This is a genomic window from Billgrantia hypersalina, assembly GCF_052584175.1.
Window position 1 is genome coordinate 224,154 of record NZ_JBMIQI010000007.1, and the last position, 40,674, is coordinate 264,827.

Genomic DNA, 40,674 nt, shown 5'->3' on the forward strand with positions numbered 1-40,674 from the left:
CTGGCGCGCCAGTTGCAAGGTCGCTTCGATAGCGCCATCGTGCTGCCGCGCTCGTGGAAATCGGCGCTGGTGCCGTTCCTGGCGCGTATTCCCCGTCGTACCGGCTTCACCGGTGAGCAGCGCTATGGCTTGATCAACGACCGCCGCCCGCTGGACAAGACGCTGCTGGACCAGACCGTCAAGCGATTCGTGGCGCTTGGTCTGCCCATCGAGGAGGCGCGACGCGGCGATTTTTCCGTCCCCCGGCCACGCTTGAGCGTCGATCCCGACAATCTCGTGGAACTGCGCATCCGCCTGGCCCTGACATCGCGGCCGGCCATCGGCATGATGCCCGGCGCCGAATACGGCCCGGCCAAGCAGTGGCCGCTGGGCCACTTTCGCGAGCTGGCAGGGCGCCTGGCAGCAGAGGGCTTCGAAGTACGCGTACTCGGTGGGCCAAAGGATAACGCGGCGGGAGAGATGATCGCCGAGGGTCAGGCCCAGGTTCACAACCTGTGCGGCAAGACCCGCCTGGCGGACGCCGTGGATCTGCTGGCCGATTGCCAGCAGGTCGTGACCAACGACTCGGGGCTGATGCACGTGGCTGCTGCGGTAGGGACCCGGGTGCATGCGCTCTACGGATCGTCGTCACCGGCTTATACGCCGCCCCTGACCGACAATGCCGAGATCCACTATCTGGGGCTTTCCTGCTCGCCCTGTTTCGAGCGTACCTGTCCGCTGGGGCATCGGAACTGCCTGGTACAGCTCTCGCCCCAACGGGTCCTGGCCACGCTGCTTGCCACGTCCCCGTCGCTGCTCGCCCGCGGCTGAGGCTCCCGCAGGTTGGGCCTCACTGCACCCTGGCGGGCTCCTCGTCCGTGGCATCTTCCGGCGTCTCCACGACCTGTTGCTGCGACTCCGGTTCGGGCTCCTCCTGGCCCTGTGGCGCCAGCCCCTCCCAAAGGCGCTCCTGCAGAGCAATCTCCTCCCGCATACGGTCGTTGAAGGCCTCCAGGCCATGCTCCTCGATCAGAGTCGTTTCGTCCGAGAGCAACGAGACGCCCAGGCCGGCGCGATGCCAGTCGATGGTAAAGCCCATTGCCTCGAGAATGGTGGGAAAGGCGTCCACCATGGAAGCGTCGCGTTCCAGGTGGCCCTCGGGGAGGCCGGGTCCGAGCAGAACGAAGGTATTGTCCCGCTCGCCCTGGATCAATTGCTCCCAGGCCGACACACGCATGGTCAGGTGATCGCTGGCAACCACCACCACGGTATTGTCGAGCAGGCCCTCGGCGTCGGCCCGCTCGAGGAAATCCCGCGCCAGCCAGGCCGAGCACTCCACCGAAAAGAGGATGTCGATACCGTCGAACTCTCCCTGGCGGTCCATGCAGGTCTGGGCGGGATAACCATTGGGAGCGTGCCCAGCCAGGGTCAGCGTGACCAAGCCCCAGGGGCCTTCCTCGGCATTGAGCCGACGCAGCTCTTCCATACTGAAATCATAGAGGGAGTCGTCATAGAGCCCCCAGTTATTGACGTACTCGGGATCCTCCAGCCGAGGCTGCAACTCCTCGCGGCCGAGCACGGTTTCGAAGCCGTGACCCTTGTAGAACAGGCCCTTGCCGGCAAAGTTGATGCTGGCACCGCCCATGTAGGTAAGTTGATAACCCTGACCGGCGAGCAGGTCGCCGAGGCAGTCGACGCCGGGCACCACCTTATCCAGCGGCGCGAACTGACGGTCGTGGAGCAGGCCGGCCGGCATCAAGGGCGTGCCGCACTGGCTGGCGATCATGCCGGCCATGGTCCAGCCCGTATTGTCGATTTGTCCGATTCCCTCGATGACCAGGCCCTGCTCACCGATGGCATCCAGATCGGCATAGGCATCGCCGAAGCGCTCCCGGTCGGCATAGGTGCGCTCGATACTCTCCAGGTAAAGCAGCAGCAAGTTGGGCGGCTCCCTGGGCGTCTCGAGCAGGATGGGCTCGACATACTGGCGCTCGAGCCAAGCGCCGGGCTTGGTGACGATGGCAGCGCCTCGCTGCCCGACGCCGTAAAGCAAGGGGTTGCTGACCAACAGCACGATGGCGAGCAGCGGTTCGCCGCGGCGCCAGCGACGGTCATGCCTGATCAGCCAGGTGAACGACCCGAGCAACGCGATCATCGACAGCGTATAGAAGAACGCGGCACCGATACGACTGACGCCACCATGGTCGGCCATTCCCGCCTGTAGATGGAAAAAAACCGCACTCAGGTCGACGATGCCGAAGCTTTCGGCCAGATAGAGATAAAGTCCCCACAGCGCGATCGGAAGCAATGACCATGGCCACCGGCGTGGTGCAATGGCGTCCGACGGTGGGGTCGGCGCCCCCCAGTGGAAAGCGGCGCCCGTTCCCACCCAGGCAAGGGCCAGGAAGGGAATCCCCCAGAGGGGAACTCGGGTCAGCACCGTAATGGCATAGCCAACGCAGAGCCCGATGACAAGTAGCGACAACCAGCGGGGGCGGAGCATAGGGCGAGGCGAAGAAAGCCTCCTCATGCCGGCAAGACGCCTAAGATAGTGAAGGAAGAAAAACACTGAAGGTTAATCACCTCGTATGAAGTGTGTTTGGCTAGCCAGAATTCAATCATCATCTTGGTTCAGCGCCTCCTTCTCGTACAACTCGTTGAGCTTTGCGTATTTCATATAAGCGTGAAATGCCGTTGTCATTGCTACAGTACAGCCATCGCTGCCTTGGAATAGGCCTCCCTTGAGCAAGAGCTTGCGAAGGAGAGCGACCATAGCATGTAGAGCAGGGCGAGACGCCGAAGGCTGTATACCTTTTTCTCGCATCGCCCATGCATCACGAGTCGAGAGCTGGTCAATGCGCTGGATCCAGTGAGATAGGCTTTCGTAGGTTAAATGCCGAATATGGGTATCTGTTGGGATATATTTCGGTGCCTGAACTGACGAATGAGCTTTCTTCGCGAGATACCCACTTGTTTTACGGTTATAAAGTCTTACCACTTCGTCTGGGTAGAACCCGGCTGCCTTGATCCAATGCGGCCCACAATAATTCCGACGCCTGAAGCTGTAGGCAACCGAGGGGTCGTCAAGGGGGAGCTCTTTGATTCGTCCCACAGCGTCATTGTCCAATCTCTCATCTGCATCCAGAGCGAGGATCCAATCGTTTGTTGCCTCTGGAACGGCGAAGGCTTTCTGGGGGCCATCGCCGAGATACTGCTGCAGGATAACCCTCGCTCCCATTTGTTCTGCGATCTGGGCGGTATCGTCTTGGCTGAGGGAGTCGACAACAATGATTTCGTCGCATACGAGCTTGAGCGAGCTGATACACTCAGCGATGTGTTCTGATTCGTTCAACGTAATCACAATGCCTGTGATTGGCTTCATAGATAATAGCCTCTGGCGCATTGCTTTCGCAGCATGGTGGCGACGGCTGCGGCTGCGTCCGCGAGATCGATGGCCGACATCTCGCTCTCGCCCGCCGACTCGGGCGGGCTGAAAGCGAGGCGGCGGGCTTCGTCGTTGCAGGTCTGCCAGCGCAGCGGAGTGGCCGAGCGTCGGGCAGGGTAGAAGCCTGCCGTGGGGCGGTTCAGGCAGCCGGCGATGTGCAGCGGTCCGGTGGAGCCGGCGATGAACAGGTCGGCCGCGGCAAGCGTCAGCGCGAAATCGCCCAGGCCGCTGCGCGGCGGCAGTATCTCGGCCTGGAGGCCTTCGGCGCACAGCGCGGTGCATAGGTCGCTTGCGATTTGTTCTTCCCCCGGGCCGGCGGTCAGCAGCCAGTGCGGGCGAATGGCGTTCTCTCTCAGCCGGGCGTCGACACCGGTTGCCAGTTCGGCGTACTGGGCCAGGGAGAGGTTGACCGCCGAACCGCCGCTGCCGGCATGAACGAACAGCCATGGACGTGTCGAATCGAGGCCGAGCTCACTGCCTACCGCTTGGCGCTGGGCCTCTGCTGCCTCTCGTTCAAGGGGCCAGTAGGGCGGGGCCGGTCGCGGCCTGGGCAGACGTCCCAGGGCCTTGAGCAAGGCCTCGGCGAGCTCGATATTGTAGATGTATTCCGGCTTGGCGGAGCGTGACCTGCGCTGCACGATGCGATGATTGTAGAATATTTGCGCCCATTTCGTGGCAGGTGCCAGGCGGCGCGGGATCCCGGCACGCCAGCCCAGCCAGCCGATGCGTGGGGTAGAGTAGAGTGTCAGCATGGCCGTGAAGCGCTCGCCGCGCAGCCTGGCAAGAAGCGCCTTCTGCGCCGCTTTGCCCGCTTCGTCGCCGGGGTCTAGGATCACCTCGTCGACCCACGGGCACAGTCGGGCGAGAGGCGCCGTATAGGCCGGCACCAGCACGCTGACCCGCGCCTCGGGAGCGCCGGCCTTGAGGCAGGCGAGAGCCGGCCAGGCGAGCATGAAATCGCCGAGCTTGTCGTTGCGTACCACCAGGATATGCGGCGGCTGGTCCGTTGCGTGGCGATCGGCCACGGTGGAAGAAAACGTCATCTGGGCTCCCGAGCCCCGGTTTGACCGATCAAGGAGACAGCCTTGCCGTACAAGGTCATGCACATCTGCCTCTCGGATGGCTGGGGCGGACTCGAAATGTATCCTGCGCGGATTATACCCGAGCTGCAACGCCAGGGGTGGGAGTGCCACGGTCTGGCGCTTGGCGGTTCGCGGGTGAGCGAGAGCCTGATGGCCGCCGGTATCGAACCGCTGGCGGTGCCTTCGCGGGGCCGGGCCTTGCTGCAGGTGGGTCGGCTGCTGTCCTACCTGAAGCACCACCGGATCGATGTTCTGCATTGCCACAAGTCCAGCGACCTGCGCCTGGCCGCATTGCTGGCCACCCTGCGCCCGAGCCTCAGGCTGTTCTTCACCGACCACATGGGCGTGACCCGGCCGAAAAAGGACCTCTACCATCGCTGGGCCTACGGTCGCGTCACGCGACTGTTCGCCATCAGCGAGGCGACGAGACGACGCAACCTGGCGGCGTTTCCGTTGCCGGCCGAGCGCATCCGGCGGCTCTACCTGGGCATCGACCTGGCGCCCTACGCGCCGCAGCTGACAGAGACGGCGCGCGAATCGCTTCGACGTGAGCTCGGCGTGCCGGCCGGCGGTGTGGCGGTCGGCCTGCCAGGCCGGCTGACCCCGGGCAAGGGCCAGGAGGTGTGGCTGGAGGGCCTGTCCCGGCTGCGTGATTGCGCTCCCGACCTGAACTGGCACGGGGTGCTGATCGGGGGCCTGGCGGCCCGGGAAGGCAGCGACGAGGCCTACGTGGCGCGGCTGCGCGAGCGGGTGGCGACGCTGGGGCTGAAGGAAGATGTCACCTTTACCGGATTTCGCTCCGACCTGCCGCGCCTCCTCGAGGCGCTGGACATCGTCTGCGTGCCCTCGCGCAACGAGGCCTTTGGCCTGACTGTCGTCGAGGCCATGGCAGCCGGGAAGGCGGTTGTGGGAGCCGAGAGCGGGGCGATTCCCGAGCTGCTCGCGGACGGCAGCGGGCGCCTCGCCGCGCCGGACAAGCCTCAGGCCTGGGCCGAAGCCATGGCGGAGCTCATGCAGGATGCGTCGCTGCGTGAATGCCTGGGCCGGGCGGCGCGAACGCGTGCGCAGCGCCACTTCGGCTTGACGGCGCATGTGAGCGCCTTGATCGAGGAGTATCGCGGGCAGGCGAGCCGTACTGCCGGGGTTTGAGAAACGGCGCGAGCCCCTACGGGTCAGCCCTCGGCGGCGTAGCCACGCCGGATCGCTGCCAGGCTCGTTTCATCACCGAACTTGGCGAGTGAACGACCGAGGCGCTCGAGGTTGGCCTCGCGCCAGGGCCCCGGCGCACGCAGCCGGCACCGATCGAGGTCGATCAGCCATATCGCGCCAGCGGCGTCGGCCAGCAGGTTGCGCGCATTGAGGTCGACATGGTCGAGACCGGCCTCGTGGAAGCGACGAATCGTAGCCCCCGTGCGTTCCAGCAGCGTCGCATCGGCCTCGTTGAGGCAATCCGCCAAGGCGCGGGCGCCCTCGATACGCACCGTGATGAGGGCTGCGGTGTAGGTCGGTCCATGGCGGACGACCTCGGCGGCCACCGGGCGCGGCACCGGCAGCCCCAGCTCGTGAAGATGGGCGGTGAGGCGCAGTTCGCGAACGGCGCGGGTGCGTTCGAGCCCCGTCCACAGGTAGTGGCGCGTGCTCAACCGTGCTGCCAAGCCCCCGCGGCGGTAGGGGCGCAGCACCCACTGTTCGCTGCCGGCGTCGAGAAACAGGCTGCTGCCGCGTCCGGGGGCTTCCCCCACCACGCGACCGGTTTGACGCCACTGCCGGGGGTCGAACAGCATCGGGCCGATTTGTGGCGCCTGCTCGGCGTCACATACACTGTCCGCATCATATAGAATGAAAACCTTTCCCGTCCGACATGTTGCCAAGTGCATGAAGCATCCTCTGCCTGCTCAACCGCGCCATATCGCCGTGCTGCGACTCTCCGCTCTCGGTGACGTGTGCAATCTGGTCCCCACCGTACGCGCCCTGCAGCGTCAGTGGCCCGACGCCCGCATTACCTGGATCATCGGCAAGGCGGAACACAGTCTACTGGCTGGTCTTTCAGGGGTCGAATTCGTCGTCTACGACAAGGCTTCGGGATGGGCCGGCATGCGCCGGCTGTGGCGCGAGCTGGCCGATACCCGTTTCGACGTGCTGCTGCACATGCAGCAGGCGCTGCGTGCCAGCATGCTGTCGCTGGGACTGAAGGCCAAGGTGCGGGTAGGCTACGACAAGGCGCGGGCCAAGGATGCCCAGCACTGGTTCACCCACCGCCAGCTGGCACCGCACCCGCGCGCCCATGTACTCGAGTCGTTCCTCGACTTCGCCCGATTGCTGGGGGTGGAGGATCTTTCACTGACCTGGGACGTACCGGTGCCGGCAGAAGCCTTCGACGAGGCCTTCAACTTGACCGGAGAGGCCGCCTATGTGCTGATGAGCCCCTGTGCCAACCCGCGTCTGCGCAATTTTCGCAACTGGTCCGCAGAAGGCTACGCCGCGGTGGTCGAGCATGCCTGGGCCCAGTATGGCCTGAAGTCGGTACTCACCGGCGGCGGTACGACGCTGGAACGAGAAATGGGCGAGCGCATCGTCGCGCTCAGCCGTCCGGAGGCGGTCATCGATGCCATCGGCGCCACTTCCCTCAAGGGCCTGTTGGCACTGATCGCGCGGGCCAGGGTCGTCATCGCGCCGGACTCCGGCCCGGTCCACATGGCCAATGCCATGGGCACGCCGGTGGTGGGCCTGTTCGCCACCACCAATCCCGATCGCGCGTCGCCCTACCTGTGGCGCGACTACGTGGTCAACCGCTATCCGGATGCGGTGCGCACCTACATGCACCAGGAACCCGACGAGATCACCTGGGGGCAGCGTGTCCGCCACCCCGACGCCATGTCGCTGATTCGCATCGACGACGTGGTTCAACGGCTCGATGCACTGCTGGCGCTTCCGCACGACCGCAAGGAAGAGGAACGACCCGATGAAGCTTGACCTGACCGCGCTGGAGCAGGCGCACGTGCTGGTAGTGGGCGACGTCATGCTCGACCGCTACTGGCATGGCGGCACCTCACGCATCTCGCCGGAAGCCCCCGTGCCGGTGGTGCGGGTGGAGGAATGCGAGGATCGGCCCGGCGGTGCGGCCAACGTGGCGCTCAACATCGCCTCTCTGGGGGCACACGCCGCTCTGAGCGGCATGGTAGGCGACGACGATAACGCCCGTCGGTTGATCGGCCGGCTGGACGCTGCCGGCGTCGACACCTACTTCGAGAGCAGCCCGGGTATTCCCACCATCACCAAGCTGCGGGTGATGAGCCGCAACCAGCAGCTGATCCGGCTCGACTTCGAGGACGGCCTGGAGGAGCTCGACACACGCGGCCTGCTCGCCCGCGTCGAGGAGGGGCTGCCCGACTGCGACCTGGTCATTCTCTCCGACTACGGCAAGGGAACCCTCAATCGAGTCGATGAGCTCATCGCCCTGGTGCGCAATGCCGGCAAGCGGGTATTGATCGACCCCAAGGGCAGCGATTTCGGCAAGTACCGCGGGGCCAGCGTCATCACCCCCAACCTGGCCGAGTTCGAGGCGGTGGTCGGGCACTGTCGCAGCGACGACGAGCTGGCTGCCAAGGGCGCGGCGCTGTGTGCCGAGCTCGAGCTCGAAGCGCTGCTGATCACTCGCAGCGAAAAGGGCATGACGCTGATCCGCGGCGATCATGAGCCGCTGCACCTGCCGACCCGGGCGCGTGAGGTCTTCGACGTGACCGGCGCCGGCGATACCGTGATCGGTGTGCTGGGGCTGGCACTCGCGGCCGGTCACGGCTTTCCCGAGGCCATGACCCTGGCCAACCTGGCGGCCGGGCTGGTGGTGGCCAAGCCCGGCACCGCCACGCTCTCCATTGCCGAGCTTTATACTGCCGTGCATGGCGACAAGCTGGCCGAGTTCGGCGTCATCGAGGAGGCGGCACTGATCGAGGCAGTGCGTGCCGCCCAGCTGCGTGGCGAGCGGGTGGTGATGACGAACGGCTGCTTCGACATCCTTCACGCCGGCCATGTGGCCTACCTGGAGCACGCGCGCCAGCTTGGCGACCGGCTGGTGGTCGCGGTCAACGACGACGCCTCCATCGCGCGACTCAAGGGCCCCAAGCGGCCAATCAATCCGCTGGCGCGGCGCATGCAGGTGCTGGCCGGCCTCGGTGCGGTGGACTGGGTGGTACCATTCGGCGAGGACACCCCGCAGCGGCTGATCGAGGCGGTGCTGCCCGACGTGCTGGTCAAGGGCGGCGACTATCGCGTGGAGGAGATCGCCGGCGGCGAGGCGGTGCGTGCCGCAGGCGGCGAGGTCAAAGTGCTGGGCTTCGAGGATGGCGTTTCCACCACCGCCATGATCGCCACCATCCTTGACCGCGAGAGCTGATGGCCACGGCCTCTTGCCGCTGGCCCCGGTGGCTCTATTCGGCGGCGCTCTATCTCCTTTCTCCCCTCGTCTGGCGTCGGGTGTGGCGTGAGCATGCGCTCACCAACCTGCGTCGCGAGCGGCTCGGGCTGATACCACGTTCGCCCGCGACGCAGCCCCGCCTGTGGCTGCACTGCGCCTCGGTGGGGGAAGTACAGGCGGCGCGCCCGCTGATCGACTCGCTGCTGGAGCGCTACCCGCGCCATCGCCTGGTGGTGACCACCATGACCGCCACCGGCGCCGAGCGTGTCCGCGCGCTGGCCGCGGCGAGGCGCGAGGCCAGCGAGCCCGAGCGCTTGTTGCACTATTTCCTGCCGCTCGACTATCCCGGTGCCGCAAACCGTTTCATTGCGCGTCTGGCGCCTTCGCTTGCCCTCTTCTTCGAGACCGAGATCTGGCCCAACCTGCTGGCGGCGTGCCGCCGTCGTGGCGTGCCCGCGGCAGTCGTCAACGGACGACTGTCGCCGCGGGCCTTCCGCGGCTATCGGCGCCTGCGCCCGCTGATGGCGTCAGCCCTGAACCAGCTCGACTGGCTGGCCGCCAAGTCGCGCGGCGACGCCGAGCGCTTCCGCGAGCTGGGCATGCCGGCGACGCGAACGGACGTGGTGGGTTCGCTCAAGTACGACCTGACGCCGGATGACGCGACGAGCGAAGGCAGCAAGCGGCTCTGCACGCGTCTCGGCTCACGCCCCGTATGGGTCGCCGGCTCCACCCATCCCGGCGAGGATTCCCTGCTGCTGAAAGCCCATGCCCAGCTGCGCCAATCCTATCCCAACGCCCTTTTGATACTGGTACCGCGCCATCCGCAGCGCTTCGATACGGTGGCCGAGCTCGTCCGCGAGCACGGCATGGCGCTGGCAAGACGCTCGCTCGACGAGTGGCCTGACGGCCGGACCGCCGTCTACCTGGGCGATACCATGGGCGAGCTGCTGATGCTCTATGGGGCCGCCGACCTGGCCTTCGTTGGCGGTAGCCTGGTGCCGGTGGGAGGCCATAACCTGCTCGAGCCGGCCGCCATGGGCGTACCGGTCTTGACCGGGCCTGAGCTGGCCAATTTCTCCGACGTGGCCGAAACCCTGCGCCAGGGCGGCGCGCTGGTCGAAGTGACCAGCAGTACGGCATTGGCCGACACCTTGGTAACCCTGTTTCTTGACGAAAACGAACGCCATCGTCTGGCCGAGGCGGGTCTGGCGGTGGTGGCGGCCAATCGCGGTGCCCTGGCACGCACCCTGTCCGGGCTGCAACGGCTGCTGCCAGGTAAGTGAGTACAAACCAACCTCAGACCGGTGTCAGGCGCTTCACCCCCTGTTCGGTGCCCAGCAGCAGGACATCGGCGCCACGGGCGGCGAACAGGCCGTTGGTGACCACGCCGACGATGGCGTTGATGCGCGCTTCCATGGCGACGGGGTCGTCGATCATGAAGTCGAAGCAGTCGATGATCTGGTTGCCGTTGTCGGTCACCACGCCTTCGCGGTAAACCGGGTCGGCCCCCAGCTTGACCAGCTGGCGCGCCACGTAGGAGCGTGCCATGGGGATGACTTCGACCGGCAGCGGGAACGCGCCCAGACGGTCGACTTTCTTCGAGCCATCGGCGATGCAGATGAAACGCTCGGCGCAGGCGGCCACGATCTTCTCGCGGGTGAGTGCCGCGCCGCCGCCCTTGATCATATGCAAGTGAGCGTTCACTTCGTCCGCGCCATCGATATAGAAGGGAACCGTGCCCACACTGTTGAGCTCGAACACCTCGATTCCATGATCTCGCAGGCGCTCGGCGCTGGCCTGCGAGCTGGCGACAGCGCCCTGAAAGGTGTCGCGCAGCTGCGCCAGACGGTCGATGAACAGGTTGGCGGTGGAGCCGGTGCCGATGCCAAGGATGGTGTCGCGCTCGAGCCGCGGTTCGATCTCGGCGATGGCGGCGGCGGCCACGGCGTCCTTCAGTTCGTCCTGGGTCATGTCTTGCTCGCTGTCGGTGAGTGGCGGATGCCGCGCCATTATAGGCCAGACGGGGCCTTGTGCCGACGCGTTCGCTGGACGGCGGGGCGCCCGAGATGCTACCTATAGGGGTTCTTTGCAGCTCACGCTGCCGCTCCTCTGCGCCACCCTTGGAACCACAGGATGCTCGAAGCTACCGTCAAGAAGATCCTTCAGGCTCACGTCTATGAAGCCGCACGTGAAACCCCCATCTCCCCGGCCCCCTTCCTGTCACGGCGTTTCAACAACCAGATCCTGATCAAGCGCGAAGACCTGCAGCCGGTCTACTCGTTCAAGATTCGCGGTGCCTACAACAAGATGGCGCAGCTCTCCGAAGCGCAGAAGGCGAAGGGCGTCATCGCCGCCTCGGCCGGCAACCATGCGCAGGGGCTGGCCATGGCGGCCAGGCAGATGGGCGTCAAGGCGGTGATCGTCATGCCGCGCATCACGCCGGACATCAAGGTCCAGGCGGTGCGGGCCCGGGGGGCCAAGGTGGTGCTCAAGGGCGATGCCTTCGCCGCCGCCGCCGAGCACGCCCAGGAACTGGTCGCCGAGCACGGCTACACCTACATCCCCCCCTTCGATGACATCGACGTGATCGCCGGCCAGGGCACCGTGGCCATGGAGATCCTGCGCCAGCACAGCGGGCCGCTGGATGCCATCTTCGTGCCGGTGGGCGGGGGTGGCTTGATTGCCGGCGTGGCGGCCTACGTCAAGTACCTGCGTCCCGACATCAAGGTAATCGGTGTCGAGGCCGAGGACAGCGCCTGCCTCAAGGCGGCGCTTGCGGCCGGCAAGCGGGTCACCCTCGACCAGGTGGGCGTCTTTGCCGAAGGCGTGGCGGTGGCGCAGATCGGCAAGGTCCCGTTCGAGGTCATGCGCGAGCTGATCGATGACGTCATCACCGTGAATGCCGACGAGATGTGCGCGGCGGTCAAGGATATTTTCGACGACACCCGTGCGGTGTCGGAAACCTCGGGTGCGCTGTCGCTGGCAGGCCTCAAGAAGTACATCCAGCAGACCGGTGTCGAGGGCCAGACGCTGCTGTGCATCAATTCCGGCGCCAATACCAACTTCGACCGTTTGCAGCATATCGCCGAGCGCACCGAACTGGGGGAACAGCGCGAGGCGATCCTGGCCGTGACCATTCCCGAGCGGCCGGGGAGCTTCAAGAAATTCTGTCGCACCATCGGCAAGCGCATGGTGACCGAGTTCAACTACCGCTATGCCGATCCGGATGAAGCGCATATCTTCGTCGGCGTGCAGGTCAAGCCGGGCGGAGAGGATCGCCAGGCGGTGATCGACAAGCTTCGCGAAGCGGGCTATCCGGTGGTCGACCTCACCGACAACGAGCTTGCCAAACTGCATATCCGCCATCTCGGCGGTGGCCGGCCCAAGGAGCACTTCGAGGAGGAGGTCTATCGCTTCGAATTTCCCGAGCGCCCCGGTGCGCTGATGAACTTCCTCACCCACCTGCCCCAGGACTGGAACATCTCGCTGTTCCACTACCGCAACCACGGAGCCGCCTTCGGTCGCGTGCTGGTAGGCATGCAGATTCCCAACGGGAATCGTGCCCATGTCGAGGAGCATTTCGACGAGATCGGCTACCGCTACTGGAAAGAGTCGGATAACGACGCCTACCGCCTCTTCATGGCCTGAACGTCGACTGTTCGTTGGTAAGCGGTGACTTACTGCAAAGCATCGAATTAGCTTGGGTTTCAGTTTGTAATCGTGGCTTGAAGCGGTTGTCATCAAACCGTCTCAAGCCCTATAGTCGCCCCTGTCACCGCCTCTAAGGCGCAGTCTAATACGGAAAGATCAGGGAGCAGGTAACAATGAAGCGTAAACCCGATCTGGTCATGGCACTGGTGCTGGCTTTCGGCATTGGTGTGGTGGTCACCGGCTATGCCCAGGCGCTGACAGGCGGCTGAGCCGGCAGACAGTGCCATGATCAGAGAGTCTCGCAACCGGTCGAAGCCATGCTTCGGCCGGTTTTCCTTTGGCGGGTGGCTTGAGGCTCAGGGTCGCACGACCCGTGCGTCGCTGACGATGGCGTCCAGTGGCACATCCCAGGGAGCTGCCGGCAGGCGATCCACACGCTGGCATTCATGTGCCAGCCCGAACAGGGTCGGTCGCGGGCCGGGCCGCCGGGTAAACGCCAGGCTGCGGTCATAGAAGCCACCGCCCATGCCCATGCGCTGGCCGCGGTCATCGAAACCCACGAGCGGCAGCAGGACCAGATCGAGCGCCCAGGCGGGCAAGCGGCGAGCCCGATGAGCGCCATGGCGCGTTTCCGGCTCGGGTATACCGAAGCGGTTGCGGCGCATGGGCGTTCCGGGATGATAGTGGACGAACCACAGGCTGTTGTCGGATAGCGGCTTCAGTACGGGCAGGTAGAGACGCACCCCACGCTCGGTCATCCAAGGAATGAGCGGGCGAGGGTCGATCTCGCCATCGTTGGGCAGGTAGAGCGCTACGCGTCTGGCCCGGCGGACTTCGGGCAGGCGGCGAAGGCGGCGACACAGGGCACGGTCGGCCTGGTGTCGTTGCCTGGAATCGAGCGATCGCCGACGCTGGCGCAACGCCTGGCGCAGCTGGCGCCGCGAAGCGTAGTTGTCGGAGACGAGAACGTCGCAGGTGTGGCTCATAAGACGATGGAGTTCCCCAGAGTGCCGCTGTCGTTCTGGCCCTTGAACCCTTGGTTCAAGGTGGGTGGCCGCAGCCGAACCGTCAGGCTTTCCGACGCACGGACATGCACACGGGTCCGGCTAGCTAATGACCGCCCTGGGTATTGCTCATAGGCTCGAGGGACTTTAACGACTGGCCAACACCCCAGGGAACACTTTCATCCTAACAGAGCTCACGGGCGGGTCCAATGTCATTCGGCGGGAGTTCTGTTACCCAGCGCAGTTCCTGCCATGGCCTGTTCCAGGCGCTCGCTGAGCTCGCCGAGCTGCTGCTCCTCGCTACGCCGGGTATCCAGCACCTCGAGAAGTTCATGGGTGATGTTCAGCGCGGCCATGAGCGCCACGCGCTCGCTGCCGAGCAGGTTGTTCTGGGAATGGATGCCCTGCATGGCACGATCGAGATAGCGTGCGGCACGCTCCAGCTTGCGCTCCTCGCCGGGGTTGCAGGCGAACACGTAGTGCCGACCCAGCAGGGTCACCTGTGCGGTGGGGCGAGTGGCGTCTTCGCTCATGGCGGGCTCCGGTGTCGGCTTGTCGGCCGGATGCGTTAACATCCAGGGAAACAAGACGGATCGATTCAGTCACCCACTATAAGAGAGCCCTTTGCAGGCGGTCAACGCAGCACCGCCGCAGCAGGCAACTCACTGTAACCCGACTAGGGGGCCTACATGTCACAGATCGACGACCGCCCGGATTTTTCCACCCTGGCCGACCTCTTCCTTTCCCATGGCAGCATGCAATCGCCCGCGTTTCTCGACGGTCGCCTGTGTGCCGAGCTGGCACTGCACGACCTCGGTGCCGAGGCCTGGCTGGAAGAGGTCTGCCTGGGACTCGGCGTCGAGCAACCCCGCGACCGCGAAAGTGCCGAGGCGCTGCTGGCATGGCGCCGCCAGACGCTCGATGTCCTTGCTGACAGTGGTCTCAACTACGAGCCGCTGTTGCCCGACGACCTCTTCTCGCTGGCCGAACGTGCCCGCGGCCTCCAGGAGTGGACCCTCGGCTTTCTCGAGGTCATTGCCGATGCCGGCGAGTCGCCGCGGCAGGGGTGGTCGCAGGCGTTGCGCGAGGCTATCGACGACCTCGAGGCGCTCGCCCATATGGAAACCGATGTCGAGGAGAGCGCCGAGAACGAGAACGACCTCTTCGCACTGACCGAGCATGCCCGCATGGCCGCCATGCTGTTGTATACCGAACAGCACCCCGGCCAGCCACAGGTGGAGTCCGGCGAGCCCACCCGCCACTAGGTTTCGACCGAAACTGGCGGCGCTTGGCCATACGACGTTAACCATCAGCTCGTGAAGGAGTCCGAGCGAAGAACACATTTACGCGATGTAAACGCCAACGCGAGCCCGGCTCGCCTTACGCTGACTTTTGCCTCGTCTGGCCATCGCCCACCGACCTTCAGACGAAGCCAGAGGATTCCCTTACCCCGCGCAAGCAAGGAGCCCAGATGCTGCCAGACCCTTTACCCCGCCCCGAGCCGATCGGCAACGACGAGTACCGCGCCCGCCGGAGGGCGTTGATGAATCAGCTGCCGGCAGACAGCGCCGTCATGCTGCTCGGCGCCTCCCTGGCCACCCGCTCGCGCGACAGCGACTACCCCTTCCGCCAGGACAGCGATTTCCACTACCTCACCGGGTTCCCCGAGCCCGATGCCCTGCTGCTCTTGCTGCCGGGGCGCAGCGAAGGAGAAAGCGTTCTCTTTTGCCAGGATCGCGATCCCACCCTGGAGGCCTGGACCGGTATCCGGCTCGGGGCCGAGGGGGCCGTGCGCGAGCATGGGGTCGACCAAGCCTTCGAGAACGCCGAGCGTGACGAGCGCCTGGCGTCGCTGCTCGACGGCCGCTCCCACCTCTACCTGATGCTCGGTGATGCCGATGCCCTGGCCCTGGCCGAGGAGGTGCGCGCGCATCTGGCAGCCCGAATCCGCCGCGGGGCCCAGCCGCCGCAGAGCTACGTCGACCTGGCGCCGCTGCTGCATGAGCAGCGCCTGATCAAGAGCCAGGCGGAGCTCGAGCTGTTACGCCATGCGGCGAGCCTCTCGGCCCGTGCGCATCGGCGTGCCATGCGTGCCGCTCGCCCCGGCCTTGCCGAATATCACCTCCAGGCCGAACTCGAGCATGAGTTTCGCTGGCACGGTGGCAGCGGGCCGGCCTATGCCAGCATCGTGGGTGGCGGCGCCAATGCCTGTGTCTTGCACTACATTGAGAATAACGAATCGTTACGTGACGGCGAGCTGGTCCTGATCGACGCCGGCGCCGAGTTCGATCTTTATGCGGGTGACATTACCCGTACCTTTCCCGTCAGTGGACGCTTCAGCGGCGCCCAACGCGAACTGTACGAAGTGGTGCTGGAGGCCCAGGAGCGCGCCGTGGCGGCTGTCAGACCCGGTATTTCCCTGAGCGAACTGCACGAGAACACGGTTCGCGACCTCACCGCGGGGCTGGTTCGGCTGGGTCTGCTAGCGGGTGATGTCGAGGCGCGCATCGAGGATGAAAGCTACAGGCGCTTCTACCTGCATTCGACCTCGCACTGGCTGGGGCTCGACGTCCACGACGTGGGCAGCTATCGCCGCGATGGCAAGCCGCGACCCCTGGAGCCGGGCATGGTGCTGACGGTGGAGCCAGGACTGTACATCCCCGATGAGGACGATATTCCCGAGCGGTTCCGCGGGACCGGGATTCGGATCGAGGACGACATCGTCGTGACTTCTGAAGGGCACGAGGTGCTGACTGCCGAAGTGCCCAAGCGGGTGGCTGAAATCGAGGCCCTGATGGCTAACGGATGACCAATGGAGAGAAGCCTTGCCATGATATTACGTAATTTACATTACGATATGAAAGGTTGTAGTGAAGGCCCGCCGACATGAGGGCAAAAGAGGACCGCCAGGTGGATATCGCCATCGTGGGCGGGGGGCTGGTGGGCGCCAGCCTGGCATGCGCCCTGGCCCCGCTGATCGAGCGGCACGGCCTGAGGGTTGACGTGATCGAGGCCGCGCCCGTACTCGATGCCTCCACAACGCCCTGGCAGCCCAGCTTCGACGCGCGTTCCAGTGCCATCGCCCAAGGCTCGGCAGAGCGCTTCCGCGCAATGGGGGTGTGGGAGTCGATGGCCGAGCAGGCCGCAGCCATCCGGCATATCCACGTCAGCGAGAAGGGTCGCCTGGGCGTGACCCGGCTCACCGCCGATGAGCTCGGCCAGCCGGCGCTGGGTCATGTCGTTCCCAACGCCTGGATGGGGCGCGTGCTGCATCGGCGCTTGTCCGAGCTGGCCATCGAGTGGCACTGTCCGGCCAGCGTCGAGGCGATCCAGCCCGAGGCGGAGGGTTATCGACTCGAGCTCTCTGACGACTGTACGCTGCAGGCTAGCCTGACGGTGCTGGCCGACGGCGGCCGCTCGGGCCTGAAGGAGCAGTTGGGTATCGGCAGCGATGCGGCCTCTTACGACCAGGTGGCGCTGGTCGCCAATGTCGAGATGAGCGAGCCCCACGCAGGCGTGGCCTATGAACGCTTTACGCGCGACGGCCCCATCGCCCTGCTGCCGCTTCCGGGCCAGCAGATGGCGCTGATCTGGACCCACGTCGCGGGCCGGGAGACAGCCCGGATGGCGCTAGACGACGGTGACTTCCTCGCCGAGCTGCAGCGGGCCTTCGGCGACCGCGCGGGGCGGTTTCGCCGTGTCGGCGGTCGTCACACCTACCCGCTGACCCTGGTCACGGCGAAAGAAACCATACGCCCGGGGCTGGCGGTGCTGGGCAACGCCGCTCACTCGCTGCACCCGGTGGCCGGGCAAGGCTTCAACCTTGCCCTGCGCGGCGTGACGGACCTGGTGGCAGCGCTGGAGAAGGCGCTTGCCGGCGGGGAAGCGCTCGGCGGCATGCTCACGTTACGTGACTTCGAGGCCAGGCGAATCGTCGACCGCCACCAGGTGATACGCTTCAGCGACGGCCTGGTGCGCCTGTTCGGTATCGACAACGTCCTGCTGGGGCATGCGCGTGGTGCGGGTCTCGTGGGGCTCAACCTGCTCGGCCCGCTGCGCCGCGGGCTGGCGCGTCGAGCGATGGGGCTCGAACGCTGAGCCGAGGTGATGGCGCAGCTAGGCGATACGCCGAGCCACGTTGATTGGCAAGCACGGATGAGAGAGAGCGAGCAATGACGGAAACGGCGCAGCAGCCGACAAGGCATTTCGAGGCCATCGTGGTAGGCGGCGGGATGGTAGGCGCCGCCCTGGCGACCCTACTGGGCCAGGCGGGGATGCAGGTGGCCCTGCTCGATGCACGCGCCGAACCGCTACCGGTCGAGGAGGTCGGGCGAGGCCTGCCGGCGACGCGGGTGAGCGCCCTGACACCCGTGTCGCAGCGGTTGCTGGAGGGGCTAGGCGCCTGGCACTGGATGGAAACGCGCCGGGTGACGCCCTATCGCTTCATGCAGGTGTGGGACGGCGAAGGGAGTGGCGAGGTGGATTTCTCGGCCGAGCAGGCCGGTGTGCCGATGCTCGGTCATATCGTCGAGAACGACGTGATCCTGGCGGCTCTCGAAGGCTGCCTGGCGGGCCTGCCCACGGTGTCCGTGCAACTGGGCGCAAGGGTGACGGGACTGCAAGCGGGCGCACAGGAGCGCATCGTGCAACTCACGGACGGTCGCCGCCTGTCGGCCCCGCTGGTGGTGGCAGCCGATGGGGCGCGCTCTCCGCTGCGCGAAATGATGGGCATTGCGGTGCGGGCTCGTGATACCGGCCATGTGGCGTTGGTGACAACGGTGCATAACGAACGGGGGCACGGCGGGGTGGCGCGCCAAGTCTTCCGCGAGAGCGGCCCACTGGCCTTCCTGCCGCTGACGGTGGCGGGGGACGAGCGCTACTGCTCGATCGTCTGGTCGACCTCGCCCACGGAAGCCGAGCGGCTCTCGGCATTGCCTCCCGCCGCGCTTGGCCGCGAACTCGAGGAAGCCTTCGAGGCGCGTCTGGGTGCGGTGGAGGTCGTCGATCGGATACAGGCAGTACCGCTGGCCCAGCGCCATGCCGAACACTACGTTCGGCCGGGTTTCGCCCTGGTGGGCGATGCGGCCCATAGCATCCACCCGCTGGCGGGCCAGGGTGTCAACCTGGGGTTGATGGATGCGGCGGTGCTGGCCGAGGAACTCGTCACGGCGCGTCGTCGCGGCATCGACCTGGGCGAGCCGCGCATGCTCGAGCGCTACTCGCGTCGCCGGCGCGGCGATAACGCCGCCATGCTGGCCTTGATGGACGGCTTCCGGCTGCTGTTCGGTACGCGCCACCCGCTGATCACCTTGACGCGCAATCTGGGCCTTTCCGGCGTCGACCGGCTCACGCCGGTCAAGCGGCTGCTGATGCGTCAGGCGATCGGCGAGCGCGGCCGCCTGCCGGCCTCGTGCCGATGAGGCGCGGCGAGCGGTTCATCTCTCGCGCCGCTCCAGCACGTTCAGGGCCTTCAACAGGTTGAGCGCCTCGCCGAGCTGGTAGTCTTCGCGCAGGCGATCGGCCAGTTCGCCGGATGCCAGGCGCGGCTCGCTGCGCGAGCGTAGGTGCCCTTCCAGGTCGGCCTCGCGTAGCTGGCGACTGTTCTCGGTCACCTCGACCCGGCCGCGTACCACGGTGACATCGGGCTCGATGCCCAGCGCCTGAATCGAGCGGCCGTTGGGCGTGTAGTAGAGCGCCGTGGTCAGCTTCAGCCCCTCGCCATTGCCCAGCGGCATGACCTGCTGCACGGAGCCCTTGCCGAAGCTCTCGGTGCCCATGATCACCCCCCGGCGCTGGTCCTGCAGCGCCCCGGCGACGATCTCCGCGGCGGAAGCGCTGCCGCCGTTGATCAATACCACCAGCGGCACGTCGGGGGCGACTGTCTCGCGGCTCGCCGAGAACCGCATTTCGGTGTCCGGCAGGCGACCTTCGGTATAGACCACCAGGCCGCTCTCGAGGAAGGCATCGGCCACCGCCACCGCGGACTGGAGTACGCCTCCCGGGTTATTGCGCAGGTCGAGGATCAGCCCCTGTAGTGCGCCGTCACGTTCCAACCGGCGAATGGCGTTGCTCACCTGCTCGCCGGTACGGCTCTGGAACTGGCTGACCCGCAGGTAGCCATAGCCCGTTTCCAGCAGCTCGCTGCGCACGCTCTCGGTGCGGATGACCTCGCGGGTCAGGGTCACGTCGAGGGGAGCGTCCTCGCCGCTGCGCAGAATGGTCATGCTGATCTGGCTGCCCGGTTCGCCACGCATCAGCGTCACCGCTTCCTGTAGCGAGAGCCGTTCGGTAGGCGTGTCGTCGATCGCCAGGATGACATCGCGCGCCTGCAGGCCGGCACGCGAGGCGGGCGTGTCGTCGATCGGAGTGATGACCGTCAGGCGACCGTCTTCGAGGCCGACCTCGATGCCGATACCGCCGAACTCGCCTTCGGTGGACTCGCGCAGGCTCTGGAACTCGTCGCGGTCGAGATAGGCGGAGTGGGGGTCGAGCTCGCTGAGCATGCCGCGCATGGCGTTGCGCAGCAGCGTGCTGTCGTCGACCTCCTCCACGTAGGCGCGCTTGATGCGCTCGAACACCTCGGCGAAGGTCTGGATGTCCTCCAGCGGCAGCTCGTCCTCGGCCGGCAACGACTGAGCACCGGCCATCGGAACGGCGAGAGCCAGTGCCATGACTACTGTCGGTACCAGCGCGGTCATCAGACGGTAGGGGGCAGGCAGTCGGCGGATGGGGCGAGATGGCATGCGAACTCCGCGGTTGCGAGGCGAGGCTGACCAGCATAGCCCGTGGCCCCGGGCTTGTGAAATCCCTCTCTTCATCTTCGTGCGATCCAGGCTTGGGGGTCGATGGGGTCGCCGTCGCGGCGGACTTCGAAGTAGAGGGCCGGCGCGCTCTGGCCGCCGCTGGCACCCACCGTGCCGAGCGTATCGCCGCGCGACAGGGCCTGGCCGACCTCGGCACCGAACCGCTGAAGGTGGGCGTATAGCGTCATGACATTATCGCCGTGGTCGATGATCAGCAGGTTGCCGAAGCCGCGCATCCAGTCGGCGAACACCACCCGTCCGGCATGCACCGCCTCGACAGGCGTACCCTCGCGAGCCTCTATCAGGATGCCGTTGTAGTGCACGCCCTCGTCACGCCGGTAGGCCGAGGTGACGCTACCTTGCACCGGCCAGGGCAAGTCGCCCCGGGTACGCTCGATGGCGGTGGAGGGGGGCGGCCGCTCGAGCCGGGCAAGCTCCTCGCGCACCCGCTCCAGTACCTGCTCGGCTTCGCTGCGATCGCGGTTGAGGCGCGTCAGGCGCGACTGCTCGTCGCTGTAGCGCGCGTCGAGCTCTGCCACCAGGCGCTCGCGCTCGGCCATGCGTTCGGCCAACTCGTTGCTGCGAACGGCGAGCTCGTCGGCCAAGGCCTCCATCCGCTCGCCGCGGGCCTGCAAATCGCGACGGTTCTCGCTCAACTCGGCATCCAGCCGGGCGATCTCGTCGAGCCGCGCGTTGCGTGCCTGGGCCAGGCGGTTGAGATAGGTCTGCAGCCGATCGAGGCGGGCCGGGTCGTCCTGGTTGAGCAGCAGCTTCAGCTGTGGCGTGAGGCCCAGGCGGTAGAGGGCGTCCAACTGCACGTTGAGTGCCTCGACCTGCTCGTCGCGCTCGTCCTGCAATGCGTCCCGGGCGGCCTCGAGGGCGTCGATTTCCTCGGCGAGGCGGCGACGGTCGGCCTGGATGCCGTCCAGCCGCCGGTGAGTCTCGGCCAGGGCGGTCTCCACTTCACGCAGCTCGCGGGAGGCTTCGTCCTGCGCCTGGCGTGTCTCGCCGAGACGCCGGTTGACCGCCTGGATCTCGCTGCCGATGGCGTCGAGTCGCTCGCGGGCGTCTCGCTCGCTGGTCTGGGCGCTGGCCGGGCCCGACAGCATGGCCAGCGCCACCATGGCGGCTCCCAGGGCATGTCGCTGTCGAGCTCGATTCATGGCCGGTGGCGCTCGCTCGCGTTCGTCATGCCGGCTCGATCAGCACCCTGCCGGTCATCTCTTCGGGGATCGGCTGGTTCATCATGCGCAACAGCGTCGGCGCGATATCGCATAGGCGTCCGTCATCGAGCAGCTTGACCGACTGCCGACCCACGTAGATCAGCGGCACCACGAAGGTGGTGTGGGCGGTCTGGGCCACGCCGGTGTCGGGGTTGACCATCTGTTCGGCGTTGCCGTGGTCGGCGGTGACCAGGCAGGCGCCGCCGGCGCGCTCGATGGCTTCCACCACCCGGCCGACACAGGCATCCACCGCCTCGATGGCCTTGACCGCAGCGTCGAAATCGCCGGTATGACCGACCATGTCGCCGTTGGCGTAGTTGCACACGATCAGATCGTAATGGGCCGAATCGATCGCCTCCACCAGGCGGTCGGTGACCTCGGCGGCGCTCATCTCGGGCTTCTCGTCGTAGGTCTTGACGTCCTGGGGCGAGGGCACCAGCACGCGGGTCTCGCCTTCGAACTCCCGTTCGCGCCCACCGGAGAAGAAGAAAGTGACATGGGCGTACTTCTCGGTCTCGGCGATGCGCAGCTGGGTCAGGCGGCGCTTCTCCATTACCTCGCCCAGCGTATTGGTCAGGTCGGCCGGCGGGAAAGCGATCGGAGTGGGAATATCCGCGGCGTACTGGGTCAGGGTGACCAGGCTGCCGCCGGCAAGTGCCGGACGGGCGTGGCGCACGAAGCCGTCGAAATCATCCTCGACGAAGGCGCGGGTCAGCTCGCGGGCACGGTCGGCACGGAAGTTCATGAAGATGGCGGCGTCGCCGTCGGCAATGGTCACCGGGGAGTGGTCTGCCTGGATGACGGTGGGCGAGACGAACTCGTCGTTCTCGCCGCGTTCATGGGCGGCGCGCAGGCCCACTTCGGCGCTGGTGGCCTCGAACTCGCCGACCCCCTCGGTGAGCAGGCGGTAGGCCTTCTCGACGCGATCCCAGCGGTTGTCGCGATCCATGGCGAAATAGCGGCCGACGATCGAGGCGACGAAGCCATTGTCGGCACCCACCAGCTCGGAAAGCCTCGCGTTGGCGCGCTCGATGGACGCCAGCGCGCTGCGCGGCGGCATGTCTCGGCCATCGAGGAATCCGTGCACGTAGATGCGCTGTGCGCCGCGCCGGGCGGCCAGTTCGGCCATGGCCAGGATGTGGTCCTCGTGGCTATGGACCCCGCCCGGCGACAGCAGGCCGAGCAGGTGTACCGCGCTGCCGTTGGCCACGGCGGCATCCATGGCGTCGGTCAGCGCGGTGATGGTATCGAGATCGCCGTCCTCGATCGCCTTGGAGATGCGCGTGAGTTCCTGGTACACCACCCGGCCGGCGCCCAGGTTCATGTGGCCGACTTCGGAGTTGCCCATCTGCCCCTCAGGCAGGCCCACGTACTTGCCATCGGTGTGCAGCAGCGCATGGGGGCGCTCCTGCCATAGCCGGTCCATATTGGGCGTGCGTGCCGCGGCCACGGCGTTGGCGGTGGGGTCGGGGTTGTGGCCGTAACCGTCAAGAATGATCAAGGCAACGGGGCGAGGAGCGGTAGCTGTCGTCGTCATGGGGTTGGTGGACCTCTCGAACGTGGTGGGCGCGACATCGGGCCGTCCGGGAGGCTGTCCACGCCTGCTTGGCTTCCTGGCAATGGCGTGGCGGTGGGGTCCTGCGACGGTTCTGGCCGTTCGAGACAGGCGCCTGGACGACGGGGGTCGCGACTTGAGTCGGCTTGCGGCATCATAACGCACGGCTGGGCAAGCGTCATGGTCCCGGCACTGACCGGCGGGCCATGCCGCGGGGGGTTGCGGCATGGTGTATACTCCCGCCTTCCGGGAGCCCTACCCGACCGATTCTCGATTTCCCGAAACAAGAGTGTGCCGGATCCATGATCGATCAGCTGTTCGAATTCGTGCAGAATCACCCCCTTCTGGTGGGCGCCTTCCTCATGGTGTTGACCGCCTGGATCGCCTATGAGGTCCGCAACAGCGCCTCGAGTGGCGTATCCTCCAGCCAGGCGACCCAACTGATCAACCGCGAAGATGCGGTGGTCGTGGACACCCGCGAGGCGGGCGACTTCAAGGCCGGGCACATCGCCGGCGCCCGCAATATCCCCCAGAGCCGCATCGACGACCGCATGGGGGAGCTCGAGAAGGTCAAGGACAAGCCGATCATCGTGGTCTGCAAGAGCGGCCAGGCGTCCGGCATGACCGTGGCCAAGCTGGCCAAGGCCGGCTATTCGCGGGTCTACAAGCTCAAGGGCGGCATGATGCAGTGGCAGGCCGACGGCCTCCCTGTGGTCAAGAAATAGCCAACACACAAGATTCAAGACGCAAAAGGAACCTTTCCATGGCCGAAGAGAACAGCCAGAACGCTGCCGGCGGCAACCAGGCCGCCACGGATCAGCAGAACAAGCAGCAGCTCCAGTTCGCCGTTCAGCGTATCTACGTCAAGGACATCTCCTTCGAGGCGCCGAACTCTCCCGCCGTCTTCCAGCAGCCGTTCAAGCCCAAGGTCAGCCTGGACCTGAACACCAGCAGCAGCAAGGTCGGCGAAGACCTCTTCGAGGTCACGATCAAGGTCACCGCCCAGGTTCGCCACAGCGAGGAGGGCACCACTTCCTTCCTGGCCGAGATCGAGCAGGCGGGCCTGTTCCGCATCAGCGGCATCGAGGGCGCGCAGCTCGAGCATACCTTGGGTGCCTTCTGCCCCAACGTGCTGTTTCCCTATGCCCGCGAATGCGTCGACAACCTGGTCAACCGTGGCGGCTTCCCGCCCCTGATGCTGGCGCCGGTCAACTTCGAGGCGATCTACGCCCAGAAGAAGAAGCGCGAGGCCGACAAGGCCCAGCAGCAGGGCGAGCAGACCACCCAGTAGGTCCTGCCGCGTGTCAGTACCGCGCATCCATGTCGCCGCCGACTTTACCGTCGGCGGCGATGTCGTTCTGCCCGAGGGGCCGGCGCGCCACGTGGCGCGCGTGCTGCGGCTGGGCGAGGGGGCGTCACTGCGACTCTTCGACGGCGCGGGCCTCGAGGCCCGGGCGGTACTCGTCGAGGCCGGCCGCAAGCGGGTAGTGGCACGCATCGAGGCCGTCGAGACGGGGCGCAACGAGTCGCCGCTCACGGTGCACCTGGGCCAGGCGATCTCCAAGGGCGACCGTATGGACTACGCCATACAGAAGGCCGTCGAACTCGGCGTCGCCGCCATCACGCCGCTTTATACCGAGCATGGCGACGTGCGCCTCAAGGGCGAGCGCGAAGAGAAGAAGCTTGCCCACTGGCAGGCGGTGGTCGCCAGCGCTTGCGAGCAGTGCGGGCGCGCCGTGGTACCTGTCGTTCACCCTCCCGTGGCTTTGGCGGCCTGGCTGCACGAGCGCGGTGAGGCGCTGCGCCTGGTGCTACATCCCGCGACCCAAGGCGCGCTCGAAAGAACGGCGGTGCCCGGCTCCGTCGCTCTCCTGATCGGCCCCGAAGGTGGGTTCTCCGATACCGAAGTCGAGGCCGCCACTGCCTCCGGCTTCGCGCCTCTCTCCCTCGGCCCGCGCATCCTGCGCACCGAGACCGCCCCGGTGGTGGCGCTGTCACTGCTGCAATATCGATACGGCGATCTGGGCTGAGCCTCGTTCGCTCGAGCATCCAACTTTAGTCGTTATAGGCAGTGACAGGCTTGCGCGGTCTTCTGCTCCCGTTTAAGTTGTATGATGTATGACAACAGCGAATCGTTCTTTCCTTCGGCCGCTGGGGGTTGCCCTCCGTTAGGCCGGCGCATGCAAAAGAGGATGTTTCCGTGAAGTTTTCCAGAGCAGCGGTGATGGAAGCCTTGGGCGATGGGTTGCTGTCCTTCCCCATCACCGATTTCGATGAAAGCGGGCGGTTCGATGCGGACAGCTACCGTCGCCGACTGGAGTGGTTTATCAGTCACGATATCTCCGCCGTCTTCGTGGCCGGCGGCACGGGTGAATTCTTCAACCTGTCGCTCGACGAGTACCGGGACGTCGTGCGCGTCGCCGTGGAAACGGTCGGCGGCAAGCTGCCGGTGATCGCCAGCGCGGGCCTGAGCGTTGCCAGCGGCAAGCTCTTTACCAAGGCGGCCGAAGAGGCCGGCGCGGATGGCATCCTGCTGATGCCGCCCTATCTCACCGAATGTCCCCAGGACGGCTTGGTGGCGTATGCCCGAGCGATATGCGACGGGACCGAGCTCAGCGTCATTTACTACAACCGCGGCAACGGCGTGCTCGATGTCGATGCCGTCCGCCAGCTCGCCGAGAGTTGCCCGAATCTGGTCGGGCTGAAGGATGGCAAGGGCGATATCCAGGCACTGAACAAGATCATCAAGACCATTGGCGACCGCCTGGTCTATGTGGGTGGCGTTCCCACCGCCGAGATCTTTGCCGAGGCGTACCTGTCCATTGGCGTCAATACCTATTCATCCGCCGTGTTCAACTTCGTGCCGGACATGGCGGTCAGGTTCTACCGTGAACTTCGCGCGGGAAATGCCGACGTCGTGAAACGAATTACCCGCGACTTCTTCATTCCCTTCGTGGATCTCAGGGACCGCAAGGCCGGATACGCCGTCAGCCTGATCAAGGCGGGGGCGGACATCATCGGCCGACCGGCAGGGAGTGTCAGGGCACCTTTGGTCATGCCCACTTTGGAAGAGCGCAATCAGCTGGAAAAACTCGTAGGCATCGCTCAGCAGATGTAAGAGAAAAAAACAAACGAGGAGTACGTCATGACAACAACTTCAATCATGAACAAGACATTCTGCACTTTCGCCATTTCCGGGGTCATGGCAGCCATGACGCTGCCGGCCCTGGCCGAGGATTGGCGCGGCTGGAACATCCATCCCCCGGGCTACCCCAATACGGAAGCGCTCGAGGCCTTTGCCGAGAACGTCACCGAACGCACCGAGGGACGACTCACGGTGCAGGTCTACAACAATGGCGTGCTCGGCGATCAGCCCGATGCCATCGAGCAGACCCGCAACGGGGTGCTCGACTTTGCCAACTTCAACATGGGGCCGATGGGACCCATCGTGAAGGAAACCAATGTGCTCTCGCTGCCCTTCCTGTTCAGCAGCGTCGAGCACATGCATGAGGTCATGGATGGGGAAATCGGCCAGCAATTTGCCGACGCCCTGGCCGAGAAGAACCTGGTCGCGCTTTCCTGGTTCGATTCAGGGGCGCGCAGCCTCTACAACACCGAGCGACCCATTCGTACGCCCGAAGATGTGGAGGGGCTGAAGATCCGGGTCATGAACAATGACCTCTACGTCGAGATGATCGAGGCGATGGGCGGCAACGCCACACCGATGGCCTATGGTGAGGTCTACCAGTCCCTCAAGACCGGTGTGCTCGACGGGGCGGAGAATAACTATCCCTCGTTCGAGTCGAGCAACCACTATGAAGCCGCCGAGTACTACTCCCTTACCGAACACCTGATCATCCCCGAGTGCCTGTGCATCGCCAAGGCGAGCTGGGAAGCGCTCTCTCCCGAGGATCAGGAGATCGTGCGTGAGGAGGCGATCAATGCCTCCGAGCTGCAGCGCCAGCTCTGGGTCGAGGGCTCCCAAGAGAGTCGGCAGGTCGTGCTGGATGCCGGTGTCGAGATCAACGAGGTGGAGGACAAGGCGGCCTTCCAGGAAAAGATGGAACCCGTCTATGCCGCGTTCATCGAGGATAACCCTGACCTCGAGGGCCTGATCGATGCCATCCGGAACGCCAACTGAGTTCCGCCGTGATGGCCTCCTCGGCGCCAGGTGCGCCGAGGAGGAAGGAGGCTTACGCCATGAGTATCTACGCTGACCGAGAGGTGGCCGTGAACCCTCCCCCGTTGCGCAAGCGGGCAAGCCGGATGCTGGACGGGATCGCCAACCTCTGCCTGGCGACCGCGGGCGTCCTGCTGGTCTTCCTCATTGCCATCTTCGGCTGGCTGGTCTTCGGTCGTTATGTGTTGAACAACACGCCGACCTGGGTGGAGCAGGCATCGCTGTTGCTGGTGGTCTACATCACCTGCCTGGGGGCGGCGGCCGGCGTCAGGGGAAATTCGCACCTGAGCATCGACTTCGTACGCGAAGGCATGCCCGAGCCCTTCCGGACAATCTGCCGCTACATCGCCGATCTGTTCGTCATCGCCTTTGGTGCCTTCATGGCGTATCAGGGCTGGGAGTTGGTCATGACCAACCTCGAGCGGGCGATACCCATGATTCGGCTCTCCGAAAGCTGGCGCGCCGCGCCCCTGGTGATCTGTGGTGTGCTGATCGTGCTGTTCTCCGTGGCCAATATCGTATCGCGAATCACAGGCAGCGACGCTGACGAGGGCAACTGACATGGGCCTTGCCATACTGTTCGGTATTTTCTTTCTCGGCCTGCTTGCAGGTGCACCTGTCGCCTTTGCGGTGGGGCTGGCCGCGGTCGCGACGTTCCTCTACGAGGGGCTACCCCTGTTCGTTGCGTTCCAGCGCATCCTGTCGGGCATTTCGGTCTTCTCGCTGCTGGCCATCCCGTTCTTCATCTTTGCCGGCGAACTGATGCTGCACGGCGGCATTTCCGCTCGCCTGGTGCGCCTGGCTTCCGCCGCCGTGGGGAAGATGCGCGGCGGCCTGGGCATCGTCAACGTCAGCTCCTCGATGCTTTTCGGCGGTATCTCGGGTTCCGCCGTGGCCGATACGTCGGCGCTCGGTTCGATCCTTGTGCCCGTCATGAAGGAGAAAGGCTACGACGCCGACTATGCCGTCAACGTCACGGTGACCTCTTCGGTTGCCGGCGTGGTGATTCCCCCGAGCCATAACATGATCCTCTACGCCGTGGCGGCCGGTGGCGGCATTTCAGTGACCCAGCTGTTCATCGCCGGCATCGTGCCGGGCATCCTGATGTGCCTGACCCTGGCTGTGGCGGCCTACCTGGTGGCGGTGAAGCGCGGCTATCAAGGCGAAACCTTTCCCGGCTGGGATGTGCTGGTGCTCAGCCTGGCCGCGGCCCTCCCAGGCCTGCTGACGGCGGTCATCATCGTCGGTGGGGTGCTGTCGGGCGTTCTCACCGTGACCGAGTCCGGGGCCTTCGGTGCCATCTACGCCATCGTCGTCACGGCACTCGTCTACCGCGAACTGCGCTGGGCCTCGTTCAAGGCGGCGGTCCTGCAGTCGGTGAAAACGACTTCGCTGGTGATGATCCTGGTCGGCTGCGCCTCGGCGTTCTCTTACCTGTTGGCGCTCTACAACGTACCGCTGCTATTGACCGACATGCTGATGGCGCTCTCCGACAAGCCCATCGTCATTTTCCTGCTGCTCAACCTGTTGCTGCTGGTGCTCGGCATGATCATGGACATGGCAGCGCTGATCCTGATCTGCACGCCGATCTTCCTGCCGGTCGCCATGCAGTTCGGCATGGATCCGATCCAGTTCGGCATCATCATGATGATGAACCTGGGCCTCGGTCTGTGTACGCCTCCCGTGGGGGCCTGCTTGTTCGTCGGCTGCGTGATCGGCAAGATCAAGATCGAACAGGCCGTGCGCACCATCTGGCCGTTCTACCTGGCGCTGTTCGTCGCCCTGATGCTGGTGACCTATGTGCCGGCTGTCTCGCTGTCGCTGCCTGCGCTCTTCCGGTGAGCGAAGGCCCGGCCGATCGAATCGCTAACAGGAACGACACAAGATGAAGATTGAAGCGGTACATACCCATGTTCTCGATCATGTGCTGGATACCACCTTCGAGAGCGCTTCCATGCATTTCGCCCGGCGCCAGCACTGCCTGGTCGAGGTGGTCTGCGACGATGGCACCATCGGTTGGGGCGAGTGCCTGGGCCCGGCCCAGCCCAATGCTGCCGTGGTGAAGGCTTATGCTGCCGCCTTGGTCGGCCAGGACCCGCTGCAGACCGAGAAGGTCTGGCTCGATCTCTACAATCGCTTGCGCGACCAGGGCCAGCGCGGCCTGACCGTGACCGCCCTGAGCGGCATCGACATTGCGCTGTGGGACATCAAGGGCAAGCATTTCGGGGTGCCGGTATCGACTCTGCTGGGCGGACGATTCCGTGACAGCGTGCGGGCCTACGCCACCGGTTCGTTTCGTCGCGAGGGGGTGGACCGGGTCGAGGACATCGCCCGCGAGGTGGCGGGCTACCGCCGCGAAGGCTTTCATGCGGTGAAGATCAAGATCGGCTTCGACGTCGAGGAGGACCTACGCGTGATCGAGGCGGTACGCGAGTCGATCGGCCCCGACCTGCGCCTGATGATCGATGCCAACCATGGCTACGACATGCTGGAAGCCGTCGAAGTGGGTCGGCGCGCGGCGAGGTTCGGCATCGACTGGTTCGAGGAGCCGGTGCTGCCCGAGCATGTCGCGGCCTATCGGGCAGTGCGTGCCGATCAGCCGATCCCGGTGGCCGGGGGCGAGACCTGGCATGGCCGCTACGCCATGCACGAACCGCTGGCGACCCGCGCCGTGGACATCGTCCAGCCCGATATCTGCGGTGTCGGCGGCTTCACCGAGATTCGCCGGGTGGCGGACATGGCGGCGCTGCATGGCGTGCGCCTGGTGCCGCACGTGTGGGGTACGGCGGTATGTCTAGCCGCCAGCCTGCAGTTCATGGCTGCCCTTCTCCCCAATCCCCCACGACGCGATCCGATCGAACCCATTCTCGAATTCGACCGAACCGAGAATCCCTTCCGCCAAGCGGTCGTGGCAACGCCGATTGAACATGACCGGGGCGTGGTGGCGATACCGGACGGTCCCGGACTCGGCATCGAGATCGACCGCGAGGCAATCGCCCGCTTTGCGCTCAAGGAGGCATGAGGACGTGACTGCAATACCTGCCAATACCCGGCCGTTGGAAGGATCGGCACCCCGGCTCGAGGCACCGCCGGGTGCCACCGATTGCCATATGCACCTCTTTCTGCCCGGCTACGAGGCCCAACCCGGCGGGCCCGGCATCGCCGAGCTGGCCACGGTCGAGGATTACCGCCGCGTGCAGGCACGCCTCGGACTGGAGCGAGTCGTGGTGACCCAGTCAAACGCCTACCAGCTCGACAATGGTGCACTGCTCGAGGCGTTGACGCAGTTGGGTTCCTCGATCGCCCGCGGCGTGGCGGCCGTGTCGCCCGATGCCTCGTTGGATCGCCTGGAGGAGTGGCATGCCAAGGGCGTGCGCGGGGCACGGATCATGAACCTGCCCGGCGGCGCGGTGACCCACGCCAGCATGCTCGAGGTGGAACGCCTGGTCCGGCCGCTGGGCTGGCACCTGATGGTGCAATTCAACGGCCAGCACCTGGACGACTATCTCGACGGCCTGCGACGCATCGAGGGCGACTACATCATCGACCATATCGGCAAGTTCATGCCGCCGGTGCCGCCGGACGACCGTCGCGTCGACGACATCCTTCGGCTGCTCGATCGCGGCAACGCCTGGTTCAAGATCTGCGGTGGCTACGAGTCAAGCGAAACCGGAGGGCCCCACTACGAGGACGTGGGCGCGATCGCCCGTCGCGTCATCGCTCATGCCCCGGAGCGGGTGATCTGGGGCTCGAACTGGCCCCACGTCGGCGTGCCGCGCGCGCAGTATCCGGACGATGCCGAACAGCTCGACGTGCTGCTCGAATGGGCCGGGCCCGCGTCACGCCGCCGGATTCTGGTCGACAACCCCACCGCCCTGTACGGCTTCTGAAATCTGATCCGCTCGAAGGAGGAAATACATGATCGATCGTCTGTTGGTAACCGGTGCCGCTGGTGGCATGGGCCGCATCATCCGGCCTCATCTGGCGAAACTGGCTCGCACGGTGCGGCTCTCGGATATTGCCGACCTCGGGGAGGCGGCCAGCCATGAGGAACTCATGCCCTGTGACCTTGCCGATGCCACGGCGGTCAACGAGCTGGTCCAGGGTTGCGATGCCATCGTGCACCTGGGCGGCGTGTCGGTGGAGAAGCCCTGGCAGAGCCTGCTGCAGGCCAATATCGTGGGCACCTACAACCTCTACGAGGCGGTTCGCCGGCACGGCAAGCCACGTGTCGTCTTCGCCAGTTCCAATCACACGACCGGCTACTACGAGCGTGCGCAGAGAATCGATACCGAGGTGCCGCATCGGCCCGACTCGCTTTACGGCGTGACCAAGTGCTTCGGTGAGGACCTGGCATGCCTGTATCATGACAAGTTCGGTGTCGAGACACTCAGCGTCCGCATCGGCTGGTGTCACCCCAAGCCGACCGATACGCGCAAACTGGCCATATGGCTGAGCGCTGAGGACTTCGTCAGCCTGGTGCAACGCGCCATCGTCACGCCGCGCCTGGCCTATACCGTGGTCTACGGCTTCTCGAACAACGCCGAACACTGGTGGGACAACAGCAAGGCCGCCTTTCTCGGCTGGGTGCCGAAAGACAGCTCGGAGCCCTGGCGCGAGGAGATGGAGGCTCTCGATGCGAATCTCGACCCCAAAGACCCGGCGGTCATCTACCAGGGCGGGCCGTTCACAACCTCCGGCCATCCGGACGATTAGTAATGAAGGTTTGGCCTGCGGGCCGATTCAAGGGAAGTGGCTACGATGAGGCGGGCTGCCATGGCGATGGCTTCATTACCCTCTCCCTCGGCCCGCGTAACCTGCGCACCGAGACCGCCCCGTGGCGCTCTGTCGCTACTGCAATATCGGTACGGCGGCCTGGGCTGATTTCACTCTCGCTCTGGCTGTCTTTCACGAAACGAGCGAAGAGCGAGTTTCGTTATCTCCTCATTAATTGAACTTTGGTCGACAAAGCACTCTTTGGTCTTGCATGGGCAGCATCCGATCGCTAGGTTGTCATTTGTATGATGTATGACAATAAGCGTTGCCGGCAGCCGCTCACCTTGAGTCAGGCTGGTCAACTTGGATATCCCGGCGAGGCGTTGACCAAGAGGAACGATTCGTGAAGTTTTCCAGAGCTGCAGTGGTAGAAGCCGTAGGTGATGGGCTGTTGTCTTTCCCTATCACCGATTTCGATAGCGAAGGCCGTTTCGATGCGAAAAGCTATCGACGCCGCCTGGAGTGGTTCATCCGCCACGAAATCTCGGCTGTCTTTGTTGCAGGTGGGACGGGTGAGTTCTTCAACCTGACGCTTGCCGAGTTCCGCGAGATCGTACGCGTGGCCGTTGAAACCGTGGATGGCAAGCTGCCGGTGATAGCCAGCGCCGGGCTAAGTATCGAGAGCGGCAAGGCTTTTGCCCAGGCCGCCGAAGAAGAGGGTGCCGACGGCGTCCTGCTCATGCCCCCCTACCTGACCGAATGTCCTCAGGAGGGGCTCGTCGAGTATGCCCGGCAGATCTGCGACGCCACCGAACTCAATGTCATCTATTACAACCGTGGGAACGGCATCCTCCAGGCCGAGTCAGTTCAGAAGCTGGCTGATCTGTGTCCGAACCTGATTGGACTCAAGGACGGCAAGGGGGACATCCAGGCACTGAACAAGATCGTCAAATCCGTTGGTGATCGCCTGGTCTATGTCGGTGGCGTACCCACCGCCGAGATATTTGCTGAGGCTTACCTCTCTATAGGCGTCAACACTTATTCATCCGCTGTGTTCAACTTCGTGCCGGACATGGCGGTCAAGTTCTACAAGGAGCTACGTAAGGGCAATAGCGGAGTCGTAAAGAAAATTACCAACGACTTTTTTATTCCCTTCGTAGATCTCAGGGATCGGAAGCCAGGGTATGCCGTCAGCCTGATCAAGGCTGGAGCGGACATCATCGGCCGTCCGGCCGGAAGCGTCCGGGCGCCGCTGACCATGCCCTCTTCCGAGGAGCGCCAGCAGCTCGAGCAGCTGGTTGAGAAGGCCAAGCAATTATAAATCCACAACTACGCTGATGAGGTGAATCATGCCAGTATTCAGGAAGACTATCGTAAGCTTGGGGTCGGCCGTCTTGATGACGTCGCTGGCCTACGGGGTCGGTGTGGCACAGGCCCAGGACGGTCCGCTGAGAGGCAACATTCGAGTCGTCATCGGCTCCACCTCGACGGGCGGCGATACTTACCAGAACTCCAGTATCGTGGTGGACAAGCTGGCCGAGCAGCTCGACCTCAACATGAAGGTCGATGCCGTTGGCGCCAGCGCCGCCTTTCGCACGCTGGACCGGGATTCGCGCGGCAATACCATGATGATCTTCCACGACCAGTCCTACCTGGGCCACCTGTATGGCGTGGAGGGCTATGAGGACATCTTCGAGAAGTACACCATCGGGCCGACCGTGGCCATCAACCCGGGTAACGCTTACCTGGTGCCCAAGGATTCTCCCTACAAGACCCTCGAGGACATCATCGCGGCGGTGGGCGACGGTGAGACCGTACGCGTGGCGATTCAGCCGGGCGGCGTCTCCGAGATCGGCTTCAGCGCGCTGAAAAACGCCATCTCCATCGAGCATCCGGGTCAGGAAGACAACCTGGTGGCTGTCAATACCGGTTCCCAGTCGGACAAGAACCAGCAGCTTTTCGACGATCAGGTCGACATGATCCACGGTTCCGTGCAGGCTAACGAGCAGTATACCCGTCTGCCGGAGGATGATCAGAAGGCCATGCGCTTCGTCTGGCTTACCGCTCGTGAAGGGACTATCGAGCAGGCACCGGAGGAGGGGCTGGGCCAGACCACCCGCGACCAGTTGCTGGAATACGTCGAGCCCAATGTCCACGTCACCATGGGTGACGACGAGACCTTTACCTTCGATAAGGAATTCTTCTTTCTCTACAACAAGGATATGGATCCCGCCATCGTTGAGCAGATCGACGAGGCGCTGACCGAGATCTATGACGAGGGCGAGATCCAAGAGATCCAGAAGAACTCCTTCTTCATCCCCAACTTCAAGCCGTCCGACGAAGCCTCGCAGTATCTCGAAGAGAAGATGGCTCGCTACGCCGAGATCATCGATAACATCAAGTAAGCGATTCGAGGGCCGGTGGCAGCATGTCGCCGGCTCTCGCCTGACAATATCGCTATACGTACAACGATGGGCAGCGCCCGCTCTGCCTGTCGCCGGAGCCACTATGGAATCAGGTCTGTCAAATCTGCTCAGCGTTTCGATAGATTTCGGGACCTCTCATCTGTTCTTTCCGACCATTATTCACTGGATCCTGGCAGGCCTGTTCGCTGCCATACTGGTGACGAAGGTAGTCCCCTTCCTGGCTGCCGTTCGCCGGGGAGAGCGCACCTTACCCATCGTCGGCGAGTCCATGGATGGTGTGCGCTTCTTTGGCACTCTTGCCTTGATCGCGGCGTACTTCTACCTGATGGCGGTGGTAGGTGACCTGTTCCCGTACACGGGGTATGGCTTTCTGTTCGTCTCGATACCCTTCGTTTTGCTCATGTCGCTTCTCTACATGCATGAGAAAACGAAGAAAGCCCTGATCATTGCGGCGATCAATGCCGTCGTTGCACCCAGTCTGGTCTGGTTCATCCTGGCCAAGCTGTTCGCGATCACTCTGCCGTGACCGGAGCGAATGCCATCATGGAATTTCTTTCAGTTCTCGACTTTTCGTTCTTTCTGTTGGCATCCCTGGGTGCCCTGGTCGGTATCATATTCGGTGCGATCCCTGGCATGACTGCGACCATGGCGGTGGCAGTTTGTCTGCCGCTGACCTATGCCCTGGGCTTGAACCATGGCCTGGCGCTGTTGCTGGGTCTCTACGTCGGCGGGATCTCCGGCGGCATGGTGCCGGCAGTGCTGCTTAATATTCCGGGAACGCCTTCCTCGATTACCACCACCTTCGACGGCTATCCCATGGCGCGTAGGGGGGAAGGGGAGAAAGCCCTGAGAGTTTGTGTCATCGCCTCTCTGGTTGGCGGGTTGATAAGTGCCGCCGTGCTGTTCCTGTTTGCGCCCTTGCTGGCGGACTTCTCGATCAAGTTCTCCTATGTGGAGAAGTTTCTGATCATCCTGCTGGCCCTGAGCGTCATTGCCTCACTGTCGGGCAGCATGCTGATCGGCATCTTCAGCGGTGTCATCGGCATCTGGTTGAGCCTGATCGGCGATTACAGCATTTCCGATGGGGGCAACGGCAAGACTCGCCTGATGTTCGACTTCATGGAGCCCTACCTCTTCGAAGGTTTTTCGCTGCTGCCGGTGCTGATCGGCATCTTCGGTATCTCGACCATCCTGCTCGAGGCGGAGAAGGGCGTGAAGAGCGACCTGACGGAAGAGCGCGTCAAGATCAGTGGGGATGCGGGAGCAGGGGCGAGTTCGGCCCTAGCGGCCTTCAAGGGGCGCCTGACCAACATGGTGCGCTCGTCTTTCATTGGTACTTTCGTCGGTATGCTCCCGGGGGTCGGTGGCAGCGCCGCTTCGGTGCTGGCCTATACCCAGGAGAAGAACCTGGCGAAGGATTCTGCGCAGATGGGTAAGGGCGCCCCCCAAGGGCTCATCGCCTCCGAGTCGGCCAACAATGCGTTGACCGGCGGCGCACTGATTCCACTGCTCTCCCTGGGCATCCCCGGCGACTCCACCACCGCCGTGCTGATTGGGGCCTTTACTCTGCAGGGAATCCAGGTTGGTCCGCTGTTCATTCCGGAAAACGCCGATACCTGGTACGTCATGATGACGGCACTGGTGTTTGCCAACTTCGTGATGTTCTTCTTGATGTTCTTCGCCATCAAGTACATCGCCAAGGTAGTGATGGTGCCCAAGCACATTCTCTTTCCGATCATTGTGATGATGTGCGTGGTGGGGGCCTACGCCATCAATTATGGAATCATGTTCGATGTCTGGACGCTGCTGATCTTCGGCCTGTTGGGCTACTTGATTCAGAAGATAGGCCTGGAAGTGGCGCCCCTGATCATCGGCTTCATTCTCGGTAGCCAGGCGGAAGTCTATTTCGTCAAGAGCCTCGAGTCGGCCGGCACTTTGTCGATCTTCTTTACCAAGAGCCCGATCGCCGTCGTGCTGTGGGCGCTGATTCTGATGTCGGTGGCGTTTTCGATCGCGATGAGTCTGAAGAGCCGTGCCAGGCAGCGTCAGGAACAGCTCGGCTGAGCCGGTGCTGCAGGAGAAATATGATGCATGCATATGATGGCAAGATTATCCGGGTCCAGCCCGATGACAATGTCGCCATCGTGGTCGAGGCCGATGGTCTTTCAGAGGGCCAGGCGCTGGGCGAAGTCCTGGTCGCAGCCGGCCCGGTCCCCCAAGGCCACAAGATAGCGCTGAACGACATCGATGTTGATGAGCCCATCGTGCGCTACGGCGAGGTCATCGGCCATGCCGTGGTCGCGATTGCTCAGGGCGAGCACGTCAACGAGACCAAGGTGCGACTGCCCGAGGCGCCAATGTTGGACGACCTGCCCCTCGCCACGCGCTCCGAGCCGGACGCCGAACCGCTCGAGGGCTATACTTTCGAGGGATTTCGCAATCCCGATGGCAGTGTGGGCACAAAAAATGTGCTGGGTATCACCACCAGCGTGCAGTGCGTGGCCGGCACGGTGGATTACGTAGTAGGGCGTATCAAGCGTGAGCTGCTGCCGTGCTATCCCAACGTTGACGACGTAGTGGGTCTCAACCACACCTACGGTTGCGGGGTGGCCATCAATGCACCGGCCGCCATCGTGCCGATCCGCACCCTTAAGAATATCGCCTTGAATCCTAACTTCGGCAACGAAGTGATGGTTATCGGTCTGGGGTGCGAGAAACTGCAGCCCTCTACTCTGATCGACGACCGGCCGGTCAAGGTCTACGAGAACACCGAGGCGGCCAATCCCGACGCCAATGTGCTGAGCCTGCAGGACGACTCCTTCCAAGGCTTTGGCGAGATGATCGAGGGCATCCTTGCCATGGCCGAGCGCCACCTCGAGCGCCTCAATTGTCGCCGCCGCGAAACCTGCCCCGCTTCCGAGTTGAGGGTGGGCATGCAATGCGGCGGTAGCGACGCCTTCTCGGGTGTCACGGCGAATCCTGCCGTGGGCTTCGCCACCGACCTGATCGTGCGCGCAGGTGGCAGCGTGATGTTCTCCGAGGTTACCGAGGTGCGCGATGCCATCCACCTGCTGACGCCTCGTGCTATCGACGAGGAAGTGGGCAGGGGGCTTATCGAGCAGATGGCGTGGTACGACGACTATCTCTCCCAGGGGCAGGCCGATCGCAGCGCCAACCCTTCCCCAGGCAACAAAAAAGGGGGGCTCTCCAACGTCGTCGAGAAGGCGCTGGGATCGGTCATCAAGTCAGGGACTTCCCCCATCGTCGATGTCATCGGTCCCGGAGAACGGTTGCGTCGCAAGGGGCTGACCTTTGCCGCGACACCGGCCAGCGACTTCATCTGCGGCACGCTACAGCTGGCGGCCGGGATGAACCTGCAGGTATTCACCACCGGCCGCGGTACGCCCTATGGCCTCTCGATGGTGCCGGTGCTCAAGGTCTCCACCAACTCCCAGCTGGGGCGACGCTGGCACGACATCATCGACCTCGACGCAGGGCGTATTGCCACTGGCGACGCCAGTATCGAGGAGGTGGGCTGGGAGCTCTTCCATCTCATCCTCGAGGTGGCAAGCGGGCGCCAGCAGGCCGCGGCCGACCGGCTCGGTATCCACAACGACCTGGTGCTGTTCAATCCGGCACCCGTCACTTGAGGCCAATCGGGATCCCTCCCGAACCCACCCGACAATTCAAGAGGCAAGAGAATGATGTTTCCGAAGATCAAGAGCATGCGCGTGGTTCCCGTGGCCGGCTATGACGGTTTTCTGCTCAACCTCAGCGGTGGTCATGCGCCTTGGTTCATCCGCTGCGTGCTGATTCTCGAGGATGACGCCGGTAACCAGGGTGTCGGCGAGATTCCTTCGAGCGACGGCATTCTGAAGGGGTTGGAGCAGTGCCGGTCTCTGGTCGAAGGCTCGCAGGTCAACGATATCAAGCAGACCTTGAACCAGGCCCGCCAGCTTCTGGCAAAGAACGGCAGGGAAGAGCGCGGTCGCCAGACCTTCGATCTTCGAGTGGCCGTTCATGTGATCACCGCGATTGAATCGGCACTGTTCGATCTCTTCGGCCAGGCGCTGCAGATGCCGGTGGCCGATCTGCTGGGACAATACGGTCGCCAGCGTGATGAGGTAGAAGCCTTGGGCTACCTCTTCCTGCTGGGTGACCCCGCCAAGACGGATCTTCCCTACCCCAAGGCCGAGGACCCCAAGGATGCCTGGGATGAGGTGCGTTATCAGGAAGCTCTGACGCCGGACGCCGTGGCCAACCTGGCCAAGGCAGCGTACGAGCGTTACGGCTTCAAGGACTTCAAGCTCAAGGGCGGCGTGCTGCGCGGCGAGGAAGAAGCCGACTGCATTCGTGCGCTACATGAAGCCTTCCCCGAGGCGCGTCTGACGCTAGATCCCAACGGCGCCTGGAAGCTCGACGAGGCGGTACGGGTGCTGGATCCGATCAAGCACCTGCTAAGTTACGCCGAGGATCCCTGCGGTCAGGAGGAGAGCTACTCCGGCCGCGAAACCATGGCCGAATTCAAGAAGCGCACCGGCCTGCCCACCGCAACCAACATGATCGCCACCGACTTCAAGCAGCTGCAGTATGCCGTTCAGCTCAACTCGGTGGATATCCCCCTGGCGGATTGCCACTTCTGGACCATGCAGGGCGCGGTCATGGTGGGCGAGTTGTGCAACGAGTGGGGCATGACCTGGGGCTCGCACAGCAACAACCACTTCGATATCTCGCTGGCGATGATGAGTCATGTCGCCGCGGCCTGCCCCGGCGAGATCACTGCCATCGATACCCACTGGATTTGGCAGGACGGCCAGCGTATCACCAAGGAGCCGTTCCAGATCCGTGACGGCAAGCTTACGGTGCCGAAAGTGCCCGGACTCGGTGTCGAGCTGGATCAGGAGAAGCTGATGGAAGCGCACCGGCTCTACCGCAGCCTCGATGTGACAAGCCGCAACGACGCCATGGCGATGCAGTTCCTCATTTCGGGTTGGGAGTTTGATCCCAAGCGCCCCGCGCTGGTGCGTTAATTCTTGAGCACTAATGCCTGAGAAAAAAGCGTATGTTAAAGGGATATCCACCAAGCCGAGGAAGTCGATATGCCGGCTGAACTAGGACAGCTCGATGTGCGCAAAGTGGTCCGCCACGGCAGCCTCTCCGTACATGTGGCGGATCAGCTAGAAGCATTGATTACTCAAGGCAAGATTGCGGTTGGCGATAGGCTACCGACGGAGAGCAGTCTCTGTGACTCCTTCGGCGTCAGCCGCACGGTCATCCGCGAGGCCATTACCCATCTCAAGTCGCTGGGGTTGGTCGAGACACGTCGCGGTGTCGGAACGACCGTATTGCGTGCCACGACAATCGAAGCGAGACCGGCCGAGCGAATCAATCCGACCACGGTAGAGGATATCCTTCACGTGTTGGAGCTACGCCTGACCCTCGAGCCGGCAGCAGCGGAGTTGGCTGCGCTGCGCCATGACGACGAGGATCGCCGGGCGCTGCTGACTCGTCATGAGGCTTTTGTCCAAGCACAAGCAGAAAAATCCCAAGCGCGCGAGGAGGATTATGAATTCCATCTCGCCATTGCTCGGGCAACTCGTAATCCCTTCTTCACTCAGTTCTACGAACAGTTGAGCCAGAGCGTGATTCCTCGCGCCAAGCTGCTCAGCATCGACATCAATCCGGTTTCTGCAGAGCGCTATATCGAGCGTGTCCAGCAGGAACATACCTACATTCTCGAAGCGATCTTGTCGCGGGATAGCGAAGCGGCGCGCGAGACGATGTATCAGCATCTCAAACGTGCTCGAAACATGTACGCCCAGTACCGCGACCAGTGAGCCAGGCTGTAAGAGGCCTGGCGGTAATGGATACCCAAGGAGGCAATTATGACTGTAAACGGCAAGATGCTGATCGGCCGTGAGGCCGCAAGCGGCAGTTCCAAGCCCATCAATGCCGTCAACCCCGCCACCGGCGAGCGCCTGGAGCCCACCTACGCCGGCGGCAGCGCGGCCGAGGTCGAGCGCGCCTGTGAGCTCGCCGAGGCGGCTTTCGCCACCTACCGCGAGACGACGCTCGAGCAGCGCGCCGCGTTTCTCGAAACCATCGCCGGCGAGATCGAAGCCATCGGCGACGCACTCATCGAGCGCGCCATCGCCGAGACCGGCCTGCCCCGGGCGCGCCTGGAGGGCGAGCGCGG

Annotated in this window: 38 protein-coding genes and 1 other RNA gene (1 of these 39 cut by a window edge); 28 read left to right on the forward strand and 11 right to left on the reverse strand. The window is 64.2% G+C overall.

All coding sequences use genetic code 11. The features are described 5' to 3' along the window. A protein-coding gene (gene waaF, locus ACOJCM_RS05120) for a lipopolysaccharide heptosyltransferase II (RefSeq protein WP_445210982.1) crosses the window boundary here: on the forward strand, positions 1–810 show its 3' portion. Its footprint begins 237 nt before the window's first position; 810 of the gene's 1,047 nt are visible here — the last part of the coding sequence; its start codon lies off the left edge, out of view; its stop codon occupies positions 808–810. A 19-nt stretch (positions 811–829) separates the two neighbouring features. Here the strand turns inward: waaF and ACOJCM_RS05125 are convergent, their stop codons facing one another. From ACOJCM_RS05125 to ACOJCM_RS05135, 3 genes are all read right to left on the reverse strand, one after another. Further along, positions 830–2,482 carry a sulfatase-like hydrolase/transferase gene (locus tag ACOJCM_RS05125; protein WP_445210983.1) on the reverse strand — a complete coding sequence of 551 codons (1,653 nt, stop codon included), beginning with the start codon at positions 2,480–2,482 and terminating at the stop codon, positions 830–832. A gap of 111 nt (positions 2,483–2,593) precedes the next feature. Further along, entirely contained in the window at positions 2,594–3,361 is a 768-nt protein-coding gene (locus ACOJCM_RS05130) for a glycosyltransferase family 2 protein (RefSeq protein ID WP_445210984.1), read from the reverse strand. Beyond that, the gene (locus tag ACOJCM_RS05135) at positions 3,358–4,467 is read right to left on the reverse strand and encodes a glycosyltransferase family 9 protein (protein ID WP_445210985.1); all 1,110 of its coding nucleotides are present in this window, start codon (positions 4,465–4,467) and stop codon (positions 3,358–3,360) included. Before ACOJCM_RS05135 ends, ACOJCM_RS05130 begins: the two co-directional genes overlap by 4 nt. Before the next feature lie 42 nt (positions 4,468–4,509). Here ACOJCM_RS05135 and ACOJCM_RS05140 point away from each other — a divergent pair, with 42 nt between their 5' ends. Next, on the forward strand, positions 4,510–5,655 hold the full coding sequence (locus ACOJCM_RS05140; RefSeq protein ID WP_445210986.1) for a glycosyltransferase family 4 protein: 1,146 nt from the start codon (positions 4,510–4,512) through the stop codon (positions 5,653–5,655). Between the two features lie 23 nt (positions 5,656–5,678). Here ACOJCM_RS05140 and ACOJCM_RS05145 read toward each other — a convergent pair whose 3' ends face one another. Further along, positions 5,679–6,383: a 3-deoxy-D-manno-octulosonic acid kinase gene (locus ACOJCM_RS05145; protein ID WP_445210987.1), complete on the reverse strand. Its 705-nt coding sequence runs from the start codon at positions 6,381–6,383 to the stop codon at positions 5,679–5,681. Between ACOJCM_RS05145 and ACOJCM_RS05150 the strand changes: the two genes are divergently transcribed. Genes ACOJCM_RS05150 through waaA form a run of 3 tightly spaced genes read left to right on the forward strand, consistent with a single transcriptional unit; the run spans position 6,382 to position 10,203 of the window. After that, a complete protein-coding gene (locus ACOJCM_RS05150) occupies positions 6,382–7,479 on the forward strand; it encodes a glycosyltransferase family 9 protein (RefSeq protein WP_445210988.1) in 1,098 nt (365 codons plus the stop codon). The two genes, ACOJCM_RS05145 and ACOJCM_RS05150, sit on opposite strands and share 2 nt — an antisense overlap. Continuing rightward, complete coding sequence (gene hldE, locus ACOJCM_RS05155) at positions 7,469–8,899, forward strand: bifunctional D-glycero-beta-D-manno-heptose-7-phosphate kinase/D-glycero-beta-D-manno-heptose 1-phosphate adenylyltransferase HldE (RefSeq protein ID WP_445210989.1); 1,431 nt, start codon at positions 7,469–7,471, stop codon at positions 8,897–8,899. Before ACOJCM_RS05150 ends, hldE begins: the two co-directional genes overlap by 11 nt. After that, positions 8,899–10,203, forward strand: coding sequence for a lipid IV(A) 3-deoxy-D-manno-octulosonic acid transferase (gene waaA / locus ACOJCM_RS05160; protein ID WP_445210990.1), 1,305 nt, complete (start codon positions 8,899–8,901; stop codon positions 10,201–10,203). The genes hldE and waaA overlap by 1 nt, the downstream gene beginning before the upstream one ends. 13 nt (positions 10,204–10,216) lie before the next feature. Here waaA and rpiA read toward each other — a convergent pair whose 3' ends face one another. After that, positions 10,217–10,891 carry a ribose-5-phosphate isomerase RpiA gene (rpiA, locus tag ACOJCM_RS05165; protein WP_445210991.1) on the reverse strand — a complete coding sequence of 225 codons (675 nt, stop codon included), beginning with the start codon at positions 10,889–10,891 and terminating at the stop codon, positions 10,217–10,219. A gap of 162 nt (positions 10,892–11,053) precedes the next feature. Here rpiA and ilvA point away from each other — a divergent pair, with 162 nt between their 5' ends. Then, positions 11,054–12,568, forward strand: coding sequence for a threonine ammonia-lyase, biosynthetic (gene ilvA / locus ACOJCM_RS05170; RefSeq protein WP_445210992.1), 1,515 nt, complete (start codon positions 11,054–11,056; stop codon positions 12,566–12,568). A gap of 359 nt (positions 12,569–12,927) precedes the next feature. On the opposite strand, the gene ACOJCM_RS05175 is transcribed toward ilvA, so the two are convergent. The 3 genes from ACOJCM_RS05175 to ACOJCM_RS05185 form a co-directional block, all read right to left on the reverse strand. After that, positions 12,928–13,557 carry a 5-formyltetrahydrofolate cyclo-ligase gene (locus ACOJCM_RS05175; RefSeq protein WP_445210993.1) on the reverse strand — a complete coding sequence of 210 codons (630 nt, stop codon included), beginning with the start codon at positions 13,555–13,557 and terminating at the stop codon, positions 12,928–12,930. 9 nt (positions 13,558–13,566) lie between these two features. Further along, positions 13,567–13,751, reverse strand: a non-coding RNA gene (gene ssrS / locus ACOJCM_RS05180) — 6S RNA. A 36-nt stretch (positions 13,752–13,787) separates the two neighbouring features. Continuing rightward, the gene (locus tag ACOJCM_RS05185) at positions 13,788–14,108 is read right to left on the reverse strand and encodes a cell division protein ZapA (protein WP_445210994.1); all 321 of its coding nucleotides are present in this window, start codon (positions 14,106–14,108) and stop codon (positions 13,788–13,790) included. A gap of 156 nt (positions 14,109–14,264) precedes the next feature. Between ACOJCM_RS05185 and ACOJCM_RS05190 the strand changes: the two genes are divergently transcribed. From ACOJCM_RS05190 to ACOJCM_RS05205, 4 genes are all read left to right on the forward strand, one after another. Beyond that, entirely contained in the window at positions 14,265–14,840 is a 576-nt protein-coding gene (locus ACOJCM_RS05190; RefSeq protein WP_445210995.1) for a UPF0149 family protein, read from the forward strand. A gap of 206 nt (positions 14,841–15,046) precedes the next feature. After that, positions 15,047–16,384 carry a Xaa-Pro aminopeptidase gene (pepP, locus tag ACOJCM_RS05195; RefSeq protein ID WP_445210996.1) on the forward strand — a complete coding sequence of 446 codons (1,338 nt, stop codon included), beginning with the start codon at positions 15,047–15,049 and terminating at the stop codon, positions 16,382–16,384. Between the two features lie 77 nt (positions 16,385–16,461). After that, positions 16,462–17,673 carry a 2-octaprenyl-6-methoxyphenyl hydroxylase gene (gene ubiH, locus ACOJCM_RS05200; RefSeq protein ID WP_445210997.1) on the forward strand — a complete coding sequence of 404 codons (1,212 nt, stop codon included), beginning with the start codon at positions 16,462–16,464 and terminating at the stop codon, positions 17,671–17,673. Between the two features lie 74 nt (positions 17,674–17,747). Beyond that, positions 17,748–18,995, forward strand: a complete 1,248-nt coding sequence (locus ACOJCM_RS05205; protein WP_445210998.1) for a UbiH/UbiF/VisC/COQ6 family ubiquinone biosynthesis hydroxylase — start codon at positions 17,748–17,750, stop codon at positions 18,993–18,995. A 15-nt stretch (positions 18,996–19,010) separates the two neighbouring features. Here ACOJCM_RS05205 and ACOJCM_RS05210 read toward each other — a convergent pair whose 3' ends face one another. The 3 genes from ACOJCM_RS05210 to gpmI form a co-directional block, all read right to left on the reverse strand. Further along, the gene (locus ACOJCM_RS05210; RefSeq protein ID WP_445211026.1) at positions 19,011–20,246 is read right to left on the reverse strand and encodes a S41 family peptidase; all 1,236 of its coding nucleotides are present in this window, start codon (positions 20,244–20,246) and stop codon (positions 19,011–19,013) included. Between the two features lie 143 nt (positions 20,247–20,389). Then, entirely contained in the window at positions 20,390–21,541 is a 1,152-nt protein-coding gene (locus tag ACOJCM_RS05215) for a murein hydrolase activator EnvC family protein (protein WP_445210999.1), read from the reverse strand. Positions 21,542–21,566: 25 nt separating this feature from the next. Then, positions 21,567–23,138 (reverse strand): 2,3-bisphosphoglycerate-independent phosphoglycerate mutase, encoded by a 1,572-nt coding sequence (gpmI, locus tag ACOJCM_RS05220; RefSeq protein WP_445211000.1) that lies wholly within the window; start codon positions 23,136–23,138, stop codon positions 21,567–21,569. 320 nt (positions 23,139–23,458) lie between these two features. On the opposite strand from gpmI, the gene ACOJCM_RS05225 reads away from it, so the two are divergent. The 18 genes from ACOJCM_RS05225 to ACOJCM_RS05310 form a co-directional block, all read left to right on the forward strand. Next, the gene (locus ACOJCM_RS05225) at positions 23,459–23,881 is read left to right on the forward strand and encodes a rhodanese-like domain-containing protein (RefSeq protein ID WP_445211001.1); all 423 of its coding nucleotides are present in this window, start codon (positions 23,459–23,461) and stop codon (positions 23,879–23,881) included. Between the two features lie 38 nt (positions 23,882–23,919). After that, positions 23,920–24,447, forward strand: coding sequence for a protein-export chaperone SecB (gene secB, locus ACOJCM_RS05230; protein ID WP_445211002.1), 528 nt, complete (start codon positions 23,920–23,922; stop codon positions 24,445–24,447). A gap of 10 nt (positions 24,448–24,457) precedes the next feature. Then, a complete protein-coding gene (locus ACOJCM_RS05235; protein WP_445211003.1) occupies positions 24,458–25,186 on the forward strand; it encodes a 16S rRNA (uracil(1498)-N(3))-methyltransferase in 729 nt (242 codons plus the stop codon). Between the two features lie 194 nt (positions 25,187–25,380). After that, on the forward strand, positions 25,381–26,274 hold the full coding sequence (kdgD, locus tag ACOJCM_RS05240; protein ID WP_445211004.1) for a 5-dehydro-4-deoxyglucarate dehydratase: 894 nt from the start codon (positions 25,381–25,383) through the stop codon (positions 26,272–26,274). 27 nt (positions 26,275–26,301) lie between these two features. Next, positions 26,302–27,297: a TRAP transporter substrate-binding protein gene (locus tag ACOJCM_RS05245; protein ID WP_445211005.1), complete on the forward strand. Its 996-nt coding sequence runs from the start codon at positions 26,302–26,304 to the stop codon at positions 27,295–27,297. 59 nt (positions 27,298–27,356) lie between these two features. Further along, complete coding sequence (locus ACOJCM_RS05250; RefSeq protein ID WP_445211006.1) at positions 27,357–27,896, forward strand: TRAP transporter small permease; 540 nt, start codon at positions 27,357–27,359, stop codon at positions 27,894–27,896. A 1-nt stretch (position 27,897) separates the two neighbouring features. Continuing rightward, on the forward strand, positions 27,898–29,178 hold the full coding sequence (locus ACOJCM_RS05255; protein WP_445211007.1) for a TRAP transporter large permease: 1,281 nt from the start codon (positions 27,898–27,900) through the stop codon (positions 29,176–29,178). Positions 29,179–29,221: 43 nt separating this feature from the next. Beyond that, positions 29,222–30,358: a mandelate racemase/muconate lactonizing enzyme family protein gene (locus ACOJCM_RS05260; RefSeq protein ID WP_445211008.1), complete on the forward strand. Its 1,137-nt coding sequence runs from the start codon at positions 29,222–29,224 to the stop codon at positions 30,356–30,358. A gap of 4 nt (positions 30,359–30,362) precedes the next feature. Further along, positions 30,363–31,226, forward strand: coding sequence for an amidohydrolase family protein (locus ACOJCM_RS05265; protein WP_445211009.1), 864 nt, complete (start codon positions 30,363–30,365; stop codon positions 31,224–31,226). Between the two features lie 28 nt (positions 31,227–31,254). Continuing rightward, the gene (locus ACOJCM_RS05270; RefSeq protein WP_445211010.1) at positions 31,255–32,052 is read left to right on the forward strand and encodes an NAD-dependent epimerase/dehydratase family protein; all 798 of its coding nucleotides are present in this window, start codon (positions 31,255–31,257) and stop codon (positions 32,050–32,052) included. Positions 32,053–32,455: 403 nt separating this feature from the next. Then, a complete protein-coding gene (kdgD, locus tag ACOJCM_RS05275) occupies positions 32,456–33,373 on the forward strand; it encodes a 5-dehydro-4-deoxyglucarate dehydratase (RefSeq protein ID WP_445211011.1) in 918 nt (305 codons plus the stop codon). 28 nt (positions 33,374–33,401) lie between these two features. Further along, positions 33,402–34,457 (forward strand): ABC transporter substrate-binding protein, encoded by a 1,056-nt coding sequence (locus tag ACOJCM_RS05280; RefSeq protein ID WP_445211012.1) that lies wholly within the window; start codon positions 33,402–33,404, stop codon positions 34,455–34,457. 103 nt (positions 34,458–34,560) lie between these two features. Continuing rightward, positions 34,561–35,004, forward strand: a complete 444-nt coding sequence (locus ACOJCM_RS05285) for a tripartite tricarboxylate transporter TctB family protein (protein WP_445211013.1) — start codon at positions 34,561–34,563, stop codon at positions 35,002–35,004. 17 nt (positions 35,005–35,021) lie between these two features. Beyond that, positions 35,022–36,542, forward strand: a complete 1,521-nt coding sequence (locus ACOJCM_RS05290; RefSeq protein ID WP_445211014.1) for a tripartite tricarboxylate transporter permease — start codon at positions 35,022–35,024, stop codon at positions 36,540–36,542. 23 nt (positions 36,543–36,565) lie between these two features. Next, positions 36,566–38,128, forward strand: a complete 1,563-nt coding sequence (garD, locus tag ACOJCM_RS05295) for a galactarate dehydratase (RefSeq protein ID WP_445211015.1) — start codon at positions 36,566–36,568, stop codon at positions 38,126–38,128. 54 nt (positions 38,129–38,182) lie between these two features. After that, entirely contained in the window at positions 38,183–39,508 is a 1,326-nt protein-coding gene (locus ACOJCM_RS05300; protein WP_445211027.1) for an enolase C-terminal domain-like protein, read from the forward strand. A 69-nt stretch (positions 39,509–39,577) separates the two neighbouring features. Continuing rightward, entirely contained in the window at positions 39,578–40,315 is a 738-nt protein-coding gene (locus tag ACOJCM_RS05305) for a FadR/GntR family transcriptional regulator (RefSeq protein WP_445211016.1), read from the forward strand. Positions 40,316–40,363: 48 nt separating this feature from the next. After that, positions 40,364–40,674 (forward strand): aldehyde dehydrogenase family protein (locus ACOJCM_RS05310; RefSeq protein WP_445211017.1); only part of this gene is annotated, 311 nt, incomplete at its 3' end.

What these genes read in the sequence shown, in the direction of transcription:
- ACOJCM_RS05185 (WP_445210994.1), bottom strand. Translation starts at nt 14,108, where the DNA reads ATGAGCGAAGACGCCACTCGCCCCACCGCACAGGTGACCCTGCTGGGT.
- ACOJCM_RS05205 (WP_445210998.1), top strand. Translation starts at nt 17,748, where the DNA reads ATGACGGAAACGGCGCAGCAGCCGACAAGGCATTTCGAGGCCATCGTG.
- hldE (WP_445210989.1), top strand. Translation starts at nt 7,469, where the DNA reads ATGAAGCTTGACCTGACCGCGCTGGAGCAGGCGCACGTGCTGGTAGTG.
- ubiH (WP_445210997.1), top strand. Translation starts at nt 16,462, where the DNA reads ATGAGGGCAAAAGAGGACCGCCAGGTGGATATCGCCATCGTGGGCGGG.
- secB (WP_445211002.1), top strand. Translation starts at nt 23,920, where the DNA reads ATGGCCGAAGAGAACAGCCAGAACGCTGCCGGCGGCAACCAGGCCGCC.
- kdgD (WP_445211004.1), top strand. Translation starts at nt 25,381, where the DNA reads ATGGAAGCCTTGGGCGATGGGTTGCTGTCCTTCCCCATCACCGATTTC.
- ACOJCM_RS05135 (WP_445210985.1), bottom strand. Translation starts at nt 4,467, where the DNA reads ATGACGTTTTCTTCCACCGTGGCCGATCGCCACGCAACGGACCAGCCG.
- ACOJCM_RS05130 (WP_445210984.1), bottom strand. Translation starts at nt 3,361, where the DNA reads ATGAAGCCAATCACAGGCATTGTGATTACGTTGAACGAATCAGAACAC.
- rpiA (WP_445210991.1), bottom strand. Translation starts at nt 10,891, where the DNA reads ATGACCCAGGACGAACTGAAGGACGCCGTGGCCGCCGCCGCCATCGCC.
- ACOJCM_RS05285 (WP_445211013.1), top strand. Translation starts at nt 34,561, where the DNA reads ATGGAATCAGGTCTGTCAAATCTGCTCAGCGTTTCGATAGATTTCGGG.
- ilvA (WP_445210992.1), top strand. Translation starts at nt 11,054, where the DNA reads ATGCTCGAAGCTACCGTCAAGAAGATCCTTCAGGCTCACGTCTATGAA.
- ACOJCM_RS05255 (WP_445211007.1), top strand. Translation starts at nt 27,898, where the DNA reads ATGGGCCTTGCCATACTGTTCGGTATTTTCTTTCTCGGCCTGCTTGCA.
- ACOJCM_RS05245 (WP_445211005.1), top strand. Translation starts at nt 26,302, where the DNA reads ATGACAACAACTTCAATCATGAACAAGACATTCTGCACTTTCGCCATT.
- ACOJCM_RS05215 (WP_445210999.1), bottom strand. Translation starts at nt 21,541, where the DNA reads ATGAATCGAGCTCGACAGCGACATGCCCTGGGAGCCGCCATGGTGGCG.
- garD (WP_445211015.1), top strand. Translation starts at nt 36,566, where the DNA reads ATGCATGCATATGATGGCAAGATTATCCGGGTCCAGCCCGATGACAAT.
- ACOJCM_RS05300 (WP_445211027.1), top strand. Translation starts at nt 38,183, where the DNA reads ATGTTTCCGAAGATCAAGAGCATGCGCGTGGTTCCCGTGGCCGGCTAT.
- ACOJCM_RS05225 (WP_445211001.1), top strand. Translation starts at nt 23,459, where the DNA reads ATGATCGATCAGCTGTTCGAATTCGTGCAGAATCACCCCCTTCTGGTG.
- ACOJCM_RS05175 (WP_445210993.1), bottom strand. Translation starts at nt 13,557, where the DNA reads ATGAGCCACACCTGCGACGTTCTCGTCTCCGACAACTACGCTTCGCGG.
- ACOJCM_RS05270 (WP_445211010.1), top strand. Translation starts at nt 31,255, where the DNA reads ATGATCGATCGTCTGTTGGTAACCGGTGCCGCTGGTGGCATGGGCCGC.
- waaA (WP_445210990.1), top strand. Translation starts at nt 8,899, where the DNA reads ATGGCCACGGCCTCTTGCCGCTGGCCCCGGTGGCTCTATTCGGCGGCG.
- ACOJCM_RS05260 (WP_445211008.1), top strand. Translation starts at nt 29,222, where the DNA reads ATGAAGATTGAAGCGGTACATACCCATGTTCTCGATCATGTGCTGGAT.
- ACOJCM_RS05125 (WP_445210983.1), bottom strand. Translation starts at nt 2,482, where the DNA reads ATGCTCCGCCCCCGCTGGTTGTCGCTACTTGTCATCGGGCTCTGCGTT.
- ACOJCM_RS05250 (WP_445211006.1), top strand. Translation starts at nt 27,357, where the DNA reads ATGAGTATCTACGCTGACCGAGAGGTGGCCGTGAACCCTCCCCCGTTG.
- ACOJCM_RS05190 (WP_445210995.1), top strand. Translation starts at nt 14,265, where the DNA reads ATGTCACAGATCGACGACCGCCCGGATTTTTCCACCCTGGCCGACCTC.
- ACOJCM_RS05210 (WP_445211026.1), bottom strand. Translation starts at nt 20,246, where the DNA reads ATGGCACTGGCTCTCGCCGTTCCGATGGCCGGTGCTCAGTCGTTGCCG.
- ACOJCM_RS05290 (WP_445211014.1), top strand. Translation starts at nt 35,022, where the DNA reads ATGGAATTTCTTTCAGTTCTCGACTTTTCGTTCTTTCTGTTGGCATCC.
- ACOJCM_RS05305 (WP_445211016.1), top strand. Translation starts at nt 39,578, where the DNA reads ATGCCGGCTGAACTAGGACAGCTCGATGTGCGCAAAGTGGTCCGCCAC.
- ACOJCM_RS05145 (WP_445210987.1), bottom strand. Translation starts at nt 6,383, where the DNA reads ATGCACTTGGCAACATGTCGGACGGGAAAGGTTTTCATTCTATATGAT.
- ACOJCM_RS05150 (WP_445210988.1), top strand. Translation starts at nt 6,382, where the DNA reads ATGAAGCATCCTCTGCCTGCTCAACCGCGCCATATCGCCGTGCTGCGA.
- ACOJCM_RS05280 (WP_445211012.1), top strand. Translation starts at nt 33,402, where the DNA reads ATGCCAGTATTCAGGAAGACTATCGTAAGCTTGGGGTCGGCCGTCTTG.
- pepP (WP_445210996.1), top strand. Translation starts at nt 15,047, where the DNA reads ATGCTGCCAGACCCTTTACCCCGCCCCGAGCCGATCGGCAACGACGAG.
- gpmI (WP_445211000.1), bottom strand. Translation starts at nt 23,138, where the DNA reads ATGACGACGACAGCTACCGCTCCTCGCCCCGTTGCCTTGATCATTCTT.